We start from the raw sequence: 57,671 nt of genomic DNA on the forward strand, positions 1-57,671 counted from the left end.
ATGCCCAACCCACAACAAAAAATAACTCTTGTGGGATGGGCATCTTGCCCGTCCTAGTTATTTTTGCAAGAGGTCTCATGTAAAAAATATGAAGTAGAAGCAGAAGTAAAAGTAGTAGGTTGGGTTGAGGTTACGAACCCAACCTACATATTGGGGATTTCACTTAATTAAGAACCGCTGTAGCTATTTTCAACTAATAGCATCTTTGAGGACAGAAGTAGGATGCAATAAAAACAAAGCCGCCTTTTTTGCTGTATCTTCAGATAGCTGAATTTGTTTTAACTCAACAATACCTTCACTGATAAAAGTATCTCTCAAAGCAGCTTTTTCTCCGCTGTTAAAACTCGTTTCGTAAAACACTTCTCGAATTCCAGCCGCAATGACTAATTTCAAACAATAGATGCAAGGTTCTAAAGTGACGTAAATACTAGCCCCAGCAGTAGATATACCGTGTTTAGCAGCTTTGGCGATCGCATTTGCTTCCGCGTGAACCGCCCTTGAGGGCAAAGTTTTACTGGCATCGCAACTACTCAAACCAGGATAGCAGAAGCCTTGAGTAGTACAGTGTGCCGAACCAGACGGCGAACCGTTGTAACCCGTTGCTAAAACTTGCCTGTTTTTAGTTATCACCGCGCCTACAGGAAAAGCCAGACAAGTCGATCGAGTAGCAGCCAATTTTGCTAACATTAAGAAGTATTCGTCCCAAGTCGGTCTTTCTTCTTCTAGATTCATTTTCTATCCTGAATGTATTGGTTGCTGGTTTTCAGACACTCGGCCGCCTTTTGCAATTCTATTCCCAAATAACCAATATGATCGGGTTGGATGGCCGGGGAAGCCGCACAAATTTCTCGCACTAACTTGAGAGGGTTTTTTCCAGAATAACAGGTGACAACTTCGCCACTGCCGGGGGTGGTTTGCGTGACAACTATTTGATTGTCGGCTAGTTCAACTAAAAAATTGCCTGCTGCATCGAAAAAGTCTCGATCTTCGCAGATTTTAGCATATTGGGTTTGAATTAGTCGATCGGCATTTTCAAAGGTATCGTCATACAAGTGAGCCGATTGACTCAACGTTACCAACGGGCCCATTGTCAAATTATAATCGGAACGCCTCGCAATTTCATCTCGAATGTGCTGCTGCAAAGCCCGCAAACCCATTGCATTAGCCGGCCAAGCCGCAAACATATCGTTACTGCGGAGAGTTGCAGTTAGCGATATTTCATCATCTACAACTCGCACCCAAATGTGATTTAAACAAGGGCTGCCGCTGTGCTGGTGGTCTGAGGAACCGTCAGGCCTTCTGTTAACATTTCCGCCCGCATCCCACAAACTAATTACAGCACTTGCCGCGTCAATTTCTTTAATTAGTTTGGCAATAACTTCTTCAATTTGATCGCGTCCAAACCACGACCGCATCCGCTGTGCGTAGGTATATTTAATGCCTTCGTTATACGGGGCATCTTCCAGCATTTGCGGTTTGTACTGTTCGAGGAAATCGCGGTCGATTGGTAAGTAATTCGGTTCTGGAAAATAGAACTCCGCAGGTTCATCTGTAATCACGGCCATTAAGTCAATTAATTCTTGCCACTGTCCGTCATAACCAGTCGGCCGCAGCGTGCCAGTGGTCTTAATTCGGTGGATGATTTTTACCCAAGTTTCGGCGATAGTTTTGCCTTCGATTCTGTGTCCGTATTTCTGACCGGGGAGTACAGTCGGGACGATTTCGACTAGCGGAAAAGTTAAGGGTTCTCCCCAAGGTTCCACAGATTCTTTTTGGGCAAAAGACTTGACACAGGTCACTGTATCGGCTATATTTTGGGCTTCTTTCCATTCTATTGAATGACGCAATAGTTCTAAGGCTTCTGCTGCTATTTCAATATCAATGTAGCCAAATATTGAAGATTTAATTAGCCAGCAATCTCTACCTGTATCGCTTTTGCCTGCTTCAAAGCCGTTACGAAAAAAGTCGATTAGGCACGCTGCTGCACCGGAGTTGCGGTCTTCTTTAGTAGCGTTGAGAATTACTAAAAAGCGGACGTGGGGATTGCACAGCAAGTTTCTAATTAAGAAGTTGATGCCGCGAGTAGGAGAGTATAGTTGTCCGATGACAGCAAATTCATTGGGTTGTAATTTTTTGCCGATCGCACTTTTTACTGTCCAGCCACTGACAATGGCTGTTTGCCCCGTTCCGCAAATTAATTGATTTGGTTTGTATAGGGGTTTGTACTCAAATTTATTGACTAGATTTGTGGCTGTCATGGTTTACCGTTTTTTGCACCGCGTACTACTATATCAATACTGCTGAATCTTTGATAATTTTGTTTAAACAAATTCCTCAAGCCAACAATTCACTCACAGCTACGCTAAAACCTGCGGCTCTCCTGACTTTATGGTGTATAATGTAACAAACAATACATTTACTGTCATGGACTTTTATTTGGACTATATATTAGACTTGCCTGGAGTGAAGGTTGAAAGTTGTACTCAAATTGAGGGAAGAATCTTATTAGGACTGAGGATTTTAGGAGAAGGTATGGTTTGTCATCATTGTCAAAAGTATACCGAACAACTGCATCAGAATAGACCAATTTTAGTAAGAGATTTACCAGTATTTGGTCGTCCTGTGTATCTAAAAATTCCACGACGGCAGTTTTATTGTCCTAGTTGCCAACGGTATCCCACAGAAAGAATAGATTTTTTTGATATTAAAAGACGGCATACTCAACGATACGAAAAAAATATTTATGAGCGTGTAAAACAATCGAGCATGGAGCAAATCGGACGAGAAGAAGAACTGAGCTATCACGAAATAAAAGGAATATTTGAGCGAGTAAACCAGGCTCAAAAAAAAATAAATTGGGGAGAGGCTAAACGAATCTCTCTGGACGAGATAAGTATGCGGAAAGGTCAAGGAAATTTTGTGACTGTCGTTAGTGACCTGGGCGCAGGTAATTTAATTGAAATGATTGATTCTCACAAGAACGAAGAAATCATTGAAGTCCTTATGGAGCAAGCAATTGAGGTGCGAGAACAAGTTGAAGAAGTGAGTATTGATATGTGGGGAGGGTTCCCTAAAGTTATCAAAAAAGTATTTCCAAATGCCAAAATTGTTATCGATCGTTTTCACGTAATGAAAATAGTTAATAAAGACTTAAATAAATTACGTAGAGCAGCCGGAATAACAGATAGGCAAAGTAAATATTTATTGTTAAGTAATCGAGTAAATTTGAATCAAGAGCAGATTGATAAATTGGAATTAACACTAGGCAAATCAGAATGCTTGAGAATTGCGTATGAGATGAAAGAAGAATTTAGAGAAATATATGAAACTAATTTGACAGTCAAAAAAGGGCAGAATAAAATCAAAGAATGGCTAAATCATGCACAAGTGTTTTTCAGAGAATCTGCATCAACAATTGAAAATCATTTTGAGGGTATTTGCAACTACTTTCTTAATCGCACAACAAGTGGAGTCATGGAAGGAATCAACAATCGAATTAAGTTGATAATGCGGCAAGGATATGGTTTTTCTAATTTTAATAATTTCAGAAATCGCGTATTAGCTTGCTTTTCTGATTAGATAAAATTATCACCACAAGTTCAGGAGAGCCAAACCTGCAAGCACACTTTGAGTGTTAACAACTTCATCCGCATTAAACAACCGCCAGCGTTGCCCTGCATTGACAAATATTAATCTAGCTTCAGGAAACAACAACCAAACTTCTAAACATCCCGATTCCAAATATTCTTGAGCTTTGGCAAATAACTCTTCGCCGCTATCTTCCGGGGAAGCAACTTCTGCTATCAAAGGAAAACTTTGGGAAAATGCTGTAAAGTTGCCTGATTGTGGCAGCAGTTCAGGAGTAATGTAAGCAACATCGGGACGGCGACCCTGTTTGCTAGTGCGGCAAAGGACTTCTGTAAGAACTTCTCCTCCCTGTCCGCTGGAATGTTTGTAATTTCTCCAGGATGTAGATAATTTAGCTTGAGCGAGACCGTGCTTGAATGTCATTCCTGTTTTCTCAACTAAGTTGCCGTCAACCCATTCCATTCTATCAGGAGGCTTGACTAAAAACTTTTCGAGAGATATGACTTTTTCTGGCTGAGATTCTGGGTAAATTTCGGGTGTATTTTCTGATTTTGAATGGGAGTCTTGCTCTGAGTTATTGTCGGCATTTTTGGGTATAATTATAGTAGCTGTCATGCTAGCAACCTCTCTTTAATGATTATAATTGTACAAGCGATCGCTGTCGATCGCATCTTTATGATCTTATGGAACTTCGTAGAGTTTGTCTTTTCAACTGAGCCAGACAATTTATATATCATAGCAATTCACAAAGGTGACTTTCATGATTCTCTCAAACCGTTTTTCTGAAGCCCTCACCTATGCTGCCGAATTGCACGCTACCCAAGTTCGCAAAGGTTCTGGCGTTCCCTACATTGCCCATTTGTTGGGCACTGCTAGTATAGCTTTAGAATATGGGGCAAATGAAGATGAGGCGATCGCAGCTTTGCTTCACGATGCGATCGAAGATCAAGGCGGCGCCACCACCCGCGAAGCCATCCGCCACCGCTTTGGTGATACCGTCACAGCGATTGTAGACGGCTGTACCGACAGTGAGGAGACGCCGAAACCCCCTTGGAGACGGCGAAAACAAGCTTATATCGATCGCATTTCTACAGCTTCTGGCTCAGTCAGATTAGTCTCGGCTGCTGATAAACTTTATAATGTTCGATCGATCCTGAAAGATTACCGTCAATTAGGAGATACTGTTTGGGAACGCTTCAAAGGTGGCAAAGACGGTTCTCTCTGGTATTATCGTTCTGTGGTAGAGGCATTCCGCAAAGCTGAGTTAACGCCTATAGTTGAAGAATTACATCGCACAGTTTTAGAATTGGAACAGTTTTCTGAAGGCTGAAGACTGAAGGTAAAAATCACTAATTATCAATTACCAATTACAGTCACAAAATGGCAAATGTTCGCTTAGAAAATATTACCAGACGCTACCAAAACGTCACCGCGATCGAAAACATCAGCTTCAAAATCCCGGACGGGGAATTTTGGGTATTAGTCGGGCCATCCGGCTGCGGGAAATCCACAATTATGCGGACAATTGCAGGTTTAGAAACCGCAACTTCCGGCAATCTTTACATCGGAGATAATTTAGTTAACAACATTCCTGCTAGACAGCGGGATGTAGCAATGGTGTTTCAAAATTACGCACTTTATCCGCACATGACTGTCGCAGAAAACTTGGCTTTTGGATTGCGGATGCGGAATGTTGACGCGACTAAAATTCAAGAACAAGTCGAAACAGTAGCCCGATCGCTCTCGATCGACCATCTCCTCAAGCGTAAGCCCAAACAGCTATCAGGCGGACAGCAGCAGCGCGTAGCACTCGGAAGGGCGATCGCCCGCGAACCGAAAGTATTTCTTTTAGATGAACCGCTTTCTAACCTCGATGCTCAACTACGAGATGACACTAGAGCAGAACTCAAACAACTGCATCAACGGCTGGGAATTACCACAATTTACGTCACCCATGACCAAGTGGAAGCGATGACTTTAGCTGATAAGATTGTAGTCTTAAATGGGGGAAAAATTCAACAAATTGGAGACCCGCAAAGCATTTATGCCAAACCAGCTAACCGCATGGTTGCCACATTTTTAGGCAATCCGGCCATGAACATTTTGCCTGTAATATATACTAACGAATCCTTTCAAGTGGGAAATCAACATTTAGCCTGTCCGCCCTCGATTCAGAAAAAATTGCAGGCGAGAGAAGGACAAGGATTTGATTTGGGCATCCGTCCAGAAAATATAGAAATCTTTACGCCACAAACAGCAGAGGATGATGATTTGAAAACCGATGTGTGGGCATTAGGAAAAGTCCCCCTCGATGTAGAGGTAAAAGTAGTGGAACCTCTGGGGCGAGAAACTTTAATTCGGGCGAGTTTGCCGTTGTTGAGTGCTGAAACTACTGTACAGTTACAAATACCTGCGAATGTTCGCTTGCGATCGGGCGATCGGCTGAAGGTACAGCTTGACTTCGATCGACTATTTATATTTGACCCTTCCACCGGTGAAGCGCTGTATCCTTAACGGGCTTGAACATGACTTACGCACGGGTAATCAGCCACCGGGGTTTTTTTAGTCGCCGTGCCTAAGTCCTCTTCAATCTAAAATCTAAAATCTAAAATCTAAAATAGACTGAGCCTTCCAGTGGGAAAGTCTCGATTCGTAGTTACAAAAATTTACACTTGACATTTATTAATTTACGCAGTAATGATACGATTAGTATTGGCACAACGGTAAAACCTCCCCCCAAAAGTTGATATTTCCTGAATCGGGGCGATCGCGACCCACAACGCCAGCATCTTCGCGCTAAAAAGCGGCTTTGCGCTCCGACTTGGGAGCAACTAGCGAACCAAAAACTCAGAAAAACGTTCTAGCGGCATTTTTAGATGAATCCCGACAACCTGCCTCAAATGCTGCAAACAGGATTTCACCTAACTTTAGGTGCAACTTCCTTTTTAATTGAGACATTGCAAGATCCCTTGAAGCGAGAAGAAAATCTGGACAAACTGAAGTCAGATTTTGGTCAGCTAGCCGATGATCTGCTGGAAAAAGGAGAAATGACTGAGCGAGAAGCCCGGAATTTTGTAGATACTATTTTCTCTCAACCGGGCGATCGGGAGAATGCAGACAGTGAATCTGTCTCGCCCAAGCAATCAGATGCAGCGACTGATGCTCCTCCCGAGTCGGTTGTACAGCCTAACGTAAAGCTAGAGATTCAAGAATTAACTGCACAGATGGCAGCGCTAAGGGCCGAGTTGGAAAATTTGCGCGCCGAAAATTCCCAGTATTAAAGAATCAAGAGTCTTTAACACAGCCGGAGTTTACTTGCCAACTTAATTTAACAGAACCAAACTTTAGTCATTGTCCCATTTTTCAGAACCGATCAGGTCGGCGATGCGATCGCGCAGCAAGAAGTCGCATTTTTCTAATTCGCACTCTACACAAGCCCATTCCCGAGGCGGAATGAATTGGCAAAGCGTGTAGATAGGCTGTTGGCGGCTCAGCACACCCTCGTGGACAAGGTGACGCGCTTCATCTTGGATCACATCTAAAGAGTATTGGATTTGGGGAATAGTGGAGTGAATCATAATGCGCCCTCAATGTTTTACTAAAAAAATTTATGGCCCTGGTAATAATATAGTCCAAACTTACGAATATGGAAGTTAAATTTTGTCCGTATACAGCTATACAATTCACTGCCGTCCATTTAAAAAAATTATAGGAATGATCGGTAAGTGATGGGATCAGTCTTGGGATTTTCAGACGCAGCACATTTTCCTCAGTAGCAAGCGGATCTGCTGGAAAGCTCTATTGAGAACTTAGGAACCCGCCTCCAATTCCCGGTTTCTGGATACTTCGCCACCAAAGGCAGAATTTCTCGCGAGAAACCGGGTTGATAAATTTAACTCCTAACGCAGCAAGCAGCAAAGGAAAGATTCAGAAGTCGCGCAACTCAATCATTACCAGTGGCGTCAATGCCGAATAGCACTTCTAGAACGAGAGATTGCGCTGTCGGCATCTGGCCAAAACAAAATACATAAGGAAGACTCGGAGGCAAGTGTGGCAAAAATTGCTCTAAAACGTAGGGACTGCCGTAAATTAACACAGCTTGCAGTTCTCCCGTTTTTAATAATTTCTTAAACCAATCTTGAGCTGCTTGGGTCAAACCAGCACTGCCTCGGAAGCAATTGCCGCGAATGAAAATTTGCAGCAGTGTCGGAGAAAAATGCTCTGCACCTGTATTTTCAGCGATCGCCCCTGTGCGATCGTCAATCAGTTGCAATTCGTAACCAAACTGTTCGGGAATGGCGATCGCCGGAGTGTGGTTGCCCAAAAACTCGCACCCCAAAACATCATCTACAACAATCAAATTCCGCAAAAGCTGGTTTTCTGCTGGTTTTGCAACCTGCAAAGGTAGATTGCCGCCAAATTTCAAAGAATCTCGCAAAATATCGGCAGCAGTTGCCCTGGCATCAGGAGTTGCCAGCAAACTTAAGTCGATCGACTCGATCGATTCTAAATTCTTGCTCCCCCCCTTAGCAAGGGGGGGTTGGGGGGGGTCAGAAATCGATTCTAGATTCTTGCTCCCCCCCTTAGCAAGGGGGGGTTGGGGGGGGTCAGAAATCAACATACCCACCTTTATTTTCGCTTTCCAAATCCGCTTGACAGATTCTTTTATTTGTGCTATAGAAATCCGCCCTTGAGTGACAGCTTCGCAGACAGCCAGAATCGCCCCTTCCGGGTCAAGCGGCATCAGCAAAACATCAGCACCAGCCTCAGCAGCCAAAACAGCAGCTTCATTAGCGCCGTACTTATTGGCGATCGCACCCATCACCAAAGCATCCGTCACAATCAAACCTTCAAATCCCAACTCTTCTCGCAGCTTCCCGATCAAAATTTTGCGAGAAAGAGTAGCAGGAAACTCCGCATCCCAAGCCGGAATCAGCAAGTGAGCACTCATCACAGCATCTACCCCAGCAGCGATCGCCTCAACAAAAGAAGGCAACTCAACCTGGGCTAATCTCGCTGGCGAATGTGGCAAAACCGGCAATTCCAAGTGAGAATCAACCGCCGTGTCCCCGTGGCCGGGAAAATGCTTAGCTGTAGTCAAAACCGGGTGCTCACCTGCGCCGCGGATAAAAGCAGTGGCTAATTTCCCGACAATTTCCGGTGTCTCGCCAAAAGCGCGGACGTTAATCACAGGATTGTCGGGATTGTTGTTAACATCAACCACTGGTGCGAGAATCCAATTTAGACCGATCGCCCTAGCTTCGATCGCAGTGACAGCGCCCATTTGTTCAGCATATCGATCGGCTTTACCTGCATCCTGTCGCGCCACCTCGGCAATCGCCATCGGCGGCCCGAACCAAGTCGCCCCCGCGAACCGCTGGCCGACACCTTCTTCAATATCAGCCGCCAGCAGCAGCGGAAACTTGGCCCAAGACTGCAATTGGTGCGATCGAACTGCCAACTCCGCAGCACTTCCCCCGACCAAAATCACCCCACCGACGCCCAAATTTTCCAGATAATAGCGGAGTTTGCTGGCAGTTGGTTCCCATTCCCGATAGCGAATTTGGTGGTCGAACAAGCAGCCAGAAGCGCGCACCACGAACATCTGGGCCACCAGTTCTGGTAAGGAAAGATTGTCAATCATTCGATTTTAGATTTTAGATTTTAGATTTTAGATTTTAGATTTTAGATTTTAGATTTGGGAATCGGGAATCGGGAATCGGGAATCGGGAATCGGGCATTGGGAATTTTCCCTATCTCCTTCTCTTCCCCTCTTCCTTCTTCCCTCTTCCTTCTTCCTTCTCGCTTCAATCGGGACTTTCATCCTCAGCGAATTCTTCATCGGGATCTAAAGTATCCGGTTTGCGATCGGCAGAAAGCTGATTCAGCAGTATCAACATTTTATCGCCCCGTTCCAAAGAACGGTCTTCTAGAAATATCACTTCCGGTGTCCGGCGCAGTTGCACCCGTTGACCCAACTGGTTGCGGACGTAGCTAGTAGCAGATTTCAAACCCTCCATAGTCTCTGCCTTTGCCTCATCAGTACCGTAGATGCTGACAAAAATTTTTGTATGCTGAAGGTCTCCCGAAACAATTACGTCGGTAACGCTAACCATACCAGCACCTACACGGTCGTCCTTGATTCCATTCAGCAACATCAGGCTGACTTCCCGTTTAATCAGTGAAGCTACACGCTCAATGCGACGATTTGTAGCCATAGAAACTATCCCCTACTTTCCTAATCAGCCGTTTTTATCCCGATCCATAATTGTAGCGCGATCGGTCAGGGGTTTTACGGGCGATCAGGGGAAAAAATGAGAATCAGCACGACACGGATGCACACGAATACAAGGAGGATAGTCAAGTTAGCCAATTGTGCAAACAGTCAGATGACTCAAGTCATCCGTGTATCCGTGTTCATCCGTGTTATGCTCTACTTTTTGCCGGCGAGGGGACTGAAACAAAGTAAACCAAGTTTAACTAAACTATACATTTTAAAACATCTAATATGAATATTCCTAAGTCAATTGTTCGCATTTTTCTAATTCTCCCCAACGGTCAGATTGTGGCACAACTGCGAGATAATATTGTAGGTATTGCAAGTCAAGGGATGCTTTCTACTTTTGGTGGTGGCGTGGACGTTGGAGAAAGTCCAAAGCAGGCAGCGGTGCGAGAACTGGAGGAAGAAACTTGCCTCGAAACCAATTACACAATAGAATTTATCACAACTTTTCTACACCAAAAAACCCAAAATAATCAAAAAGTTATACAGGAAAATCACTTATTTTTGGCTAGGATTAGGAATTTTGAGCAAATAGAAATCAAAGAAGGTGTGGGTTTTGTAGTTTTGAGAAAAGATGTAGATTTTGGGAAAGTCAACGCAGGCGAGGGTACTCAAATGGCTTGGAAATTCTTGCAGGAATATTTAAAATAAAAAGTCATACACAATATTTTTCTTGTGCTGGGACTGAAACATGGAGCAACCCTGCGTTATTATTAGAGCTAGAAGCCATTATTCTGAGAGCAACTGAGCCGCCCTAAAACGTTCCAATCCCACCGGAAAACTAGACTCATGCGATCGACAACTCTGGAACAACTATCTGCTGCCGATGCCGAAGCCATCCTAAAATACCTTCCAGAACGAATTCGTGCCGCCCTCATCGCCCATGCTGCGGAAATTGAATATCCGATCGAAATTGTTGTGGAAATGGCAATTGCTAATTTCCTCGATAGCGAAGCACTTGGTTTTGCCGATTGCAAACCGGGGCGAGGCAAGTAAAGAATCTGAACTTGAAATCAGAGAATCATGAATCAAACAATCGCCACGCAACACCTTTCTCCAGAAGCTATTCATCAGTTGGTCGATTATTTGCCTGACTATATAAAAGCTGCCCTCTTGTCCAAGTCCGCTGAACTTGAATGTTCTCTCGAAGCCGCGATTGAAATGGCAATCTCCAGCTTTTTAGACGAAGAATCCTTTAGCTTTGAGGATTGTTTGTTGGCTAAACGCATGAAAGATACTGTCTGAAATTTCATCGCTCTCGATCGCACTCCCAGTTACGATTAGATTAGGCCGCCAAAAGGAATAAAACTCATGGAAAAAGAATTTACAATCGGTCAAAAAGTCCGAGTTGTGGCGATGCCGCCTTACGTCAAAACTGCCGAACCGATGCCGATGCTGCGGCCTGCGAATTTAATTGCGATCGGCGCTGAAGGCGTTGTGATCGATCGGCGTCCCGGCAATTATTGGGGCATTCGCTTTGAAAAAGGTGCTTTTCTGTTAGACAGTCAGTACATTGAAGCAGCGGAAACTCTTGTAGAAGGTAATGGGTAATGGAGAATGGGGAGTGGGGAATGGGGAAGTGATATCAAATCCGGGTTACTCATCCCCTTTATCCTATGGTATGGTGCGTCGCTCGATCGCTTTTTGGGCAGCAAGAATTGTTCGTGGCGACGCACCCTACTTTTACTAAACATCAAGGGGGTACGATACCCGGATTTGGTATGATATCACAACTTAAAATCTCCCTTGTCCTTCTCCCTTTTCCTTCTTCCCTCAACATCCATCTGTTAAATCCGTTAGACAATCGATTGCCCAACATCCTTCTTCAACAAGCCAGCTTAGCCTCAAAAGCCAAAGAATTAACAGGAAACTCCCCCAAAACTTCCTCTAAAATCGGAGATGTGAAGTTACAAGGTTGAGGCTTGCCCAAATGATAACCTTGAGCGTAATCTACCCCAAGTTCATTGAGTTTATCCATAATTGTTTGATTTTCAACATACTCGGCAATAGTTTTAATTCCCATAACGTGAGCGATTTTGGTAATAGCTTCCACCATGGCGACATCAATAGGATTGTCTACAATATGCTTAATAAAATTGCCGTCTATTTTGAGATAATCAACCGGCAAGCTTTTCAGGTAAGCAAAGGAAGACATCCCGCTGCCGAAGTCGTCCAAGGCAAACTGGCAGCCTAGTTCCTTAAGTTGCCAAATCAAGCTGGCTGCCTTGCTGAGATTACCGATCGCCACGGTTTCGGTAATCTCAAAACAAATTATTTGCGGCGGTATTTGATGGATAGAAAACTGTTCCTGAATAAACTCGATAAACTTTTCTTCGTTGAGGCTGTCCCCAGAAAGGTTAATTGAATAAAGGTTAGGATATTTGCCAAATGACGATTGCAGATCAGACAAAAGAGAGCAAGCAGGGAAGGTAACTATTTTATCGCTGCCTACCCCGGGGTTTTGAACTAATAAATTTGCCGTGAAAATTTTAGATAAATTGCTAAATAACGTGCTAATTACCCAGCGGTCGATCGCGTGCATCAAGTTGTAGCGTTCTGCAGCCGGAATAAACGCCATCGGCGACACCAACTCACCAGTTTCCAACTGGAGGCGCAGGAGGATTTCGCAGTGGGTTCCGGTGGTTGGAGAATTGAGCAAAGGTACGATCGGCTGAGAGTACAAGCAAAAGCGATTCTCTTCTAAAGCTTGATGAATTTGCACCACCCACTCGGTTTCGCCGTGCTGTTTGATTAATTCTTGATCGCCGGCTTGATAAACCTGTACCCGGTTGCGACCTTTATTTTTAGCAGCGTAGCAGGCCATATCGGCGGCGCTCAAAATCGCAGATGTCGAGGCTGTTTTGGGATTGATTGCTACCAAACCGATACTGACGCCGATCGAAAAAGTTTTGTCCTGCCACGCAAAGCGGAAGCCCTGAATGCTTCGCAGCAGCGTTTCCGCAACATTCAATCCTCGTTCGACGGGACGATTGTACAGGAGTACGGCAAATTCATCGCCGCCGAGACGCGCCAAAATATCGGTTTTGTGGATATTGCTTTTAAATAGCTGGCTGACTTGGCGCAGCAGTTCGTCCCCAGCAGCATGACCGCAGGTGTCGTTAACTATTTTGAAGCGATCGAGATCCAGGTAAAGCATCACGTGTTCTTGGCCGTAACCTTGAGCGCCGTGTAGGGCGTGCTCTAGCTGGTACTCAAATTCCCGGCGGTTGACTAATTGCGTCAGGGGGTCATGAGTTGCCTGCCAGGTGAGTTGCCGCGCTTGAGTTCGCACTTGGGTGACATCTCGGAACACAACAACGGCCCCGACAATTTCGCCGCTGCTAGCGTGGATGGGGGCGACGCAGTGGTCGATCGCAAATTCGGTGTTGTTGTGGGCAATCAGCAAATTGTTGCGCCCTTGGTCAACAATCCGACCTTCGCACAAAGCGATTTCGGCGATATTTTCGATCGGCAGCCTGGTAGTTTCGTCAACTATTCTCAGCACGCTGGCGAGGGGCAAACCCTTAGCTTCCGAGGTACACCAACCCGTGAGTGTTTCGGCAACTGGATTCAGGGTGGAAATACAGCCGTCGGCGTCAGTAGTGATGACGGCATCGCCGATCGATTGTAGAGTAACAAACGCGAGTTCTTTTTCTTCAAAAAATGCTTGTTCCATGCGCTTGCGATCGGTAATATCTCGCTGCACCGACACCCAGTTGGTAACGTTCCCGGAGGTATCGGCAATGGGTACACTGTTGAGTTCCACCCAATAAGTTGAACCGTCTTTGCGGTAGTTAATCAATTCTAGGCGTAGGGGTTCTCGGCGAGAGAAAGCACGGCGAATTTTAGCGACTTGGGTGGGGTCGCTTTCTGGGCCGCGCAAGCAACTGGGGGTTTGTCCGATGATTTCTTGGGGTAGGTAGCCCGTCATTTGGGTAAAAGCTTCGTTGGCATAGATGATGGTGGGGTCGGAGATATCGCTGTCTCCGGCATCCATAATCACGATTGCGTCGTTAGCGTTCACTACAGCAGATTCTAAAAGGTGGAGTCTGGCCTCGGCCCTAACGCGGATAGCAATTTCGCTTTCTAGTCTGGCGTTAGTCAAGCTGAGGGATGCGATCGCTTTTTCCAATTCCCTAGTTCTTTCTGCCACTGAATCGTGCAGAACATCGATCGCCCCGGACATTTCCATCGGGTCAAGTACGCGCAGTATGTTGGTTTGAGTAACTATTCCCTGGAGTTCTCCGCGTTCTCCCGTTACTACCAACCTGCGGACTAAACGCTGGTGCATTTCCTGATGAGCTACCCACAGCGAATCTTCTTGCTTGAGGCTAAATAAGGGGGTACTCATCACAGTTTGGGCGATCGTTTGCGACAAATCTATATCTAAAGCTTGAAATTCGACAATATCCCGTTCTGTGACTATACCTACTGGAATGGGGAACGGTAAATCCATCGATAATTCTGTTGATTCGGTAATTACTACGCAGCTAACGCGGTGCTGCGCCATCAACTCAGCTAAACTCCTAACTGACGCGGAGCGAGGTGCTTGAATGACTTGTGCGGTCATTACTTCTTTCACGCGCCGCATTTTTAAGATATTTGCCGGTTTGAGCATGGCTTGGCGGATGCTTTCCGGCGTAATTACTCCTAAGAGTTGACCTTCACTATCCAATATTGGCAGATGCTTAATTCTTCGTTGCCCCAGCAGAATTAGGGCGCTGAAAATGTCTTGAGTCTCGGATTTTGTCAGAGTTGCTGTCGGCTGCCTCATCACTTGTGCGATGGTGACACCTTTTAAGTTTTTGCCTGAGGCAATCAAATCGACAAGATCCCTTTCTGTGAAGATTCCTTGCAATTGAGAATGTGGAGCACAAGGCGAGGATAATTTTAAGAGTGATTTTTCCACGACAAAGACGCAGACACCTGTCGCGTCTCTGAATGCACTCTTAGTGGGCGGATTTACGATTTCTGTTAGTGGCTGATAGATATCGGTTGGAATGACTGCGTTTAGAGAGCAACTTGGGCGCCGTTGGCCCATCAGGGTAATTACTTCTGCTAGTGGGGTATCGGGCGCCACTGTCAAGGGGTAGCGGTCTATTACTTGAGCTAAGGTTGGCAGATACTTGGATGAATCGTTTTTGAGCATATTTAATTGAGTTTTGCGATCGCGTGGACTCTGCGACATTCCAAAAAAGTGCTGATTTCCAAGCACTAGGTGGATTTTTACGGCGCTGGTGAGACCTAATTAAAATTTATTGTTAAAAATGCAGCAGAGCTTGGGCTGGGGATCGGGCCAGTGACTGCTTTTCTTCTACCTATAAAGTTAGAAGCTTATCTTTATTTTAAGTTAAATTTTCTATCCCGTGACACATTTATTAAAAATAATGTATTTGTTGTGAACTTTTTGCGATAAGATTACCGGCTAAAATCATCCATAGCATTGCGAATCATCTCCCTCTTCAGAAAGACGCATCTGTTTGCTGTATTAGCTAACCTAGAAAAGGTTACTACAAAAAGGCACTGTATTAAGTTCGGCAGTGTTAAGTTTTGCAAAATTAAGTTTGGCAAGCTGGTCGAGACCATGTATGCGTTGTTGAGGGCAATCGATATCACAGCCAATGTGTGAATTAGATCGCAAGTTGCGAAAACAACCATGGTACGATTGTAGATATCAAGACAAGAACTTGAATACAGAGTCTGTGAGGAAAAGAGATTATGAAACGCAATCTATTAGCCGCTACTTTTTTAATTGCTCCCCTAGTGTTGGCAGGCCCGGGTCGCGCTGAAAATCCCGTTCACGTCGAACAGTTATTGTCAACCGGGCAATGTTTTAAGTGCGACTTGTCTGGAGCAGATTTAACGGGAGCTCATTTAATTGGTGCTGATTTGAGAGAAGCAAATTTACGAGGAGCAAACCTATCTCAGGCAAACCTCGAAGGTGCTGACTTGACGGGTGCTGACTTGACGGGTGCTAACTTAACTAAAGTTTTCCTGACTAATGCTAGTTTAAATGACGCAAACCTCGATCGGGCAGATCTGACCGCGGCCATAATTAACACCGCTGACGTATCCGGCGCATCAATGGAAGATATGACCATCACAGATGCGAAAATCTACAATACCCAAATCGGCGTCGGCGGCAGCTACGACCAGTAAACTCATTAAAAGAATGGAAAACACCAATTTTGAGGTTAAAAACCCGGTTTCTCTGCTGAAACCGGGTTTTTAGTCTTTGTGTAGGGTACCCCGGAGCCTCACATTTTCTCTCGTATTTCCAGCGAACAATCTGACGTACCCTACCACTACCACTAAAAACCCAAATCAACCGCAATTCGGTGCGCGCAAGCAAACCCAGAAAACGCCACCGCATTTAAACCCTGTCCGGGAAACGTACTGTCACCCACACAATACAAACCAGGCATAGAAGTTCGATTAAACGGCATTCCCAGCAAACCCATTAGCTTCTGTCGCGGAATCGGCCCGTAAGTTCCGTCTTCACGCCCCAAAAAGCGGCGGTGAGAACGCGCTGTCCCAACTTCCATATAATCCAAACCGGCATCTAAACCGGGAAAAATCTTTTCTAATCTTTCAATAATTCTCCCTGCAGCCTCTTCCTTTTTATCCTCATATTCCTGCTGCGAAAGTCCTTCCCACTCTTCCATCCAGCTCGAAGTAAAAGCGTGGACTATGTGATATCCTGCGGGAGCTAAATCCGGGTCGAGCACGGTCGGAATTGACACCAAAACAGTTCCCTCCGGCGCTTCCATTTGGTTCCAATCTTCTAACAAAATGTGGTGACAGGCACTACCCGCAGGGATTACGCTTGCTTCCACTCCCAAATGCAAACTCAAGAAACTGGGGGCTTTTTGATAGCGCTGCTGCCATTTCTTTTCGCTAGCGGGCATCTCTTCTGCAGGCAGCAATTTCTCAAAAGTATCCCAGCGCGTGGCGTTAGAAACTATCCGCTTTGCGCGGTAAACTTCGCCGGTTGCTAGCTCGACTCCGACAGCGCGGCCGTTTTCTGTGATAATTTTTTTCGCTTTAGCTTTGTATTGAATTTGCCCGCCGCATTTTTCTAATCCTTCTACTAATTTTTGGGCAATTTGACCGACTCCGCCTTTGGGATAATTGATGCCGCCGTAATGTCTGTCGGAAAATACCATTCCGGCGTTAATCATCGGGGTCAAGTCTGCCGGTACTACAGACCAGTAGTAGCATTCCATGTCGATAAATTTCAGCAAAGTAGGGTCTTTTATGTAGCGCCGCGCAATGTCGCCAGTATTTTGAGGCAGATATTTTACTAATCCCAAACAGGCTAAAGGATTCTGAAAAAAGACTCGGACGAGATATCCGGGTTCTTCTAGGGATAGCAATTCCATGCCGTTGAGGCAGTTGAAGACGTTCCAGCATTCGCCGTAAAATTTGTGGATTCCTTCGCGTTCGTGAGGGAACCTGTCTGTTAATTCTTGCAAGTATTTGTCATAAGCTTGGGGAACTTCAAGTTCCAAGCCGCTGGGTAAGTGATAGTGAAGCTGTACGGGGTCGGGAATCGTTTCTAAGGTGACGTTGACTGCTTTCAGGGCGCGGGTGAGGAGGTTGGTGGTGCCGCGCTGTCCGAAACCAAAAATCATGGAGGCGCCGACATCGAATCTGTAGCCTTCTCGATCGAAATATCCAGCGCTACCCCCCGGAATTGTATAGCTTTCGAGCACTAAAACTTTGGCTTTCTTAGCGGCTAGCTGGGTGGCTGTCACCAGTCCACCAATGCCGGAACCGATGACAATTACATCAAACTCTTGCTCTGTTGGGCGGGAGTTGGGAGAAAATAACTGGGATTGGGTAGGAGCTGACATTCGGTTAAAAATCTTAATATTTCTATGATTTTACAGTCGATCGCTCCAGAAGCAAGAAGTTCGGCAACGGATTATGTAGCGGATGTAGCGGATGTCAAGAAGACCGAAGTTCGGCAAGGCCCGATGCCCTGTTTGGCCGATGCCCTGTTTGGCCGATGCCCTGTTTGGCCGATGCCCTGTTTGGCCGATGCCCCTGCTTCCCAAAAAAATGCGGGAACAGTCTACCATTGCCGACTGCCCCCGTCTGCCGATCCTTTGAGAGGAGAACACTAAAAATCAATATAGCCTTGTTGCTAATTAATGTCAATACTATTAGAAAAATATTTCAATAAGCTGATGGAGGTTGATCGGCGAATGGGTTCTAACTCATATGTTGCACAATTCTCAAGAACAGGCTTTCCGGCCTGTTCCACAAAGAGTGAGTTTTCTTGTGGGGTGGGCATAGAGCCCGCCCGTGAAAGGCTTATTAATAATGGTGCAAGATGTCAGTTCTAACCGACGGCTGGTGGTTGTCGCAATAGTCCGGCAGTCCGGCGGGGGTTTGAGCCTGTGATGGCAATCTTAAAAATAGTGCTCTTCGGTCGATTCTCAATCTCTGGCTTGTATGCACCCTCAAGGATGTGATAAGTTGCACAGAGCGATCGATCGCCCGTTGGGGAAGCCCTCGAAGCAGATCGATCGCACCGCATAAAATTCCTCAAACCTAGCAATCTCCCCAATTTCCTAATGTCCCTGCAACTGCGCGTTTACGTTCCTCCACATCCGTTAATTAAACACTGGCTGGCTGTTGCCCGCGACGCCGCCACCCCATCGGTACTTTTTCGTTCTGCGATGACAGAATTGGGAAGGTGGCTGGCTTACGAGGCGATTCGAGAATGGCTGCCGACAGTGGAAACCACAGTGCAGACGCCTTTGGCAGAATGTCCGGCGACTTTTATCAACCCAGAAGCTCCGTTAGTTGTGGTACCGATTTTGCGGGCGGGTTTGTCACTGCTAGAAGGAATTCAGACGGTTGTGCCGCTGGCGTCGGTTTACCACCTCGGCATGGCAAGAAATGAGGAGACGCTGCAACCGATTTGTTATTTGAACAAATTGCCGGCGCAGTTTATCCCGGAAACGCGGGTGATAATTAGCGAGCCGATGCTGGCGACTGGCGGGACGATTATAGCGACTATGCAGGAATTGACTGCACGGGGAATTGATCCGAGCTTAATTCGGATTATCTCTGTGGTGGCTGCTCCTCCGGCTTTGAAGAGGCTGAGTGCAGAGTACCCAAGTTTGATGATTTACACGGCAACGATCGACGAAATAGTCAACGAACAGGGCTTTATTGTACCTGGTTTGGGAGATGCGGGCGATCGAACTTACGGCACATGAAGCGAGTAAGTCAGTCAATTTTAGATTTTAGATTTTAGATTTTAGATTGACTCGACAGATAAATCTGAGGGCTTGTATGCCTTTGTGGGTGCGGTGAGTTGTTCCTGGAATCAGTTGCTGAAATATCGGCGGAAAAAGATGACCCTGGTTTGGTAAAAGCAGGCACCGAGAGAGTTAGAATCAAAAGTACAAGTCAAAAATAAATAGCGTTTAGCACTCATTGCCCGTGAAACTTGATTCTGTTCCGCCAAGCTTGTCTGCTTCTGACTCAGTAAACCCCAGTTACGATTTGCCACAACAGCTACAAATACAAATAAAAGAGGTTACTGAGATTTGTGCTGCTTTAACCCCGGAGCCCGCTGAACTCTCAGTGACTATCAATCCCGATATTTGTCAGGAACAAAAGAAACTGAAGCCCAAGCACTGGGCAATTTTTGCTTCGACTTTTGCAACTATTTTTTTAGCTGAAATTGGAGACAAAACTCAGCTTGCGATTTTGCTAATGACGGCTGAATCTCGAAATCCTTGGATCGTTTTTGCAGGTGCGGGTTCGGCTTTGATAGCAACCAGTTTGCTGGGGGTGTTGCTGGGAAGGTGGCTGGCTAGTCGGATTGCTCCGAGAACTTTGGAGAGAGCAGCCGGAGTGATTTTACTGGCGATTTCGGCGGTTCTGCTGTGGGAAGTGTTGGGTTAATTGTCTGCCTGTCGGTAAGTCCTAGATTTCTACAATAGCTAACTAAGAACTAAAAAAACATGGACTGGCAACTTTTGGGAATCAGTTTTATTACAGTGTTTTTGTCAGAATTGGGAGACAAAAGTCAATTAGCTGCGATCGCCCTGGGCAGTAGTTGTAACTCGCCGCGGGCTGTATTTTTCGGTACGGCGTCGGCGCTGCTGCTGGCGAGTTTAATCGGCGTGGGCATTGGCTTCAGCACGGCAGAGGTGTTGCCGGAACGACTGGTAAAGGGACTCGCGGCGATCGGATTTGCGGTAATGGGCTTGCGCTTGCTGTGGCCAAAAGCAGATTTACCGGAAGCATCCGAGTAGGGCAGTCGATTTTAGATTTTAGATTTTAGATTTTAGATTTTAGATTTTAGATTTACTCTACAGATGAATCTGGGAGGGTGAACAAGAGTCTAAAATTTTGCTTTCTCCACGGGAGGAGTTCGCAAGTATCCGTTTTTGCGCTGGTTCAGGAAACTTGACAGTATAGTTATCTCAAATCTGTTAGCCTCGGAGTTTATTCATATCTCTCTTCTCGACAAGCGCGTGAATCAGCGTCAATCCATTGTCATCTGCGGCCCAAGAAATTCTCTTTTTTGAACCGCAGATAAGGGCAGATAAACACAGATTAACGCCGATGAATATCAAATCCGGTGTTTACGATCGCGTTAAAATTTAAAAAAAATTAGCAGCGGGCGTGAATTCATGCCCGCTGCTAAAGGTTGAGTTTTTCTTAACTCAACCTCTGAGGATTGTGTCGATTAAACTTGGTTTTGGTAGCACCAGCCCAGCAGCGTACCGGCGACAGCCAACTTCAGCGCTTCCAATCCAAAATAGCCTTGGTGCAGTAGATTCATCCCGGCGGGGACTTCTGCTGCGGAATCGAACAGATTTAGCTGCATTCCCAAGGCGCTCATTTGGGGTGTCAGGGCGTAGGTGTCAATCAGGGCGATCGTCAGAAGTACCAATGATAATAAAATTGCTGTGCGGCTGCGCTTGCCGAAGTCACCGACTAAATTGCTCAAAACCATCAAACCCGTTGCCACCACGCCCGCACAGATTAACTCAACGCGGTTGAATCCCCAGAACATTAAATTGCCGGCTGTTGCAAACTCCGGTGATGTCGTCATGCCAGATACGTAGAGACTGGGCATAATTACTAGATCCAAAATCAGGCTAACGCTGAGCCAGAAAATTAGGGCAACCATGACAATTGCTTGCCAGCGCGGTTTGATTGATTCCACTCTTGATGTTGTAATAGCTGTCATATAATTAGACCCTCTAAAATTTTCTTCTGCCTTTTCTAGAGTTTAACTAACTTTTTTCTCAAATTCTGTTAAGTATTTTTAAATTAATGGTAACTTTTGTGTAACAGACGCTGAAGAATTGTTAAGCTCACTTATGTTTGTCCTCACCTCGGTTAATTAATACTAATTCGGAAAAAGTACGGAATAAATTAATAATTACTCATAGGACTTATGCACTGCGACCAAAGACATCTGTTTTTGACCCTGATTAAAAACCGTAACGTATTTTTTATAAAAAACCAGGTTTCTGCGTCCAGAAATAACTCCTAATTTAAGTGTATATGCCTAAATTTCAATTATCCTCTTGGTTGCCCCGTCTCCCCCCTCAAGTCTGGATTCTTGCCGCCGGCAGATTCCTCTCCCAAAGCGGCACCGGTTTTACTTTATTTTACGCGCCGATATTTTTTGTCGATCGCGTCGGTTTATCTGCTACTGCTGTTGGGATTGGTTTGGGTAGCGGTTCAGTTTCAGGAATATTCGGCAGAATTTTGGGCGGTTCTTTTTGCGATTCCAAATTTTGGGGAAGGCGGCGAACTTTATTGCTGGCGACAATTATTTCGGCGGCCGCTTCTTTTATACTGGCGGGGACTAATGATTTCGCTGGCTTAATTGCGGGCAATTTACTGATGGGTTTTGGTGTGGGTTTGTATTGGCCTCCAACCGAGACGATGGTGGCGGATTTAACTGAGGGCGAACAGCGACAGGAGGCTTTTGCTTTGACGCGGCTTGCTGATAATTTGGGTTTGCAAGTTGGGATTATTTTGGGCGGTTTGTTGATTGCTGTAACGGGGAATTATCGATCGCTCTTTATTATTGATGGTATCTCGTTTTTAGTGCTGTTTGGGGTAGTTGCGATCGCAATAGCCGAAACCTACAAACCAGCTAATTCAGCCGATATAGTCAAAAAAAATCGGGAAAATGGTTGGATGGTGGCGCTGAGCGATCGAAGTCTTTTAGTTTATGCTTTAGTAAATACCCTGTTCACATTATATATTTCCCAAATCCAAACCACAATGCCGCTGTACTTTAGCAAGTTTGTCGCGGTGGGGACATCGGGAAAAGGCTTTTCTACAGGTACAATTACGGTTTTGTTTGCTTTTAGCACGTTTTTAACTGTGGCTTTGCAAATGCCAGTTGTTAAAGCTTTGAAGCGGTTTTCCCATCCAAAAGCTTTGATGATTTCTGCGCTGCTATGGGGAATGGGATTTATCGCGATCGGCTTGACGGGAATGGCTGCAACTGGCAATCTATTGTTAGCTGTTTTAGGCTTGAGCTTTTTGTCGATGGCGACTGTTGCTTATACGCCTTTTGCTTCTGCTTTGGTGGTGGATTTAGCGCCGGAGTCTTTGCGGGGCGTGTATTTGGCGGTTAGTTCTCAGTGTTGGGCGATCGGCTATTTAATCGGGCCGCCGCTGGGCGGTTTGGCTTTGGATGGAGGTAAAGGGGCGGCGGATAATTTTTGGTTGGGTTTGGCTTTGAGTGTGGGCGCGGCTATTTTTATTTTGCAAAAGCTCGATCGAATGTTGAAAAATAGCAGTCATTAGTTATTAGTCATTAGTTATTAGTCATTAGTCATTTGTTGCTGCTACCAATGCCCAATGCCCAATGCCCAATGCCCAATAACCAATAACTAATTTATTTTCGTCGATCGCCCAATTTGCGGTAAACTTCTCTTAAGTCAACTTGATGGTGAGCCAAAGCAACCAAAGCGTGATAAAATAAATCCGCAACTTCCCCAGCAATCCCCTCTTTGTCGTCATCTTTGCAAGCCATCACAACTTCCGCCGACTCTTCGCCAATTTTCTTGAGAATTTTGTTGTCGCCGCCCTCGAACAACTTGCAAGTATAAGAACTTTCGTTAGGATTGTCGCGCCGATCGCAAATTACGGCAAATAATTGAGATAACATATCCCCTGGCGGCGGTGAAATTTCCCCATCAACTTGGTGAAAACAACTTCTTTCTCCTGTGTGACAAGCAATATCTCCGACTTGTTCGACAGTCACCAGCAAAGCATCGCTATCGCAGTCGTAACGCAGCCCTTTGACATTTTGAATGTGTCCCGAAGTCGCACCTTTGGGCCACAATTCGGAACGCGATCGACTCCAGAACCAAGTTTGCCCGGTAGAGAGCGTTTTTTGCAGCGACTCCCGATTCATCCAGGCCATCATCAACACTGTACCGTCCAAATAATCTTGGACGATCGCAGGCACTAAACCGCGATCGTCGTAACGAATCTTTTCAATTGGGATCGATCGGCTCAAACTCGATAAATCAGTAGTAGACATAATTTTATTTCAACTTGGTAATATAGATTAACGCTTTCCTGTCGGAGATTGTTTTTTTATTAACCGCAGAGAACGCAGAGGACGCAGAGGAAGAGAGAAGATTGAGCAAGGGATGGCTAAATTGTCAAGAACTATTTTACAAAAAATTACATTTTAGGGCGCTCGGTGCTAGTGCGACAAAGCCTAAAAAACCCAAGCTAGTATTGCTACTGATTGGTTTGTACCCTAAAATCTACTAGAATAGTTTCCTTGAATCGACCTAACCTTTATGTTGAACTGGCTATAAAATTATTCTACCAACAACAGACGTTCACTAAGGAGAAAACATTGGTTTCCACAACCTTGAAAACGACCAAATCAGAAGAAATTTTCGCTGCAGCCCAGAAGTTGATGCCAGGTGGCGTCAGTTCCCCCGTGCGCGCCTTCAAATCCGTGGGCGGACAGCCCATCGTCTTTGACAGGGTAAAAGGAGCCTACATTTGGGATGTTGACGAAAACCAATACATTGACTATGTAGGCACTTGGGGCCCCGCCATCTGTGGCCACGCCCACCCGGAAGTCATCAAAGCCTTGCACGAATCTTTAGAAAAAGGTACGAGTTTCGGCGCACCATCGCTGTTGGAAAACGTACTCGCTGAAATGGTCATCGATGCCGTTCCCAGCATTGAAATGGTGCGATTTGTCAACTCCGGCACCGAAGCCTGTATGGCCGTTTTGCGCCTGATGCGAGCTTTCACCGGACGCGATAAACTGATTAAATTTGAAGGCTGCTATCACGGGCACGCCGATATGTTCTTGGTAAAAGCCGGTTCCGGCGTCGCAACTCTGGGTCTTCCCGACTCTCCGGGCGTCCCGAAATCCACTACTGCCAATACCCTCAACGCTCCCTACAATGATTTAGAAGCAGTCAAAGCTTTATTTGCCGAAAATCCCGGCCAGATAGCAGGCGTAATTCTCGAACCAGTGGTGGGGAATGCCGGTTTTATTACCCCGGATGCAGGTTTTCTCGAAGGTTTGCGGGAAATTACTAAAGATAACGGTGCTTTGTTAGTTTTTGATGAAGTAATGACCGGTTTCCGCATCGCCTACGGCGGAGCTCAGGAAAGATTCGGTGTCACCCCGGATTTGACTACTTTGGGTAAAGTTATCGGTGGCGGTTTGCCGGTGGGAGCTTACGGGGGAAGGCGGGATATTATGGGGATGGTGGCTCCTGCTGGGCCGATGTATCAAGCGGGTACGCTTTCGGGAAATCCTTTGGCGATGACTGCTGGGATTAAGACTTTGGAATTGCTGCAAAAACCCGGCACTTACGAACAGTTGGATAAGATTACTAAAAAACTGTCTGACGGATTGCTAAAAATTGCTAAGGAAACCGGGCACGCGGCTTGGGGCGGGCAAATTAGCGGGATGTTTGGCTTGTTTTTTGCGGCTGGCCCGGTTCACAATTACGAGGATGCGAAGAAGTCGGATTTGACAAAGTTCAGTCGCTTTCACCGGGGAATGTTGGAGCACGGAATTTATCTTGCTCCTTCGCAGTTTGAGGCGGGATTTACTTCTTTGGCTCATACTGACGAAGATATCGATCGAACTTTGGCTGCAGCGCGTGAAGTGATGGCAAGTATTTAACGTGAGTTTTAAGGATGTTCATCCTTAAAACTCAGGAATAAATAATTAAAGTCCTTGCTGTTTTTTGGCAGTAAGGACTTTAATTTTTAACTGCTTTATCAAATAAATTCCTGAATCATACAGACTATTCAGGAGTCGCTTTTAATAAGATTTACAGGCTTTTTTAGTAAATCTGCACTGGGTAATTTCAGCTTAATGATGTGAGCGAATTACTAATTAGTAATTATAGGAACTCTCTACTTTGCGGTAGCAATTCCTAACTTAGCTCCCTTAATTCGGCGTAATCGATCCATCACTTCCACAACATTTCCGTGATTGACGCTTTTATCCGCATTCAGCACAATTAATGAGTTCTGATTTGACCCCATCGTCTGTCGCACCGTACTCTCAATCTGGTCTAAGTTGACTGACTTTTTATCAACCATTAATTTTCCATTAGGATCAATGGTGACGGTAATTTTAGAAGGCGAGTCCTGAACTTGAGAGGTTGATGCTTTCGGTAAATTGACGGGTAGACCCTCGGATTTGGATAAAGACAGAGAGGAAACAATTAAAAACGTTAATATGGCGAAGACCACATCAATCATTGGCACGATGTTAATCTGGGCAATAGTCTCAGGTTCATCGGGTAGGCGCATAATTAGATTCTCTTGGTAGTTTTTCGTAGCGGTGACGGTACATTAACTCTAGCTGACCTCCAGCTTCCTGAATAAAAGCAATCTGCTGTAAGTAAAACCCGCGAAACATATTGGCAAATAAGAGTGTAAAGATTGCCACAACTAACCCTATTGCCGTAGAAACGAGGGCTTCGCTAATCCCAGAAGTAACGCCTGCGGCATTGGTGCCCGTGGCATTCCCCAGTTTGAGAGAACTAAAGGTGGTAATTAACCCCAAAACTGTTCCGAGCAACCCAAATAGTGGGGAAAGGCTGATAATGGTGTCAAATATTGTATTGAATCGCTTCAGGATGGGGATTTCTGCCTGAGCACCACTCTCTAAGGCCAAACGAAATTCTTCGATGTTGGGGCAGTCTAATTCTAAAGCTTCTAAAAAAATCCGGGCCAGGGGCAAATCGCTGTTTACTTGTAACTTTTTGATGGCGGAATCGGGGTTTTGACTGTAAAGCTGTAGCACTTCTCGCACGACTCGCCGCTGCCGCCGATTTACCCTAAACCAAAAGGCAAGACGCTCTATGATCAGCGCTACTGCTGCGATTGAGGAGACCAATAGCGGCCAAGCAACAATGCCTGCGGCGCGAAAAATGTAAATGAAAGCATCCATTGATTTGTACTCTCGCTAGCTCGGTTGAGTGATCGCAAGCTGCCTAATGCTGTAATTAGCCCGATCGAAGGTTGGTAGAGTTTCTGCGTCAAGTCGGCACAAGTGATTCAGGCTGCGAATTATTTCACTCAAGCGCGATCGCAAGCGCGATCACAAGCGCGATCGCACTACCTGTATGTGACTATCTTCGTCTGTACCCAAAATGCTCCTACTGCGATCCCGATCGAGATCGCGACAGATTGTTCTGCCAGTGCTTCTTTGCTAAATATTTGCGTTAGGACTTGACAATAATCTTCAATAATTTAAAAGATTCTCAACTAGGTTTCCACAAAGTTCAGGGTTTGTCAAGTCATGCGCCACACTTTTAGATAATAATTATCGAACTTATGGCCAAAAAAGATAAGTTTTACTAATTAATGGATTTTTATGAAAAGCTTGAGAATGTGGAATTTTGTTGGTAGATTAGGGGCTAGAGTATTGCATTTAAGGCGTTGTGGAACCTTGCCCTGCCAGAATCAGAACATTGACACCGCCCATAAGAGCCAAGTAGACGCCCCCAAAGAAAATGCTGATTGGTAGCCTCTAGCCCCTATATCAAAATTAAATAATGAAAATTAATTGCAAGAGTCTTGAACAGGGTGACAGTCTTCTTATAGGATGGGTAGGTTCATCAGTGATAGCAAGCTCAACCCGCAGTTGGTAGCTTGTTTCGGGTGATGTCGGGGAGCCAGCGAGGATGTTGCCATCCATAAAGGAGAGTGAGAAGGCATGAGTTTTTCAAATATTTCGGCGACGCAAAGACAACAACAAGAAGAAGCTCTCAAAAAAGTTCTGGCGATCAGTCTGTTAGCCTCAACCTTACTGCACGGTGTCGCGCTGCCGTTGAGCCTCAAGTTGGTCAAACCTGCTGAATTTGAAGAGGATGCAATTGAAATTGTTGTGCTTGATGAGCCAAAAGTAGAGGAAACCCAGCCAGAGCAGACTATTCCAGAAAAAGTATCTCCCCCGCCTGAGACGTTGAAACCAGAACCGCCACCAGAGCCAACTCCCGCAGAGGAGCCACCGGTAGCGGTAACGCCACCGCCGATTCCAGAGGAGCCACCAGTAGCGGCAACGCCCCCGCCGATTCCAGAGGAGCCACCGGTAGCGGTAACGCCACCGCCGATTCCAGAGGAGCCGCCAGTAGCGGCAACGCCACCGCCGATTCCAGAGGAGCCGCCAGTAGCGGTAACGCCACCACCGATTCCAGAGGAGCCACCGGTAGCGGTAACGCCACCGCCGATTCCAGAGGAGCCGCCAGTAGCGGCAACGCCACCACCAACTCCTATCGAGCCTTCCCCCGCACCTCAACAGGATTTCAATTCCCCAAAAACTCCTCAAACCCCGATCGCCCAGGAACCCGAAACCCCCTCGCCCGATCCTCCAAAAAGCGAACCACCCGTTAGCGACTCCCGCCCCAAGGGTGCTGCGAGTCTCCCAGACTTGACAAAAGATGCTGGAAATCCCAACTCCTCCGACAGCCCTGAAAAAAATAACCCCCTCTCGTCATCTGCTTCGGCGGGTAGCGGGGAGCCTTCCTCACAGCCATTAAATCCTTCTTCCGGGCCATTGGCGCGATCGCCCGGGGCTGGCCCGCCAGTCACAGCTACTAGGCCAGGAGGCGGTAGTAACTCTGGAAATGCGATCGGGGATCTCACAAACCCCTCCTCCCCTGATCGCCCCGGAGGAAGTGCGTCGAACTCACCATCCGGTGCCAGCGAAAATGGCAACATACCTTCTGATGAGCCATTTGCGGCTGGTTCGGGGCGATCGCCCCGATCGCCTGCGGCTGGCTCCCCAGTCACCGCCACCAGGCCAGGAGGTGGCGGAAATTCGGGAAGTGCGATCGGAGATGTAGGAAACCTCCCCTCCTCTGGTAGCCCAGGAGGAAGTGCATCGAACTCATCACCCGGTGGAGGTGGAAATGGCGGCGGGGGTTCGTCACAGCCATTTGGCAGCGGTTCCGGGCCAGTGCCAAAACCGACAAATCCAGTCCGAGGGGGGAGTCCTGCGCGCCCGAACGGCGCGCCTCTGGCCACTTGCATTAGTGGCTGCGGTAAACCTGAATATCCGATCGCAGCCAGAGAACAAGGGCGGCAAGGCCGAGTGGAACTCATTTGTGACATTGACCCCAACGGTAAGACATTCAACATCAAGATATTGACTCCTAGCAAATACAACGACTTGAATAAGGCAGCGATTAAAGCAGTAGAAAAAAGGAAATATGCCTCATCAGAGAGTGGCCTTCAAGGAGAAAAAATATCTATTATCTTCGAGCTCACTGACTAGGGATTTTTTGAGACTCTAGCCATTTGGCTGGGAATTCTATAGCACCGTCCAAGGAATAGCAAAGTTAAAAATTGAATTTTTTGTGAATTATGAATTTGGGAATGTCGTCAGCAATATTAAGTAAACTTCAGCGAGTTGGACTCGCTCTATTACTTGGTTCCAACTTGGGAATGGCTTTGTTGTTTGCCAACCCTCACAGCGCAATGGCAGGAGTAATTACTTTGCCCGATGGCGGACGTTGCGAGGGAGAATTGACTGAGGGAAAACTCAGCGGGCCCGGCAGTTGTCAATATGCCAACGGCGATCGCTACGAAGGCCAATTTCTCAACGGCAAACCTCACGGTCAAGGCATCTATACCTTTAAAGAAGAAGGTCGATACCAAGGAGAATTTGCCGATGGTGAATTCAACGGTAAAGGTGTCCGCGAATTTGCTAACGGCAACCGCTACGAAGGCACTTTTAAAAACGGTGAGTTCGACGGTACAGGAACTTTTACCTCAACTAACGGCATTCGTTACGAAGGCTCCTTTACCAATGGTTCTCCCAGCGGTCGCGGGGCTTTTACGTTCAGTAATGGCACTCGTTGCGAAGGAGATATTAAAGAAGGAAAAGTTAACGGCAAAGGTGTCTGTCAATATGCTAATAAGAACCGCTACGAAGGAGAGTTGCTGAATAATGTGCCTCACGGGCAGGGAATTTATACCTTTGCTGAAGGAGGTCGTTATGAGGGGCAATTTAGTGAAGGACAATTTAACGGTAAAGGGGTTCGCGAATATCCGAACGGCAACCGCTATGAAGGAGAGTTTGTGAAGGGCAACATTCAAGGCCAGGGGTTGTTTACTTTTAAAGAAGGGGGACGTTATCAAGGGCCGTTTGACAATGGAGAATTTAGTGGTGAAGGTGTCCGCGAGTTCGCCAATGGAAATAGCTATAAAGGCACTTTTGTCAAGGGTAAGATGAGCGGGAAAGGAGTTTTCATTTTTGCGAATGGCGATCGCTGCGAAGGCGAATTTAGCGAGGGTCAGTTCAATGGCAAAGGTACCTGCATTTACGCCAATGGCGATCGCTATCAAGGTGAATTCCTCAACGGCCAGAAACACGGGCAAGGTTCCTACATTTATGCAGATGGAACGAAAGTAGAAGGAAATTGGCAACAAGGTCAAATTAAAAAATAACTCTTTGATATACTCACCGTCTTTTCAGATGGGGTCATTCTTGACGCTACGTACAAGATGAATTGCCCGCTGTGCCGTTGCCCCCTCACCAACTGTCACAAGCCCAATCCGACTCTTCGCCTGAAGAAATTCCCGATTGGTGGCGGGGTTGTGTAAAATAGCAACATTGGATGAGATTGAGGCGCAAAGATGGAGTCTCAATCCTGGGCGTTATGTGGGAGTGCCAACGTCAGGAGGCGGAGGATTTTGATTTTGCCGCACAGTTGGAAGAGTTGAATGAGGAGTTGGAAATTCTTAATGTTGAGGCACAGGAGTTGGAGGAACGGATTGCTGAGAATGTAGTGATGCTGTGGGAGGGAGACTGATAATTTTTCTGATAAATCAACAAGGATAAATACAGCTAATAAAAAGATGTACATAGCACAATTAAACCTATCTATTAGTGATATTACTGGCATTGTTCAGACTATTGCAGTAGTTGTATCACTGATTTATTTGGCAATTCAAGTTAAAGAAAGTACAAAAGCAACCAAGGGTGCAACCTATCAATCAATTATTAGCGCTTGTGCAGAGCTTGAGTCACGTATAAGCCAGGATGATGAAGTGGCGCGGATATACAAGTTAGGCATAACAAATCTGGAAAAATTAAATGAGAATGAATTCACCCGGTTTAACGAGCTTATTTGTAGTTTTTTTAATCTGTATGAAAATTTGTATTATCAATATAAAAATAAGTTGTTAGAAGAAGAATTATGGGCTGGTTGGTGCCTAAATATGCGGAATGACTTACAACAAAAAGGGGCAGCAGCTTGGTGGAACTCAAAAAGTCATCTTTACAGTAAGAGCTTCCGTGAATATGTTAATTCAGGAAAATGTCCTAGAAATTAATTTTGCTTGTATAGCATAACCTATCAACTGATATCAATATAATATAGCGGTTCTCACCAACATGAGGTACACTCTATTCTGTGAATGCCAGGATTTTCGAGGCTTTTTCTTTACCCCACCTACCTGAGAAAGGCTATAGTATGTTTCTAAAACTCAAAAAACAAGGCCGGCGGATTGTCTCCTTATTAATGAGTTTTATCTTAGTTTTGCTCCTCAATAATGGGGTTCAATCCGCGCCTCAAACCAGCAATCAAATTCTTTGGGATACCTATGGAATTCCACATATTTATGGAGAGAATAGTAAAAGCCTTTTCTACGCTTTTGGGTGGGCGCAGATGCAAAGTCACGGTAATCTGATTTTACGTCTTTACGGGCAAGCTCGCGGGCAAGCTGCCGAATTTTGGGGCGAAGATTATCTGGAATCCGATCGCTGGGTGCAAACTATGGGAATTCCTAATCGCGCAAATGCGTGGTATGAATCACAAAATCCCATTTTTCGCAACTATCTCGATGCTTTTGTGGGCGGAATGAATGCCTATGCAAAAGAACACCCAGAGGCGCTCACGGAAGAATTAAAGGTAGCATTGCCCCTCAAACCAGTAGATGTATTGGCACACGCGCAACGCGTCATCAATTTTACTTTTGTAGTCGATCCAGAGCGCCTTGAAGATATCGCTGAAAATGATACCCCCAAAGGCTCTAATGGTTGGGCGATCGCTCCTTCCCGTTCTGAAAGCGGCAATGCCATGCTATTGGCAAATCCTCACCTTCCTTGGTCGGATTTATATTTATGGTACGAAGCGCAACTGATTGGCCCAGAAATTAACGCTTACGGAGCGACTCTCGTGGGATTTCCTGTATTAACGATCGCCTTTAATGACAACTTGGGATGGACTCATACTGTCAACACTCACGATGGCTGGGATGCCTACGAATTGCCCCTCGCTAACGATGGCTATCGCTTCGATGGCGAAGTCCGAAATTTTGACAGGGAAGAGAAGGTTTTAAAAGTCAAAGAAAAGAATGGAAATTTGCGATCGGAATCTCTAGTCGTGCGGCGTTCTGTTCACGGGCCGATTATCACAGAAAAACAGGGCAAAGCGATCGCCCTGCGCGTTGTCGGGCTCGATAAACCAGGAGCCCTTCAGCAGTGGTGGGATATGGCACGATCCAATAATTTTTCTGAATTTGAAGCCACTTTAAAGCGCTTGGAAATTCCCATGTTTACCGTCATGTATGCCGATCGTCAGGGGCATATCATGCACTTGTTTAACGGTCAAGTCCCCATACGCAAAAAAGGAGATTTTAAATACTGGTCAGGCACGATCCCAGGCAATACGTCAGAGACTTTGTGGACCAAAAATCATCCATACCCGGATTTGCCGCGCGTTGTCGATCCGCCCAGCGGTTGGTTGCAAAATACCAACGATCCTCCTTGGACAACGACGTTTCCGAGCCCGATCGCACCGGATAAATATCCCGCCTACATGGCACCGCGCGGCCCGATGGACTTGCGATCGCAGCGATCGGTAAAAATGCTCTTAGAAGATGAGAAAATCTCTTTCGATGAATTGATGCAATACAAACATTCTACTCAGGTAGAACTCGCCGATCGCCTCCTCGATGATTTAATTCCCGTCGCACGCCAAGGCAGTGCTCAAGCGCGTCGCGCTGCAGAAGTTCTCGCCAATTGGGATCGCAAAGTCGATGCTAACAGTCGCGGTGCGGTGCTGTTTGCCTTTTGGAAAAAAGCGATGGATGACGATAAGTTATTCGCTAAACCTTGGAGCGAAGATGCGCCGCTAACGACGCCAGACGGGTTGGCAAATCCTGCGGAGGCGGTGCGGGTGCTGTCCGCGACAGCAACCAAAGTTGAGGCGACTTATGGTGCGTTAGATGTGGCATGGGGGGAAGTCTTCCGATTGCCTGGGGAAGCGAATCTGCCGGCAAATGGAGCTGACGGTGCTTTGGGTGTATTTCGCTCAGTATGGTTCGCTCCTGGGAAAGACGATCGCTTATCTGCGGTTGCGGGCGATTCTTTTGTCGCTGCGATCGAGTTCTCGAATCCCGTGAAAGCGATGGCGCTAAACAGTTACGGCAACGCCACTCAACCTGGTTCGCCCCACGCCCGCGATCAGTTGCAGCTCTTTGCTCGCAAGGAATTGCGCCCTGTATGGCGATCGCGATCGGAAATTGAAGCTCACCTGAGTTCGCGCCAGAAACTATAGCAGAAGACAGAAGGCAGAAGTTAAAAGACTTCTGTGCGCCGTTTCCCCTTGATATCAAATCCGGTAGCATCCGAATTATTCCTCTCTGTATTCTCTCCCTCTGCGTTCTCTGCGCCCTCTGCGGTTAAATCATTCCGATCCAACCGGAAACGATATTATCCATCGCGCAACAGCCGGCAAGCATACCCACCGACGGCAACGAGCAATAAGCCCAGCGAGGAGATAGCGTATAACAAAGCCATGCCAGCACCCGCACCTGTCCCCAGAATTGGGCCAAAAATAGCTGCTAAAAAACCGGACGGTTGCATGGCGGGTTCAAAGACGCGATCGGCAAGTGGCCCTGCGATCAATAAACCGATCGCGGACGCCAATTGCACGATAACTGCTCTGGTAGCAAAAACACGCCCCTGTACTTCAGGTGCGACTTTCGCCAGCCAAATCGCCTCGTTGGAACTGCCGAGGATGGGGAAATTGAAAGACGAACAAAATTGAGCGGGAATCCAGATAGAAAGGGCCTGGCCGAAAGCAAAGACTATTTTACTCAAGCCCGCGCCTGCCATGCCCAGCAGATAGCCCTGGATTCGGCGTTTGGGGCCGCCCCAAATACTGACGATCGATGCTCCTAAAACGCCGCCTGCGCCGGCGGCGGAAAGGATAGTACCGAGGATTTTGGCATTGTTGCCGGTGCGTGCCAGAATCATCGGTGAGTAGAGGGCCGCGCCGATGTCGTGAGCAAACCAGAATAGCGAAACGGACACCAGCAAGGCAAGCAGGCTGGGACGCTCGACGATGTAGCGGAATCCGAAGCTGAGTTCTTGCCATAGGTGAAAGCGAGTCGGCTGGGGATTGGAGGCGATATTGCTCCGCAACGCTGGCGCGATCGCGGGCTGGGGTATTTTGACAGATACTAGGGTGGCGATCGCGATTGTAAAAGTTGCCAGGTCGATCGTAAAAATCCCGCTCAACCCAATTACAGAATAGAGAATCCCTGCCAGCGTCGGAGCAATAATACTCGCACCGTAATTTGCCAAAAAACTTAAACTGCTAGCGCGACTGTAATGCTTTTCTGGCATCATTGTGGCGATCGCTGCTGAGTAAGCTAACTGTTGAATTTGGTCAAAAATTCCGTTAACCGCAGCCGCTACATATATATGCCATATTTGTAAGTTGTGGCTGATATAAAGTAATAGGATAGCGAGCGTTAACAAAGCTGAAACCGCATCACCACTCGCCATCAAAAATTTTCGATTTCCGCGATCGACCAGAATGCCAGCAACCGGAGCGAGCAAGATGCGCGGCAATTGAGTAAAAAACATCAACAAAGCCAAAGCTGTCGCTTGACTGGTAGAGTCCCAAATCCAAATAGTCAGCGCAAACGCGGACATAGCGCTGCCAATCATCGAAGCAGTTTGTCCGAGCCAGAGTTGAATAAATTTTTGCATTAAAGAAGCGATTGATAGGATTTAAAATTGAGAGAATCGGGGTTTTTAGGCAGGAGAATGACCGAAAGCATCCAGGATACAAGCCCCCGGATTCATTCCTTCGCAGACTCAGGACGGAGAAATAAAAAACCTGTATCCGAGAAACTTGCCCCCCGAATTTATCCGTGGGGTCAATGCTTCAATCGAAAATCTAAAATCGAAAATCTAAAATCGATTGACACCCGCATAAAATCCCACGCCACTCGCATTAAAACCAAGGCCATTGCTGGCTAAGGGGAGATAATTCTTCATATTGCTGTCTCGCCTCCTTGCGGTAAAATTTCACCAAATGCCGCTGTCGCCACATCAGTACGCCCGTAACAAACAGTACGATCGCTGCTAATCCTGCGATCGTGTGTACCAGCCGCAAGTAAATTCCGCCATAGCTGCCAATATGTAGCGGATAAAGCGAGTTGAGAATTCGATTTGCGACAGAAGCTGAATTTACGCTGTCAGCCTGCAATATTTCGCCACTGTATTGGTCGAGATAAATGGTGCTAACCCCGTTTGGATGCGGCTCGTTGGGAAATTTTTTCCGTACTTTAAAAATTGCTTCCGGCGTCAAAGGCAGAGAAATAAAAGTGGTTTTAGCTTCTGGCCAAACGGTATTAACTTGGTGTAAGATTTCGTCAAGGTTTTGCCTTGAACGGCTAGAGTGGGGATGAGAAGTCAAGGCTGGCTGTGGCTTTTCATTGGTTAGCCAATACAATGTCGATTCAACCGGCGCGTAAAAAATTATCGCTGTGCCTGTAGCGGAGATGAGTATGAGAAAAGCGACCGATACAATGCCAGAAACGTTATGTAAATCAAATACAGTCCGCTGCCAGTGAGCTTTCCAATTAATCGAAAATCCGCGAGCCAAATTGCGCCAACCAGTCCACAGCACCAAACCAGTAAAAGTTAGTCCTAGCATTACTAGACCGCAAATCCCTACAACAAGATGACCAAATTCTCCTCCAGCTAATTCCGCGTGTAACGTAAAAATAAAACCTGTAAAAGTTTCTTTCTTAAGGCGCGCACCCTTAATTTTTCCGCTGTAAGGATTGACATAAACGTTAACTACTTCCTCACTCTTTGACAGCATCGAAACTTGGCAAACTTCCTTCGCTTTTCGGGGCAGCAAGATACTAAGAGCTTGATTTTGCGGATAAGCTTTTTCGACAATTTGCAGGACATTTTCCAGCGGTATCCGTTCGGCTTGAGGAATTACTTGCAGGAGTTGGGGATTGAACAACCGCTCGATTTCAGGCCCGAAAACCAGCAAGCTGCCCGTTAAAGCAATTACTGCTAGAAATATTCCTACTACCAACCCCAAATACAAGTGCAGTTTGAATGCGAGTTTGCGGAACTTCATCTCTAGATTTTTCTCAAAGCCGTTAACTGTTATCATTAAGGTAAAACCGGTAGTCCGACAGGGAATGAATTCCCTGTCTCAAAGCTAAAGTCCTCTTAAGAGGACTGAGAAAAACACTTTTCAACTCATTAGTCCTCTTTTAGAGGACTTTAGCTATTAGACAGGGGTTTCAACCCCTGGCGGACTGGCGGACTAGCGGGTGGCCGCGAGGACTGGCAGACTAACAGCTTAAATTGACACCAATGGGTTCTTGGAGTGTCCCTACGGGGGATATTGAATCTACTTCATAAACCTGCAATCTGTAATTACCAGTTAAGGCGGTAATTAACACTGAGAGTCAAACCTCTCCCTGGAAAATTAGAGCTGTCCGATCCAAATCCAGCTAAGTATTGGGAGATCACGGGAAAATATTGATTATTCAATAAATTCTCGACTTTGATTTGTAGCAGCCCAGAGCCAATTTTAACCGCGCTGACGTAATCCAGTGTGAGATAGCTGCTAATCGGGCCGCCATCCGAGCCGTCTTTGAAGGCTCGATCGCTATTTCCAGAATATAATAACTGTAACCGATTGTTCCATCCCGGTAAAGTTTCGTTTTGGAGATAAGCTGTTAGCTTGAGCGGTGGAATTCGGCTGCTATCGAGGGCAAGGGAACGGCCATTGTCGTCGTCATATTCGCCTTGAATATAGGTAGCAGTCCCGCCGATCGACCATGCTCGTGCAGGTTGCCAATCCACAGTCCCTTCTAAGCCGTAAATGCGTTCTGGGGCGCGGATTAGTTCCAGGCGACCTGTGTTGCCAACTGGTTGAAAACTGATTCCTAGATCGGAGGTATTGTAAAAAGCGGCAAGCGACATTTGCACGGATCGCCACCCTCCTCGAATGCCAATTTCGTAGCTGTTGACTTTTTGCGGTTGAGTTACTTCTAACGAAGATTCAATTCCCACAAAATCGTCGGGGGGTTGGCGGAGAATGCGGCCGAAATCTGGAACTGAGAAACCTTGAGAAAAGTTGCCAAATACGTTGAAGGTGTCATTAATTTTATAGACAGCCCCTGTATTAAATAGGGTGGCGTTAAATTTGCGATCGCCTCCTTCGATCTGGCGATCGTTAAAAGTGGTATAATCATTGACGTTTAACCCGACGCGTTCGTGACGTATCCCCCCACTTAGAATCACGATATCGTCAATATTCCATTCCAATTGACCGAAAAAGCCAAGGCTGTTGTAAGTGTAAGGAGGGACGAAAGGACGCTCGGAAATTTTCCGGTAAACCCTGCCACCACTTGCGTCAACTCTCTCTGGGTCGTACAGGTCGAAACGCTGTTTGCTATCTTCAGTAACATAGTCAGAACCCCAAGTTAATCGAAGATTTTCGGCACTGGATAAAGGAGTTGTGACCGCAAGCCTTCCTCCTATTTGTTCGTTCTCGGCTCGCGAACGAGCAACACCGACAAACGGGCCAAAGAAATCTGACGTGCGAAAATCAGAGGGAACACTTACATTGGAATTCGTTCGATAGTAAATTTGACTTTGAAGGCTGCTGCCAAAAAGGTTTTGGTTGGTGTAACTGAGGTTGAGCTGTGTACTTTTATTTCCCGGTGTTTCCCCGTCAATATCCAAATCTCCGGTTCGGATGGCGCGGGCTTTTTGCCGTCCTTCCTGGTCGTCAACACTAAAGTCGGGAATCACATTGGGATCTTGGGTTTCCCGATAGTGATTGACAGTTAGTTGCAGCCGCTGGTTGGTGTCCAAATCTACCCCGACTTTGCCCATCACGTTGAAGAGGGTGCTGCTATCTCCGCCGAGTTCAAAATAGGGAATGCGCGAGCCTTTGGCATCGTAAAAAGCTCCACTTCTAGAGAGCGAGACAGTGCCCGTCAGATCGACATTGCCCGATCGGCCAGAAACCGTCTGCTGAGCGTTAAAGCTTAGAGCATCATCCGTGTTTGTTAAACCGCTACTGACGCCCACTTCAGTAACAGCACTTAGCCTTTCCTCAGTTGGCCGACGAGTAATAATATTAACCACGCCACCTGTAGCCTGAGCGCCGTAGATTGCGGTAGACCCCCGCACTACTTCAATGCGCTCGATCGCGCTAGGATCGATGTTTCTAAATTCTCTGCCAAACGATTGAAGATTGGTCGTTTGTGGCACGCCGTCAATCAGAACGGAAACGTCCCTACCCCGCAAAGTTTGTCCATAAGTGGCAGTCAATTGAGTCGGGGGCGCGAAACCGGGAACTTGATTTGCCAGAGCTTCCCCGATATTTCTTGATTGCCCTACCTGCTGCTGAAGTTCTTCGGAGTCTACCACCGTTATAGAGCGTGGCACGTTGGTCACTCTTTCTGCGGTTCGTGTTGCAGTGACGACGATTTCAATCGGGTCTCTCCCCGCCTGTGGCGTCCCAGGTGGCTGCGCTGTCGGCGGCAAGGGTTCTCCGGGTGTTCCAGGTGGCTGTGCTGTCGGTGGCAACGGTTCTCCGGGTGTCCCAGGTGGCTGCGCTGTGGGCGGCAAGGGTTCTCCGGGTGTTCCAGGTGGCTGCGCTGTCGGCGGTAAAGGTTCTGCAGGTATCTCTACCGGCTGCCCTGTCTGTGGGAAGGGTGCTGCAGGTGCCCCCGGCCGCTGTGTTGTAGGAACCGATGCAGGCGGGCGAGCAGTCATCTGCGAGGTGGGTTTTAAGCTGAGAATCAGACCCGCAGCATTAGGAATCACCCGTGCCACTGGTTGACCCCTCTCGCCAACGACTTTGATTCGGATGCTGTTGTTATCTAAAGGAGTAACGGTGACAGAAGCAATTCCGGCAGCAGGCTTGTCTTGACGAAACTCATTTCCCCCCGGTAGTCGCAGTTGAGCGGTGATGGCATCAATTTGTAAAGTTTCGCCAAAGGTGGTGGTGAAGACTTGCAGGGGTCTTCCATCTTCAGTGTCTAGGATGATTTCGATGCCTTCTGACGTGGGGTTGAGGCGAACGCCCGTCACCTGCGCGATGTTGGAAGCGCACGCTGGCCCAGCGACTACCGCCGACACGACTCCTGCCAGCCCAAGGCTATTTAATAATTTCTGCGATTTATTCATTACTCTTGAATCAAAAATTAATGGAACTTCGGATATGTGGTTTGCGTTGCTTGCACAACAAAATGTGTGAGTGAGAGCGTTGCTGCTCTTCTCTGGCTCCTAAAACTGACCTGCGGAATATCCGGCCCTGTTGTCGGGCGCAGTTCGATCCGATTCTCCCGTCGCTAGTGGCATTTGTCTGGGAACACAGCAGGCGCGTGAGGGCGAACTCCTCAGTCCGGTGGCGCTCTGGACGATCGCCCACGGTGGGCATTTTCCTCGGTTAAAGGAAGTAGTCGCTGGACGCTTAATGAGAAAGTGACTTAATTAGATAACAGAGCACTCACATCTGTCAAGAGTTAACTAATGAAAACTTATTGCATCTTAAGATAGGGGGTCAGACCCCTCTAGCTAGTTAGACACCACTTGCCTATTATGGTTTTGGCAAGGGCTAGACAAACGATCGCCTAAAATGCTATGGCAAGAGTTAGAAAAGATTGTCATATAGGAAACGATTGTAGTCAATAAATATTTCAACTACTCTTGACAATAAATATCATCTAGCATAGGATACTTAAAGTCGATAGCGGTAAAGCCCCTGAAGCTGATCTCGAAGCTGGCTCGGACTGAAATCGCCCCGGAGCCATTGTCGAACAGCGCGATCGACAACAAAACGTGAAAAAAAGCGCTAATACCCGAATTGAAGACTCAAACGCGCTGATGGGAGACTCGTAACGCCCGAAAGCTATTCACAGAAAGTCTATGTGGAAAGAATTTGGCGGAACTGGTTGGCGTACTGCAAACAAGATTTATTAGGTAAAAAGAATCATCGATGAGTGACGCAAGCATTAAGGGAAACCAACTCACCGAAAGTTGTACAAATTTAGTAGAACTCCTACAAAACAGAGCGTTACACCAACCAGAGCAGAAATATACATTTCTGTTAGACGGAAAAACTGAAACCGCCAGTTTGACTTATCGAGAGTTAGATGCGATCGCCCGATCGCAGGCCGTGCGACTTCAGACATTGGGAGTCACTGGCGAACGAGCCTTACTGCTTTTCCCGCCAGGATTGGACTATCTCGCCGCCTTTTTTGGATGCTTGTACGCCAAAGTGATCGCGGTTCCCCTCTATCCGCCGAAGCTGAAACGGAATTTAGCGAAAATAAGTGCGATCGCCAAAGACGCAGGAGCAACAGTTGCGATCGCTCCCGCGCGACACTTGGAAAATTTAGAGCAGCTATGCGAGCAAGCGCCGGAACTCAAAGCGATGCGTTGGCTGAGTGCAGAGGTGCTTTCCGATGACGGCGAAAAGTGGCAGCAGCCACCCATCCATCCCGACGAAGTAGCTTATCTTCAGTACACTTCCGGCTCAACCTCCACCCCCAAAGGCGTAATGGTGAGCCACGCAAACGTTTTGTACAACATCGAATACATTCACCGAGGCTTTGACCACGATGCCGAAAGCGTTGCGGTAACGTGGCTTCCCCCGTTTCACGACATGGGGTTAATTGACGGATTGCTCAAACCTTTGTATCTGGGAATTCCCTCTTACTTCATGCCGCCAGCGGCTTTTATTCAGAACCCGATGTGCTGGTTGGAAGCGATTTCGCGCTACAAAGCTACCCACAGCGGCGGGCCAAATTTTGCTTACGACTTGTGTGCTAGCAAAATCAGCAAAATGTTGCTAGCACAATTTGAGGATGATGATTGTGGGGTAGGCGTCGGGCCTGCTGTGAAAATACACGGGACGGGCGGGACGCCCATCCCACAAAACAATCAAAATCATCCCGCTATTATGCAGCGCAAAATCTTGGGCGATGGCCAAAAAATGCTCGACTTGAGTAGTTGGCGCGTGGCCTATAACGGTGCAGAACCCATCCACAAAGAAACCCTAGAGCGATTTACCAAAGCTTTTGAGCCCTGCGGTTTTCAGGCGGATGCCTTTTGTCCTGCTTACGGAATGGCAGAAACCACGCTAAAAATTGCCACGGTTCGCAGCGGGACAACACCGACTTTCTTAGCTGTTGACGCTGGGGCGCTGGAAAATAATCACATTGTAGAAGTTGTCGAAGGCGAGGGGGGCGCGAGAACTTTAGTCGGCTGCGGTTTCCCTGAATTTGGCACTAAAGTTGCGATCGTCAATCCCGAAACTCTGACACAATGCCAGCCGCAGGAAGTCGGAGAAATTTGGGTAGCTGGCGAAACAGTGGCGCGAGGCTATTGGAATCGCCCAGAAGAAACAGAAAAAACCTTCCAAGCATATCTTTCAGATACGGGCGAAGGGCCATTTTTGCGAACAGGAGATTTAGGCTTTTTACGCGACGGAGAACTGTTTATTACAGGGCGACTCAAAGATTTAATTATCATCCGAGGTCGCAATCTTTACCCCCAAGATATAGAAAGAACAGCAGAACGCAGCCATCCCAGTTTGCGGCCAGGGGCGATCGCGGCATTCTCGGTGGAAGTCGCAGGCGAAGAACAGCTCGTTATCGTGCAAGAATTACAATCTCGCAAAGCACCGGATAATGTCGAGGAAATTATCAGCGCCATCCGTTCCAGCATTGCTCAAGAATCAGAAGTGCAAGTTTATGGAGTAGTGCTGATTAAGCCCGGAAGCATTCCGAAAACGACCAGCGGTAAAATTCAACGTCGCGCCGCCTATGCTGACTTTCTAGCTGACAATTTGGAAGTGGTCGCCAGTAGCATTTTAGAGTTAGCTGATTTTGGTGAAATAGAGAATCGCCTCACGCGAGAAATTCTGCTTAAATCAGAGTTAGAAGAACGGCAGTCGCTGCTTGAAGCTTACCTTTGGCAGCAGGTAAACCGCCGGGGAATGAATTCCCCGGCTAATAGCCAAAGTCGGCTAAAGCCGACTGAAATCGATCGACCTCTCAGTAGCTTTGGACTAGATTCTTTAAGAATTTTTGAGTTAAAAAATCAGATAGAGAGCGACTTTGGCGTTACTGTATCGGTTGCCGATTTGTTTGAAGATAGGAGCATTGCTCGACTAGCAGTGCAAATTCTAGAGCAACTGACAGGAAATACCAAAGCAGTCGTCCCAAGGCCAGTTTCTCGCCTACAAAATATTCCCCTGTCTTTTGCCCAAGAGCGCTTGTGGTTCTTCGACCAATTGGAACCCGGAAACCCATTCTATAACCTCTGCGGTGAAGTTCAGATCACAGGACAGCTCTATGCAGAAACACTTAGGCAAAGTATTGAGAAAATTATCGAGCGACACGAGATTTTAAGAACTGCGTTTGGTGGTGGCAAAAAAGAACAGATACAAGTTATTTTTGATGCGAAAACTTTCCCATTACCCCTGATAGATTTGAGCCATTTTCCCCCTGCGGAACGCGAGAAAAAAGCGCAAGAAATGTCGGCGGAAGAAGCACAGTTGCCCTTTGATTTAACTCAACCCAATCTGCTCCGTGCCAAACTTCTGCGCCTATCGGAAACAGAACATACCCTGCTTTTATCTGCCCACCATATCATTTTTGATGGGCTGTCTTTGGGCGTATTTTTACGGGAATTAGCGGCATTTTATGAAGAATTTACTAATAATAATTTAGCCACCATTCCACCTCTGCCAATTCAGTATGCAGACTTTGCCACTTGGCAGCGCCAACAAATGCAGGGAGAAATATTAGAAACTCAACTTACTTACTGGAAGCAGCAGTTAAGTCGCAGCGCAGCGGTTCTAAATTTACCAACAGACTTTTCTCGTCCCGCTGTTCAAAGTTACAAGGGAGGTCGGCAATTATTTGAATTGCCAGAGCACTTAACCGAGGCAATTAGGCAATTGAGTCGCAGTGAAAAAACTACTTTCTTTATGACATTGCTGGCAGCATTCAAAACACTGCTTTACCGCTACACAGGGCAAGAAGATATCCTCGTCGGTTCACCAATTGCCAGCCGCAACAGCAGCGAAACCGAATCATTAATTGGATTTTTTGTCAATACTTTAGTCCTGCGGACTGACATAAATGGAAATCCCACTTTTCGAGATTTGCTGAGTCGAGTGCGAGAGGTTGCATTAGGTGCTTACGCGCATCAAGATGTACCGTTTGAGAAGTTGGTTGAAGAATTGCAGCCGAATCGAGATTTAAGTCACTCGCCTTTATTTCAGGTGATGTTTGCCTTTCAAAATGCCTCTGAATTTGCCTTAGAATTGCCGGATTTAAGCTTGAACTGCCAACAGATTCACAGCGGTACAGCAAATTTCGATTTAACCCTGGAATTAGAAGCCACAGCAACAGGTATTAGAGGCTGGTTTGAGTACAGCCTAGACTTATTTGAAGCGGCTACGATCGCGCGAATGGCAGGACACTTTCAGAACTTATTAGAAGGCATCGTTGCGAATCCCTCCGCGCGTCTATCCGATTTGCCCCTGCTTGCAGAAACAGAACGCCAGCAACTTCTATTTGAGTGGAATAACACTGAGATAAAATACTCCCAAAATGAGTGCGTTCACCGTTTGTTTGAAGCGCAGGCTGCGAAAACCCCTGATGCGGTTGCGGTGCGATTTGAATGCCAAAGTTTGACTTACCAAGAATTAAATAATCGCGCGAATCAACTTGCCCATTACTTGCACTCCTTCGGCGTAAAACCCGATGCGATAGTCGGCGTTTATATGGAGCGATCGCTCGATGCGATCGTCGGAATCTTAGGCGTATTAAAAGCAGGCGGCGCTTATTTGCCCCTCGATCCGCATTATTCCAAAGAACGTCTTAATTTTATGTTAGAAGACGCTGGAGTTCGCGTATTGCTAACGCAAGCAAAATTAGCCACCGACTTGCTAGTCCCCAATATTTCCGCGATTTGCTTGGATGCAGAATGGGAGATAATTTATCAACAAAATCAGTCAAATCCTGATAGCGCCGTTTCGCCAGAAAACCTCGCTTATATCATCTATACATCCGGGTCTACCGGCCAGCCAAAAGGAGTGATGGTGCAGCATCAATCTTTGGCAAATTATACGCAGGCTGCAAGTGTAGAATATGGCATCGAACCAGGCGATCGCGTTCTCCAATTTGCTTCCCTCAGCTTCGACGCCAGCGCCGAAGAAATCTATCCCTGTTTAACGCGAGGCGCAACTTTGGTACTGCGCGGAAATTCCATGTTAGACAGCATTTCTTCCTTCCTGAAAAAGTGCCGGGAATGGGAAATCACTGTATTGGATTTGCCGACAGCTTACTGGCGCGAATTAACTGCCAGACTCAGCGCCGAAAAATCCGAATTTCCCCCGTCAGTGCGCTTGACAATTATTGGCGGAGAAACCGCACTTTCAGCATCCCTGAATCAGTGGCAAAAATGCGTATCAGAAAAAGTCCGGCTAGTCAATACTTACGGCCCCACAGAAACAACCATTGTCGCCACGTGGTGCGACACTCTCCCCTCTTCCTCCTCCTCTTCTCTCCCCTCTGCGCCCTCTGCGCCCTCTGCGGTTAAAAACTCCCCAAAATCGCTACCAATTGGACGCCCAATTCCAAATGCCCGCACCTATGTACTTGATGCTAATTTGCAACCAGTTCCCATCGGAGTCCCCGGCGAACTTTATATCGGAGGTGCGGGCGTTGCCAGAGGCTATCTCAACCGTTCAGATCTGAATCGAGAAAAATTTATTCCCGATCCTTTTAGCAGCAAACAAGGCGATCGCCTTTACAAAACAGGCGATTTAGTCCGCTATCTCCCCGACGGGAATTTAGAATTTCTCGATCGCACAGATCGTCAAGTGAAAATTCGCGGTTTCCGCATAGAGTTAGGAGAAATCGAATCCACACTCAGCCAACATCCAGACGTGCAAGAAGCAGTCATTCTCGCGCGAGAGGAAGATTCAGGCGAAAAGCGCTTAGTTGCTTACCTCGTTTTAAACTCAGCACTCAGCATTGGCAACTCTGCACTGATTAAAAATCTGCGTTCTTTTCTCCGGGAACAACTGCCCGATTATATGGTTCCTGCTAGTTTCATGTTTTTGGAATCGATGCCACTGACACCAAACGGCAAGGTAGATTTTAAGGCACTTCCCGCACCGGAAACCAACAGTTTAGAGGCAGATTTTATCGCTCCTGATACTTTAGAAGAACAAGTATTAGCGGAGATTTGGGTGGAGGTTCTGGGTTTAAAACAGGTGGGAATTAATGACAATTTCTTTGAGTTGGGAGGTCACTCTTTGCTGGCAACTCAACTGATTGCCAAGGTGCGCGATCGCTTTCAAGTTGAGCTATCGCTGCGCTGTCTGTTTCAATCCCCCACTGTCGCCAGTTTGGCAGTTGCGATCGCACAAGCTAAGAGCCAGCAGTCGCCCGAACCCCTGATTTCACTGCCCGCGATCGCCCCCGATCCTCAAAATCGCTATCAACCATTTCCGCTCAACGAAATGCAGCAGGCGTACTGGATCGGCAGAAATAGCTTTTTTGAAATGGGCAATGTTGCCATTCACGGCTATGTAGAAATTGAGAGCGACGAGTTAGATTTAGAGCGGTTTAGCCTCGCGTGGCAGCGAGTTGTAGAGCGTCACGATATGCTGCGGGCGATCGTACTTCCGAACGGACAGCAGCAAATTCTGGAAAACGTGCCCGCTTATAAAATTGAGGTTTTGGATTTGCGATCGCTCGATTCAAAAGTTGCCGGCGAACAACTCGAAGCAATTCGCGATCGCCTTTCTCACCAAGTGCTGCCGCTCGATCGCTGGCCGCTATTCGAGATTTGCGCTTCGCAAATAAGCGATCGCCGCATCCGGCTCCACATCAGCATTGACGCCTTGTGCATAGACGGCTGGAGTTTTCAAATTTTGTTTGGCGATTTGGTAAAGTTTTACCGCAATCCCCATACTGCGATCGCACCCTTGCAACTGTCTTTCCGCGATTGCGTGTTAGCTGCGATCGCCTTAGAAAACTCCCCATTTTACCAGCAATCCTTAGATTACTGGCGCACTCGCCTCAAAACCCTGCCACCAGCGCCGGAATTGCCCCTCGCCAAACAGCCGAATTCCTTAACGCAGCCGCGATTTAAACGCTGGAGCGATCGCTTAGATTTCTCAACTTGGCAGCGCCTCAAAACGCGCACAGCTCGCGCCAGCCTCACTCCTACGGGTTTATTGCTAGCTGCCTATGCCGAGGTTCTCTCCCTGTGGAGCAAAACGCCTCGGTTTACCCTCAACGTGCCGCGCTTTAATCGCCTTCCCCTGCACCCTCAAGTTGAGGAAATTATCGGAGAATTTGCCTCATTTACTCTGTTAGAAATAGACAACTCAAAGCCAGAAAGTTTTGAAGTACGAGCCAAGCGACTACAACAACAACTTTGGCAAGATTTAGAACACCAATATGTCAGCGGCGTGCGCGTTTTGCGAGAACTCGCCCAAGCGCAAGGGACAACCGCAGCGCTGATGCCAGTTGTATTTACGATCGATCCGCAAAACGCGCCTGGGGAAGATTCCTCTATCTTTTCTCTCATTCAAGAATTGGGAGAACTGGTGCACATCATCGGTCAAACGCCACAAGTTTGGATCGACGCGCAATTTACCGAAACTGCTGACGGGCTTTCTTTTAGCTGGGATGCGGTGGAAGAACTCTTCCCGCCAGGGATGATTGACGATATGTTTGAGGCCTACTGTCGCCTATTGCAACACCTCGCCAATGAAGAGGAAACTTGGCAGAAAACGGTGCAGTTTCAGCAAGCCTTTACTAACAGCATTGAGGCACCTATTCCCGATGTATTGCTGCACGAATTGTTTGCTGAGAAAGTCGCGTCGCGATCGCACGAACCCGCCATCATTACTTCAACGCGCACTCTGAGTTATCAAGAATTGTATCTGCGATCGAATCAAGTCGGTCATCGATTGCGAAATCTCGGAGTTCGCCCTAATCAATTGATTGCCGTCGTCATGGAGAAAGGATGGGAGCAAATCGTCGCTGTTTTGGGAATTCTAGCCTCTGGAGCCGCTTATTTACCCATTGATGCGGCGCTGCCAAAAGAGCGGCTGTGGTATTTGCTGGAAAATGGCGAAGTTCAATTTGTACTAACGCAATCTTGCTTAGATCGAAGCTTAGAATGGCCCGAAACTGTGCGGCGAATTTGCCTCGATACCGACGAATTGGCAACAGAAAGTGACAAACCTTTAGAAACAGTACAGGAACCGGAAGATTTAGCTTATGTGATTTATACTTCCGGTTCAACTGGCTTGCCGAAAGGCGTGGCGATCGCGCACCGAGGTGTAGTCAATGCGATCGCTCAGACCAATCAAGTGTTTAATGTGACCGAGGGCGATCGCGCGATCGCAGTCACCGCACTGCACCACGATATGTCGGTTTACGATATCTTCGGCATCCTAGCGGCCGGGGGCGCGATCGTCATTCCCGATGCCGCACAACGGCTAGACCCCGCTCACTGGAATGAATTGATGGTAAAAGAGCGCGTCACCATTTGGAACTCGGTTCCCCCGATGATGGAAATGCTGCTCGATTACGCTGCCGGACGTTCTGAGGTGTTGCCGGAGTGCTTGCGCTGGGCGTTTCTCGGCGGAGATTGGATTCCAGTAACGCTGCCTGAGAGGTTAAGGGCGATCGTCCAAGAATGTCGCGTTGTCAGCGTCGGCGGGCCAACCGAAACTACCCTTTGGAATATTTGGTATCCGGTAGAAACTGTTGATTCTTCTTGGAAAAGCATTCCCTACGGCAAGCCGATCGCTAACACCCGCTATTACATTTTGAATGAAAGGCTGGAAGACTGTCCCGTCTGGGTTGCCGGCGAGATGTGCTGTGCGGGAGTTGGGCTGACAAAAGGATACTGGCGGAATGAAGAAAAAACTCGCGCCACTTGCCTCACGCACCCCGTCACGGGCGATCGCTTGTACCGAACGGGAGATTTAGGGCGCTTCCTCCCTGACGGCAATATCGAATTTTTAGGGCGAGAAGATTTCCGCCTTAAAATTCGAGGATTCCGCATCGAAGCAGGAGAAATTGAAGCTGCTTTGAACGAACACCCAGCAGTCAAAGCATCCATTGTCACCGCATTCGGAGAAAATCACAGTCAAAAACGCTTAGTAGCATATATCGTTCCCCAACAAAATGCTGTCCTTGCGGTTGAAGAATTGCGACAATTTCTGAGTGAAAATCTGCCCGATTATATGGTGCCGTCTGCATTTATAGTTCTGGACGCGCTGCCGCTTTCGGCGAACGGCAAAGTTAACCGCAAGGCACTGCCTGAACCGGATGCCGCAATTCCCGAAGCAAAGATTTTTGTCGCACCGCGCACCCCGATTGAGGCAATGTTAGCGAGAATTTGCTGTGAGGTTCTCGGTATCGAACAGTTAAGCATTACCGATAACTTTTTTGAACTAGGAGGAAATTCGCTGCTGGCAATTCAATTAGCAGCAAAGGTACGAGAATCTTGTCACCTAGAATTGCCTTTGTGCGATATTTTTGCAGGGCGATCGCTCGCCGTACTTGCAGAAAAGATTGCTGAAGCCAAAAACAAAAACGCGACAGTTGAAGAACCCGCGATCGCGCCCGTTTCGCGATCGGCATACCGCATGAAACTCTCCTCTTTGCGCTAACCACAAATCAGTGATGAGTCATGAGTGAGCAGCCAATAATATCATGTCCGTTCGATTGACCGTTATTCCTGTAGGGGCGGGTTCACCAATATCTTTACTAAAAACGATAAATCTCGTAAACCCGCCCCGCCCAAGATATTACCTCATAACCAATCCCTAAATATCGGCTGCAATCCCAATTACCAATTACCAGTTACTAATCCAATGACGGTGCATTTTTCCGAAAAACCTCCAACAGATACTTGCGACTCTGCAAATACTGCGGAAGAAGAAGTATTTGCATTTCCCACCTCTTTTGCCCAGCAAAGACTGTGGTTTATTGACCAATTTGAACCGGGAAACCCTTTTTACAACCTTCCGGCGGCTGTGTTACTAAAAGGCAGGCTAAATGCAGTAGTGCTAGAACGAAGTTTCAAGGAAATTGTGCACCGTCACGAAGCTTTGCGGACGACATTTGCCACTGTAGACGGTCAACCCGTGCAGGTGGTTGGTCAGAAATTTAATTTCGGGCTGCAAGTTTTAGACCTGCAACAATTGCCAGAAATTCAACGAGAAGCGGAAGTAAAAAAACTAGCAGCAGCAGAAGCTAGTAAACCTTTTGACCTAACCAAAGGGCCGCTGTTGCGAGCTAGTTTGCTACAGTTAGATGCTGAGGAATATGTCTTGCTGCTGACGCTACACCACATTATTTTTGATGGCTGGTCAATCGGAGTCTTTCTGCAAGAATTAGCAGCACTTTACGAAGCGTTTGTGATGGCAAAACCATCCCCACTTCCCGAACTTTCCATCCAGTACGCCGATTTTGCTATTTGGCAGCGGGAATGGCTTGCGGGCGATTCCCTGCGGGATAGCTTCGCTTCACGCTTGCAAACTCAACTTAACTACTGGAAAAAGCAGCTCAGTGGCGCTCCCCCCTTGCTGGAATTGCCAGCCGATCGCCCCCGCCCCCCCGTGCAAACCTATCGGGGCGCGAAAGAATCATTCCTCATCCCGAAAACGCTAACGTCAGCCCTCAAAAAGCTCAGCCGCCAGGAAAATGCCACCCTGTTTATGACGCTGCTAGCAGCCTTTAAAACGTTGCTCTATCGCTATACAGGACAGGCAGATATCCCCGTTGGCTCTCCCATCGCCAACCGCAACAGATCGGAAATTCAAGGGCTAATCGGCTTTTTTGTCAATACTTTGGTATTGCGGACTGATTTGTCAGGCGATCGCACTTTTCGGCAATTGCTCGATCGCATTCGGGAGATGAGTTTAGAAGCTTACGCTCACCAGGATTTGCCGTTTGAGAAACTGGTTGAAGAGTTGCAACCCGATCGCAATTTGAGCTACAATCCACTGTTCCAAGTTGCTTTTGTTTTGCAAACTGCACCTGTTGCTGCGGAATCAATCGCCGGACTCAATCTCACTCTTTTAGATGTTGACAATCAGACAGCAAAAGTTGATTTAACGCTGCATTTAGAAGAAAAGCAGGAAGAAATTAGCGGTCAGTTTGAATACAGTACCGATTTATTTGATGCGGTAACTATTAGGCGGATGGCGGGGCATTTTCTCACGTTGCTGGAGGGCATAGCTGCCAACCCAGAGCGGCGGATTGAAGAGCTACCGTTGCTAGGGGAAAAAGAGCGGCATCAGTTGTTGGTAGAGTGGAATGACACCCGCGCCGATTATTCGAGCGATCGCTGCATTCATCAATTATTTGAAGCGCAGGTCGATCGAACTCCCGATGCCATTGCAGTCGTATTTGAAGACCAAAAACTCACCTACCGCGAGCTGAATGAACGAGCCAACCAACTCGCACATTACCTGCAAAAACTCGGCGTCAAGCCAGAAGTTTTGGTCGGAATTTGTGTCGAGCGATCGCTCAATACAATTGTTGGCATTCTCGGTATTCTCAAAGCTGGCGGCGCTTATGTTCCGCTCGATCCAGCCTACCCGCGCGATCGCCTTGCTTTTATACTCGAAGACGCGCAGGTAAATGTGCTGCTGACTGAGGAAAAGTTGTTGCCAACCCTTCCCAAATGCAGCGCCAAAATCCTTTGCCTCGATGCGGATCAAAGTGCTTTCTCCCAACACAGCAAAGAAAATCCCGCCAGCGCCACTACTGCCGAAAATCTCGCCTATATCATCTACACTTCTGGCTCAACTGGCATCCCCAAAGGCGTTTTAGTTCCTCACTCAAACGTCCTCCGCCTGTTTGCTGCTACCGAGTCGTGGTACAACTTCAACGAGCAAGATGTGTGGACGCTGTTTCACTCTTATGCTTTTGACTTCTCAGTCTGGGAAATATGGGGCGCTTTGCTATACGGCGGGCGACTCGCGATCGTGCCTTATTCAGTCAGCCGATCGCCCCAAGATTTTTACAGCTTGCTATGCAAAGAACGAGTCACAGTTCTCAACCAAACTCCTTCTGCATTTTACCAGTTGATAAAGACAGAAGAATCTGTCGGAATTGGCGAAGATTTAAGCCTGCGCTTAGTAATTTTTGGCGGGGAAGCTTTAGACTTGCAAAGCTTAAAACCTTGGTTCGATCGGCACGGCGATCGGCGCCCCCAACTTGTCAATATGTATGGGATTACAGAAACAACAGTCCACGTCACCTATCGGCCGCTGACTGCCGCTGATTTAAGTAAAAATGCCAGCCTTATTGGCCGTCCAATTCCTGACTTGCAAGTTTACCTGCTCGATCGCAACTGCCAACCTGTTCCCATCGGCATTCCTGGGGAAATTTACGTTGGTGGTGCTGGCGTCGCGCGGGGCTATCTCAATCAGCCAGAATTAACGGCCGATCGGTTTATTCCGAACCCCTTTAATGACCGTTTGAAAGCGCGGTTGTACAAATCGGGAGACTTAGCGCGCTACCTGCCGAATGGCGATATTGAATACTTGGGACGAATTGACCACCAAGTAAAAGTGCGCGGTTTCCGCATCGAATTGGGAGAAATTGAAGCAGCGCTAGGACAGCATCCAGATGTCGCCCAGGCTGTGGTTGTAGTGCGAGAAGATGTACCGGGCGATAAGCGCTTGGTAGCTTATATCATTGCTAACTCAGCAGCACAAAATAAGCATTCAATACTGATTCACGAACTGCGCTGCTTTCTGAAAGAAAAATTGCCGGAATACATGGTGCCTGCTGCTTTTGTGACGCTGGAATCGCTGCCTTTAACAAACAACGGCAAAGTCGATCGCAAGGCGCTTCCCGCACCCGATCGCGATCGCCCTGAACTCGAAGAGGCATTCGCCGCGCCAAGCACGGCTATTGAGAAAATCCTAGCGGAAATTTGGGCGCAAGTATTGGGGTTAGAACAAGTGGGAATTGACGACAATTTCTTTGAATTGGGCGGCGATTCTATCCTCAGCATTCAAGTAATTTCTCAAGCGAATCGAGCGGGGTTGCGACTTACACCAAAACAACTGTTTCAGCACCAAACTATTGCACAGTTAGCCACCGTCGCCGATACACCTGATGCCCAACAATCGGAACAGGGATTAATCATTGGCGAAGTTCCGCTCACACCGATTCAGCACTGGTTTTTTGAACAAAATCTGTCCGATCCACACCACTGGAATCAGGCGGTGCTTTTAGAGTTGCGGCAACCTCTCGAACCTGCATTAATTGAGTCAGTTTTGCAAGAATTGCTGAAACACCACGACGCGCTGCGCCTGCGTTTTGTACCCGGAGAATCTGGCTGGCAGCAGGCAATTTCCCATCCTGCAAAGGTGGCTCCGTTTACCTGCATTGATTTGTCGTCGCTACCTCCAGAGGAACGAGAAGCCGCTTTCCAAACCGCCGCCACTCAGTTGCAAGCCAGTTTGAATTTGTCAGAGGGGCCATTACTTCGCGCTGCCCTATTTGACTTGGGCAAACATCAGCCAAATCGCTTGTTATTGGTTATTCATCACTTAGCGGTTGATGGGGTTTCGTGGCGAATTTTAATTGAGGATTTCCAGACAGCTTATGAGCAGATTAGCCGCGACGAAACAGTCGCGCTCCCGCCCAAAACAACCTCATTTAAGCAGTGGGCAGAACGCTTGCATGAGTGGGCGCGATCGCCCGAATTGCAGGAAGAGTTCGATTACTGGTTCGCCCTTTCTCACCAACAAACTTCTCGCTTGCCAATAGATTTCCCAAACGCAGCCAATTTAGTTGCATCTGAAAAGACAGTATCCGTTGCTTTGAGTGTTGAAGAAACAAAACTGCTCCTGCAAGAAGTACCTGCCGCTTACCGCACTCAAATTAATGATGTATTGCTAACTGCTTTAGGTCAAGCATTTGAACGCTGGACTGGCAAAAACACACTTTTAATTGACTTAGAAGGTCACGGGCGCGAAGATATATTTGAAGGAGTAGATTTGTCGCGCACAATCGGCTGGTTTACAGCAATTTTCCCCGTCCTGTTAAATTCAGAAAAACCTTCCGCTCTAGGGGCTACCATCAAATCCGTGAAAGAGCAGTTACGCGCAGTGCCAAATCGCGGTATTGGCTGCGGTGTACTAGAATATTTAAACCCAGAAATTGCAAAAAAATTGCACAAATTGCCGCAAGCTGAGGTAAGCTTTAATTATCTCGGACAGTTTGACCAAGTGCTGCCGAAATCTTCTTTATTAATGCTGTCTTCCAATCCTAGTGGCCCCCTTCGCAGCCCGCGCGGAAATCGGCGTTACCTTCTGGAAATTAACGGATTTATTGCCAGAAACAAGCTGCAATTAGATTGGACGTACAGCGAAAACATTCACCGACGAGAAAGCATTGAAAATTTAGCAACCGGCTTTATAGAATCGCTGCGATCGCTAATTCAATACTGTCAGTCCCCCGACGCCGGCGGCTGCACTCCTTCTGACTTTGCAGAGTTTAAGTGGAGTCAGTGGGGCCAGGACGATTTAGACAACATTACTGCAATTTTGGGAGAGCTGTAAGATGAGCAAAGGCAATATCGAAGATTTTTATCCCCTCTCCCCAGCGCAGCAGGGCATTCTCTTTCATTCCCTTTACCAGCCAGAATCGGGCGTATATTTCGGGCAACTGCTGTGCGTATTGCGCGGCGATCTCAATGTTTCTGCGTTGAGAAATAGTTGGCAAAAAGTTGTAGAGCGACATCCCATTTTGCGGACTTGTTTCGTGTGGGAAAAATTGAAAGAACCCGTGCAAGCGGTGCGTAAACAGGCTGCATTATCTTGGCAGCAGATGGACTGGCGATCGCTCTCTGCATCGAAACAACAACAGCAGCTAGAAACGTTCCTAAAAGCCGATCGCGAGCAGGGCTTTGACTTGAGATCAGCTCCCTTAATTCGCATTGCACTGGCGCAGTTAGAAACAGATACTTTTCAGTTTATTTTGAGCCACCACCACTTAGTTTTAGATGGGTGGTCGCTGGCGATCGTTCTTGATGAAGTTTTTGGCTTTTATCAAGCCTTCTCCCAGGGCGAGGAATTGCACCTCAAACGCCCTCGCCCTTATCGGGATTACATCGCGTGGCTGCACCAGCAAGATTTATCTGCGGCTGAGTCATTTTGGCGGCAAACTCTCAAAGGTTTTGCAGCTCCAACTGCGATCGCCCGGGGCAATATTGTCGCGGGAAACCGTTTAGAAAGTAGTGGCGAACAGCAGGTGATATTTTCTGCAACAGCCACCGCCGCACTGCAATCTGCCGCGCGGCAGCATCAGCTAACATTAAATACCCTCGTACAGGCAGCTTGGGCGCTACTTTTGAGCCGATACAGCGGCGAGGAAGATGTGGTTTTTGGTACGGTTGTATCCGGGCGACCGCCAGAGTTAATGGGTGCTGAATCGGTAGTGGGGCTGTTCGTAAATCCTCTGCCAGTGCGCGTAAAAATTGATCCACAGGATTCTATTTTATCCTGCTTGAAACAACTCCAAGCGCAACAAGTTGAGGCGCGGCAGTATGAGTACAGCCCCCTCGTTGAGGTGCAGGGCTGGAGCGAAGTTTCTCGGAGTTTGCCTCTATTTGAGAGTTTGGTCGTTTTTGAAAATTATCCTTCGGATGCTTCTTTGCAGGAGAAGATTCACAACTTAAAAGTAGAGAATATTCGCTCCTTGGAAACAACCAATTATCCTCTAACAGTAATGGCGATGCCCGGTGCAGAATTGACGCTGAAAATTATTTTCGATCGTAGCTGCTTTGAGGACAGTGCGATCGCCCGGATGCTCGGACACCTGCAAACTTTACTGCAGGAAATGACTGCCAATCCTCAGCGGAAACTCTCAGAATTGCCTTTATTGAGTGCCACCGAACGCCAGCAATTACTTGTCCAGTGGAACGACACCCAAGCGGATTACCCCAAAAATTCCTCAATTCACGAATTATTTGCAGCGCAAACAGAGCGAACCCCAGATGCAGTGGCTGCAATTTGCGAAAATGAACAATTGACTTACCGCGAATTGAATGCCAAAGCCAACCAAATCGCGCATTACCTGCAATCTCTAGGTGTAAAACCCGAAGTTTTGGTGGGAATTTGCTTAGAGCGATCGCTCTCCATGCTGGTGGCGATTTTGGGCATCTTAAAAGTCGGTGCCGCTTACGTTCCTCTCGATCCTGCTTATCCCCAAGAACGCCGATCCTTCATGCTGGCGGACGCAAAAGTTCCGGTGCTTTTGACTCAAAAAAACCTCCTAGAAACCCTCCCCGAACACAGCGCTAAAGTCGTCTGTATCGACGCCGAATGGCAGGAAATTTCTCGCGAGAGCGATCGCAACCCCGCTGTTAAAGTGGAAGCTGAAAACCTCGCTTACGTCCTCTACACTTCCGGCTCGACAGGCACTCCCAAAGGCGTACTCGGCACCCACCGAGGCACAGTCAATCGCTGTTTTTGGAACCCCTATCCTTTTATCGAACAAGATATTTGCTGTCAAAAAACGTCCTTAAATTTTGTCGATTCGGTTTGGGAAATCTTTGCTCCTTTGCTGCATGGGTTGCCAACTGTGATTATTCGCGATCGCTCCGTCAAAGATATTAACCAATTCCTTCAAACCTTATCAAAGCAAAAAGTAACCCGACTGGTGCTGGTTCCTTCTTTGTTGCGCGCTATCTTAGATTCCTTCCCTGATTTAGACAGCCGTTTGCCTCAATTAAAGTATTGGATTTGCAGCGGAGAAACTCTGCCGATCGAACTTTGCCAGCAATTTCGAGAGCAGATGCCCCAGCGGGTATTAATCAATCTTTATGGCTCTTCTGAAGTAGCTGCGGACGTGACGTGGTACGATGCAACTAACTGTGTCGAGAAAGTTCCCATCGGTCGCCCGATCGCCAATACGCAAATTTATCTGCTCGATCGCAATTTGCAACCCGTTCCCATCGGAATTCCCGGCGAGATTTGGGTCGGCGGCGATGGATTGGCCCAGGGCTACTTAAATCGCCCCGACTTAACCTCGGAGAAATTCATTTCTAACCCGTTTGGGCAAGAAAAATTAGATTTTCTCGATAATTCTCATCAAAAAGTTTTGTTCAAAACAGGCGATATCGGTTGTTACCTGCCAGATGGTAATATAGAATTTCTGGGCCGTGGCGATTGCCAAGTAAAAATTCGCGGTTTCCGCATCGAACTAGGAGAAATAGAGGCAGCACTTTCTCAACATTCTTCTGTGTCCACCGCTGCTGTTTTGCTTCAGGAAAATGCACCGGGCAGTCAACGCCTAGTCGCTTACCTAGTTCCTAACTCAGGGTTCAGAAATCAGCACCCAGAACTTATTTCCGAACTGCGTTCATTCTTGAAGCAAAAACTGCCCGATTACATGGTGCCTTCAGCCTTTGTGCTATTAGATGCCCTGCCACTAACGCCCAACGGAAAAATTGACCGCCTCGCCTTATCTCAAAGGTGCGATTATGTTTCTGATGAAACAGCCTTCACTGAGCCACAAACGCCCACAGAGAAAGAAACTGCTGAGATTTGGACTGCTCTTTTAGGGCTAGAAAAAGTAGGAACCAACCAAAACTTTTTTGACCTCGGCGGTCACTCTCTGATGGCAACACAGTTAATATCGCGAGTGCGATCGTGCTTTGGGGTAGAGTTAGCGCTGTGCGATTTTTTTGCCGCTCCCACCATTCAGAATTTAGCTGAACTAATCGAGGAAGAAATTCTGGCAAACGCCGATGCTAATCAGATAGATGAATTGCTCGATCTCTTAGAAAAGAGTGATGGAGAGTCAGCACAAACTGTGATGCTAATTGAGTAAATATCGGGTTGCTAAAAAAGCACAAAAAGTCCTTTTATATCATGTCCGGTCAATTAACCAGGGTTCCTGTAGGGGCGGGTTCGCCCTAATTTCCAACACAAATCGGAGATTCTGGAAACCCGCCCCTCTCTCCTTGGGTATTGCGGTCAATCGCTCGGACATGATATTACCCTTAAGGCTTCGGTGGAAAATAGGATAGACAAAAAGCCCATTTGACAGGATTAATCTAATGAACAAACTAACAGTTAAAACCAAAGATTGTCAAGATGTAATGCAGCCCTTAAAAGCCTGTGTTACCACACTTGAAGAAAAGTTAATGGAGCTATTCAGTGCCTCAGAAAAGTCATTTGTGGCAGAAGAAGCAATGGAGGAGCGAATTTCTGCCCTAGTTCAAGACTTTTTGTACGCAAAAACCGCTAGTACAGATATTGACTTAGAGTTAATTATTCAGCAGTTTAGGGAAAACAAAATTCCCGCCCTTCCTACAGATGTTGGGAATTATATCGATGATTTGACCCAAACCCTCGTTGCTCATTCCATCCACACATCTTCCCCGCGATATATCGGTCACATGACGAGCGCACTTCCCTATTTTGTGCGCCCGATCGCGAAGCTGTTAACCGCGATGAATCAAAATTTAGTCAAGATGGAAACAGCCAAAGTTTTAAGCCCCTGCGAGCGCCAGACTTTGGCAATGATGCACCGATTAATTTACGATTTTTCTGAGGATTTTTATAACCAGCACATTCAAAAAAGTGACAGCACGCTCGGTATCATGACAACGGGTGGCACCCTAGCTAATATCACAGCTTTGTGGTGCGCTCGCAACACTTCTTTAGGGCCAAAAAATAACTTTAGTGGCATTGAAAAAGAAGGGTTGTACGCAGCTTTAGAGTTTTACGGCTACAAGGGAATGGTGATAATCGGCTCCAATTTGATGCACTATTCTTTTGAAAAGGCTGCCGGTTTATTAGGCATTGGCGATCGCAATCTCCTAAAAATCCCCACCGATTCCAATCACCGCATGGATTTGGCAGCGCTGCGGCAAACTGTGGCGGAATGTCGCGATCGCAATCTGCACATTCTG

The 57,671-nt window shown here is 47.1% G+C and carries 43 protein-coding genes (1 of these 43 running past the window's edge); 27 read left to right on the plus strand and 16 right to left on the minus strand.

What is annotated here, in order from left to right:
• Positions 1–189 precede the first annotated feature (189 nt).
• Both QUB26_RS11035 and QUB26_RS11040 read right to left on the minus strand, forming a co-directional pair.
• Positions 190–732, minus strand: coding sequence for a dCMP deaminase family protein (locus QUB26_RS11035; RefSeq protein WP_333239158.1), 543 nt, complete (start codon positions 730–732; stop codon positions 190–192).
• On the minus strand, positions 729–2,258 hold the full coding sequence (locus QUB26_RS11040; RefSeq protein WP_333317948.1) for a thymidylate synthase: 1,530 nt from the start codon (positions 2,256–2,258) through the stop codon (positions 729–731). The genes QUB26_RS11035 and QUB26_RS11040 overlap by 4 nt, the downstream gene beginning before the upstream one ends.
• Positions 2,259–2,424: 166 nt before the next feature.
• Between QUB26_RS11040 and QUB26_RS11045 the strand changes: the two genes are divergently transcribed.
• Positions 2,425–3,579, plus strand: a complete 1,155-nt coding sequence (locus tag QUB26_RS11045) for an ISL3 family transposase (RefSeq protein WP_333317950.1) — start codon at positions 2,425–2,427, stop codon at positions 3,577–3,579.
• A gap of 9 nt (positions 3,580–3,588) precedes the next feature.
• On the opposite strand, the gene QUB26_RS11050 is transcribed toward QUB26_RS11045, so the two are convergent.
• Positions 3,589–4,203 carry a Uma2 family endonuclease gene (locus QUB26_RS11050; protein ID WP_333317952.1) on the minus strand — a complete coding sequence of 205 codons (615 nt, stop codon included), beginning with the start codon at positions 4,201–4,203 and terminating at the stop codon, positions 3,589–3,591.
• An 18-nt stretch (positions 4,204–4,221) separates the two neighbouring features.
• Here QUB26_RS11050 and QUB26_RS11055 point away from each other — a divergent pair, with 18 nt between their 5' ends.
• The 4 genes from QUB26_RS11055 to QUB26_RS11070 all read left to right on the plus strand — a co-directional run bounded on the left by QUB26_RS11055 (position 4,222) and on the right by QUB26_RS11070 (position 6,869).
• Entirely contained in the window at positions 4,222–4,374 is a 153-nt protein-coding gene (locus QUB26_RS11055) for a hypothetical protein (protein WP_333317954.1), read from the plus strand.
• Complete coding sequence (locus tag QUB26_RS11060; protein ID WP_333317956.1) at positions 4,349–4,918, plus strand: HD domain-containing protein; 570 nt, start codon at positions 4,349–4,351, stop codon at positions 4,916–4,918. The genes QUB26_RS11055 and QUB26_RS11060 overlap by 26 nt, the downstream gene beginning before the upstream one ends.
• A gap of 50 nt (positions 4,919–4,968) precedes the next feature.
• Positions 4,969–6,102 carry an ABC transporter ATP-binding protein gene (locus tag QUB26_RS11065; protein ID WP_333317958.1) on the plus strand — a complete coding sequence of 378 codons (1,134 nt, stop codon included), beginning with the start codon at positions 4,969–4,971 and terminating at the stop codon, positions 6,100–6,102.
• Between the two features lie 362 nt (positions 6,103–6,464).
• On the plus strand, positions 6,465–6,869 hold the full coding sequence (locus QUB26_RS11070; RefSeq protein WP_333101815.1) for a hypothetical protein: 405 nt from the start codon (positions 6,465–6,467) through the stop codon (positions 6,867–6,869).
• 63 nt (positions 6,870–6,932) lie between these two features.
• On the opposite strand, the gene QUB26_RS11075 is transcribed toward QUB26_RS11070, so the two are convergent.
• From QUB26_RS11075 to rbfA, 3 genes are all read right to left on the minus strand, one after another.
• Positions 6,933–7,166: a DUF4327 family protein gene (locus tag QUB26_RS11075; protein ID WP_333057778.1), complete on the minus strand. Its 234-nt coding sequence runs from the start codon at positions 7,164–7,166 to the stop codon at positions 6,933–6,935.
• 365 nt (positions 7,167–7,531) lie between these two features.
• A complete protein-coding gene (locus QUB26_RS11080; RefSeq protein ID WP_333239150.1) occupies positions 7,532–9,232 on the minus strand; it encodes a glycoside hydrolase family 3 N-terminal domain-containing protein in 1,701 nt (566 codons plus the stop codon).
• A 163-nt stretch (positions 9,233–9,395) separates the two neighbouring features.
• Complete coding sequence (rbfA, locus tag QUB26_RS11085; RefSeq protein WP_333239148.1) at positions 9,396–9,806, minus strand: 30S ribosome-binding factor RbfA; 411 nt, start codon at positions 9,804–9,806, stop codon at positions 9,396–9,398.
• Between the two features lie 290 nt (positions 9,807–10,096).
• On the opposite strand from rbfA, the gene QUB26_RS11090 reads away from it, so the two are divergent.
• The 5 genes from QUB26_RS11090 to QUB26_RS11110 all read left to right on the plus strand — a co-directional run bounded on the left by QUB26_RS11090 (position 10,097) and on the right by QUB26_RS11110 (position 11,561).
• The gene (locus tag QUB26_RS11090; RefSeq protein WP_333239146.1) at positions 10,097–10,522 is read left to right on the plus strand and encodes an NUDIX domain-containing protein; all 426 of its coding nucleotides are present in this window, start codon (positions 10,097–10,099) and stop codon (positions 10,520–10,522) included.
• Positions 10,523–10,660: 138 nt separating this feature from the next.
• A complete protein-coding gene (locus QUB26_RS11095; RefSeq protein ID WP_333239144.1) occupies positions 10,661–10,867 on the plus strand; it encodes a hypothetical protein in 207 nt (68 codons plus the stop codon).
• Between the two features lie 27 nt (positions 10,868–10,894).
• Positions 10,895–11,116 (plus strand): hypothetical protein, encoded by a 222-nt coding sequence (locus QUB26_RS11100; RefSeq protein ID WP_242719660.1) that lies wholly within the window; start codon positions 10,895–10,897, stop codon positions 11,114–11,116.
• Between the two features lie 66 nt (positions 11,117–11,182).
• Positions 11,183–11,422 (plus strand): regulatory protein SipA, encoded by a 240-nt coding sequence (gene sipA / locus QUB26_RS11105; protein ID WP_333239142.1) that lies wholly within the window; start codon positions 11,183–11,185, stop codon positions 11,420–11,422.
• Positions 11,415–11,561: a hypothetical protein gene (locus tag QUB26_RS11110; protein WP_333239140.1), complete on the plus strand. Its 147-nt coding sequence runs from the start codon at positions 11,415–11,417 to the stop codon at positions 11,559–11,561. The genes sipA and QUB26_RS11110 overlap by 8 nt, the downstream gene beginning before the upstream one ends.
• A gap of 135 nt (positions 11,562–11,696) precedes the next feature.
• Here the strand turns inward: QUB26_RS11110 and QUB26_RS11115 are convergent, their stop codons facing one another.
• Positions 11,697–15,059, minus strand: a complete 3,363-nt coding sequence (locus QUB26_RS11115; protein WP_333317960.1) for an EAL domain-containing protein — start codon at positions 15,057–15,059, stop codon at positions 11,697–11,699.
• Positions 15,060–15,589: 530 nt separating this feature from the next.
• Here QUB26_RS11115 and QUB26_RS11120 point away from each other — a divergent pair.
• Entirely contained in the window at positions 15,590–16,030 is a 441-nt protein-coding gene (locus QUB26_RS11120) for a pentapeptide repeat-containing protein (RefSeq protein WP_333239135.1), read from the plus strand.
• 152 nt (positions 16,031–16,182) lie between these two features.
• Here QUB26_RS11120 and crtH read toward each other — a convergent pair whose 3' ends face one another.
• Positions 16,183–17,727, minus strand: a complete 1,545-nt coding sequence (crtH, locus tag QUB26_RS11125; protein WP_333239133.1) for a carotenoid isomerase — start codon at positions 17,725–17,727, stop codon at positions 16,183–16,185.
• Between the two features lie 24 nt (positions 17,728–17,751).
• On the opposite strand from crtH, the gene QUB26_RS11130 reads away from it, so the two are divergent.
• Positions 17,752–18,000, plus strand: coding sequence for a hypothetical protein (locus QUB26_RS11130; RefSeq protein WP_333239131.1), 249 nt, complete (start codon positions 17,752–17,754; stop codon positions 17,998–18,000).
• Between the two features lie 218 nt (positions 18,001–18,218).
• Here the strand turns inward: QUB26_RS11130 and QUB26_RS11135 are convergent, their stop codons facing one another.
• Positions 18,219–18,416 (minus strand): hypothetical protein, encoded by a 198-nt coding sequence (locus QUB26_RS11135; protein WP_333317962.1) that lies wholly within the window; start codon positions 18,414–18,416, stop codon positions 18,219–18,221.
• Positions 18,417–18,453: 37 nt separating this feature from the next.
• Here QUB26_RS11135 and upp point away from each other — a divergent pair, with 37 nt between their 5' ends.
• The 3 genes from upp to QUB26_RS11150 all read left to right on the plus strand — a co-directional run bounded on the left by upp (position 18,454) and on the right by QUB26_RS11150 (position 20,151).
• Entirely contained in the window at positions 18,454–19,104 is a 651-nt protein-coding gene (upp, locus tag QUB26_RS11140) for a uracil phosphoribosyltransferase (protein WP_333202708.1), read from the plus strand.
• A 226-nt stretch (positions 19,105–19,330) separates the two neighbouring features.
• Entirely contained in the window at positions 19,331–19,798 is a 468-nt protein-coding gene (locus tag QUB26_RS11145) for a TMEM165/GDT1 family protein (protein WP_333317964.1), read from the plus strand.
• Positions 19,799–19,857: 59 nt separating this feature from the next.
• Complete coding sequence (locus QUB26_RS11150; RefSeq protein WP_333082112.1) at positions 19,858–20,151, plus strand: TMEM165/GDT1 family protein; 294 nt, start codon at positions 19,858–19,860, stop codon at positions 20,149–20,151.
• A 437-nt stretch (positions 20,152–20,588) separates the two neighbouring features.
• Here QUB26_RS11150 and QUB26_RS11155 read toward each other — a convergent pair whose 3' ends face one another.
• Complete coding sequence (locus tag QUB26_RS11155; protein ID WP_333317966.1) at positions 20,589–21,095, minus strand: hypothetical protein; 507 nt, start codon at positions 21,093–21,095, stop codon at positions 20,589–20,591.
• Between the two features lie 320 nt (positions 21,096–21,415).
• On the opposite strand from QUB26_RS11155, the gene QUB26_RS11160 reads away from it, so the two are divergent.
• The gene (locus QUB26_RS11160) at positions 21,416–22,678 is read left to right on the plus strand and encodes an MFS transporter (protein ID WP_333317968.1); all 1,263 of its coding nucleotides are present in this window, start codon (positions 21,416–21,418) and stop codon (positions 22,676–22,678) included.
• A 91-nt stretch (positions 22,679–22,769) separates the two neighbouring features.
• On the opposite strand, the gene hisIE is transcribed toward QUB26_RS11160, so the two are convergent.
• On the minus strand, positions 22,770–23,420 hold the full coding sequence (hisIE, locus tag QUB26_RS11165; RefSeq protein WP_333239122.1) for a bifunctional phosphoribosyl-AMP cyclohydrolase/phosphoribosyl-ATP diphosphatase HisIE: 651 nt from the start codon (positions 23,418–23,420) through the stop codon (positions 22,770–22,772).
• Positions 23,421–23,747: 327 nt separating this feature from the next.
• Between hisIE and hemL the strand changes: the two genes are divergently transcribed.
• Complete coding sequence (gene hemL / locus QUB26_RS11170) at positions 23,748–25,046, plus strand: glutamate-1-semialdehyde 2,1-aminomutase (protein WP_333317970.1); 1,299 nt, start codon at positions 23,748–23,750, stop codon at positions 25,044–25,046.
• A 236-nt stretch (positions 25,047–25,282) separates the two neighbouring features.
• Here the strand turns inward: hemL and QUB26_RS11175 are convergent, their stop codons facing one another.
• Together QUB26_RS11175 and QUB26_RS11180 are read right to left on the minus strand one after the other, a co-directional pair.
• The gene (locus QUB26_RS11175) at positions 25,283–25,684 is read right to left on the minus strand and encodes a biopolymer transporter ExbD (protein WP_333317973.1); all 402 of its coding nucleotides are present in this window, start codon (positions 25,682–25,684) and stop codon (positions 25,283–25,285) included.
• On the minus strand, positions 25,668–26,327 hold the full coding sequence (locus QUB26_RS11180) for a MotA/TolQ/ExbB proton channel family protein (protein ID WP_333317975.1): 660 nt from the start codon (positions 26,325–26,327) through the stop codon (positions 25,668–25,670). Before QUB26_RS11180 ends, QUB26_RS11175 begins: the two co-directional genes overlap by 17 nt.
• A gap of 768 nt (positions 26,328–27,095) precedes the next feature.
• Between QUB26_RS11180 and QUB26_RS11185 the strand changes: the two genes are divergently transcribed.
• The 5 genes from QUB26_RS11185 (at position 27,096) to QUB26_RS11205 (ending at position 32,946) form a co-directional block, all read left to right on the plus strand.
• Positions 27,096–28,655, plus strand: coding sequence for a TonB family protein (locus QUB26_RS11185; protein ID WP_333317977.1), 1,560 nt, complete (start codon positions 27,096–27,098; stop codon positions 28,653–28,655).
• A gap of 89 nt (positions 28,656–28,744) precedes the next feature.
• Complete coding sequence (locus tag QUB26_RS11190) at positions 28,745–29,830, plus strand: hypothetical protein (RefSeq protein WP_333317979.1); 1,086 nt, start codon at positions 28,745–28,747, stop codon at positions 29,828–29,830.
• Positions 29,831–30,000: 170 nt separating this feature from the next.
• Complete coding sequence (locus QUB26_RS11195; protein WP_333239112.1) at positions 30,001–30,195, plus strand: hypothetical protein; 195 nt, start codon at positions 30,001–30,003, stop codon at positions 30,193–30,195.
• Positions 30,196–30,241: 46 nt separating this feature from the next.
• A complete protein-coding gene (locus tag QUB26_RS11200) occupies positions 30,242–30,718 on the plus strand; it encodes a hypothetical protein (protein ID WP_333174112.1) in 477 nt (158 codons plus the stop codon).
• Positions 30,719–30,858: 140 nt separating this feature from the next.
• Complete coding sequence (locus QUB26_RS11205) at positions 30,859–32,946, plus strand: acylase (protein ID WP_333317981.1); 2,088 nt, start codon at positions 30,859–30,861, stop codon at positions 32,944–32,946.
• A gap of 155 nt (positions 32,947–33,101) precedes the next feature.
• On the opposite strand, the gene QUB26_RS11210 is transcribed toward QUB26_RS11205, so the two are convergent.
• From QUB26_RS11210 to QUB26_RS11220, 3 genes are all read right to left on the minus strand, one after another.
• Positions 33,102–34,388 (minus strand): MFS transporter, encoded by a 1,287-nt coding sequence (locus tag QUB26_RS11210; RefSeq protein WP_333317983.1) that lies wholly within the window; start codon positions 34,386–34,388, stop codon positions 33,102–33,104.
• Between the two features lie 247 nt (positions 34,389–34,635).
• Positions 34,636–35,817 (minus strand): PepSY-associated TM helix domain-containing protein, encoded by a 1,182-nt coding sequence (locus QUB26_RS11215; RefSeq protein ID WP_333239106.1) that lies wholly within the window; start codon positions 35,815–35,817, stop codon positions 34,636–34,638.
• 269 nt (positions 35,818–36,086) lie between these two features.
• Complete coding sequence (locus QUB26_RS11220; RefSeq protein WP_333317985.1) at positions 36,087–38,858, minus strand: TonB-dependent receptor domain-containing protein; 2,772 nt, start codon at positions 38,856–38,858, stop codon at positions 36,087–36,089.
• Between the two features lie 130 nt (positions 38,859–38,988).
• On the opposite strand from QUB26_RS11220, the gene QUB26_RS11225 reads away from it, so the two are divergent.
• The 5 genes from QUB26_RS11225 to panP all read left to right on the plus strand — a co-directional run.
• Positions 38,989–39,159, plus strand: coding sequence for a hypothetical protein (locus tag QUB26_RS11225; protein ID WP_333317987.1), 171 nt, complete (start codon positions 38,989–38,991; stop codon positions 39,157–39,159).
• Between the two features lie 510 nt (positions 39,160–39,669).
• Positions 39,670–48,393 carry an amino acid adenylation domain-containing protein gene (locus QUB26_RS11230; protein WP_333317989.1) on the plus strand — a complete coding sequence of 2,908 codons (8,724 nt, stop codon included), beginning with the start codon at positions 39,670–39,672 and terminating at the stop codon, positions 48,391–48,393.
• A 204-nt stretch (positions 48,394–48,597) separates the two neighbouring features.
• The gene (locus tag QUB26_RS11235; protein ID WP_333317991.1) at positions 48,598–53,310 is read left to right on the plus strand and encodes an amino acid adenylation domain-containing protein; all 4,713 of its coding nucleotides are present in this window, start codon (positions 48,598–48,600) and stop codon (positions 53,308–53,310) included.
• A gap of 1 nt (position 53,311) precedes the next feature.
• Positions 53,312–56,584, plus strand: a complete 3,273-nt coding sequence (locus tag QUB26_RS11240; protein ID WP_333317994.1) for an amino acid adenylation domain-containing protein — start codon at positions 53,312–53,314, stop codon at positions 56,582–56,584.
• A gap of 229 nt (positions 56,585–56,813) precedes the next feature.
• Positions 56,814–57,671, plus strand: the 5' portion of a protein-coding gene (gene panP, locus QUB26_RS11245; protein WP_333317997.1) for a pyridoxal-dependent aspartate 1-decarboxylase PanP. 837 nt of this gene lie beyond the right edge of the window; 858 of the gene's 1,695 nt are visible here — the first part of the coding sequence; it begins with the start codon at positions 56,814–56,816; the stop codon falls past the right edge of the window.

Source organism: Microcoleus sp. B4-C1, assembly GCF_036705285.1.
Classification (GTDB): domain Bacteria; phylum Cyanobacteriota; class Cyanobacteriia; order Cyanobacteriales; family Microcoleaceae; genus Microcoleus.

What these genes read in the sequence shown, in the direction of transcription:
- QUB26_RS11210 (WP_333317983.1), bottom strand. Translation starts at nt 34,388, where the DNA reads ATGCAAAAATTTATTCAACTCTGGCTCGGACAAACTGCTTCGATGATT.
- QUB26_RS11065 (WP_333317958.1), top strand. Translation starts at nt 4,969, where the DNA reads ATGGCAAATGTTCGCTTAGAAAATATTACCAGACGCTACCAAAACGTC.
- QUB26_RS11180 (WP_333317975.1), bottom strand. Translation starts at nt 26,327, where the DNA reads ATGGATGCTTTCATTTACATTTTTCGCGCCGCAGGCATTGTTGCTTGG.
- QUB26_RS11220 (WP_333317985.1), bottom strand. Translation starts at nt 38,858, where the DNA reads ATGAATAAATCGCAGAAATTATTAAATAGCCTTGGGCTGGCAGGAGTC.
- QUB26_RS11215 (WP_333239106.1), bottom strand. Translation starts at nt 35,817, where the DNA reads ATGATAACAGTTAACGGCTTTGAGAAAAATCTAGAGATGAAGTTCCGC.
- QUB26_RS11045 (WP_333317950.1), top strand. Translation starts at nt 2,425, where the DNA reads ATGGACTTTTATTTGGACTATATATTAGACTTGCCTGGAGTGAAGGTT.
- QUB26_RS11120 (WP_333239135.1), top strand. Translation starts at nt 15,590, where the DNA reads ATGAAACGCAATCTATTAGCCGCTACTTTTTTAATTGCTCCCCTAGTG.
- QUB26_RS11230 (WP_333317989.1), top strand. Translation starts at nt 39,670, where the DNA reads ATGAGTGACGCAAGCATTAAGGGAAACCAACTCACCGAAAGTTGTACA.
- QUB26_RS11155 (WP_333317966.1), bottom strand. Translation starts at nt 21,095, where the DNA reads ATGACAGCTATTACAACATCAAGAGTGGAATCAATCAAACCGCGCTGG.
- QUB26_RS11040 (WP_333317948.1), bottom strand. Translation starts at nt 2,258, where the DNA reads ATGACAGCCACAAATCTAGTCAATAAATTTGAGTACAAACCCCTATAC.
- QUB26_RS11090 (WP_333239146.1), top strand. Translation starts at nt 10,097, where the DNA reads ATGAATATTCCTAAGTCAATTGTTCGCATTTTTCTAATTCTCCCCAAC.
- QUB26_RS11195 (WP_333239112.1), top strand. Translation starts at nt 30,001, where the DNA reads ATGAGATTGAGGCGCAAAGATGGAGTCTCAATCCTGGGCGTTATGTGG.
- QUB26_RS11110 (WP_333239140.1), top strand. Translation starts at nt 11,415, where the DNA reads ATGGGTAATGGAGAATGGGGAGTGGGGAATGGGGAAGTGATATCAAAT.
- QUB26_RS11160 (WP_333317968.1), top strand. Translation starts at nt 21,416, where the DNA reads ATGCCTAAATTTCAATTATCCTCTTGGTTGCCCCGTCTCCCCCCTCAA.
- crtH (WP_333239133.1), bottom strand. Translation starts at nt 17,727, where the DNA reads ATGTCAGCTCCTACCCAATCCCAGTTATTTTCTCCCAACTCCCGCCCA.
- QUB26_RS11240 (WP_333317994.1), top strand. Translation starts at nt 53,312, where the DNA reads ATGAGCAAAGGCAATATCGAAGATTTTTATCCCCTCTCCCCAGCGCAG.
- QUB26_RS11205 (WP_333317981.1), top strand. Translation starts at nt 30,859, where the DNA reads ATGTTTCTAAAACTCAAAAAACAAGGCCGGCGGATTGTCTCCTTATTA.
- QUB26_RS11235 (WP_333317991.1), top strand. Translation starts at nt 48,598, where the DNA reads ATGACGGTGCATTTTTCCGAAAAACCTCCAACAGATACTTGCGACTCT.
- QUB26_RS11055 (WP_333317954.1), top strand. Translation starts at nt 4,222, where the DNA reads ATGATTATAATTGTACAAGCGATCGCTGTCGATCGCATCTTTATGATC.
- QUB26_RS11080 (WP_333239150.1), bottom strand. Translation starts at nt 9,232, where the DNA reads ATGATTGACAATCTTTCCTTACCAGAACTGGTGGCCCAGATGTTCGTG.
- QUB26_RS11135 (WP_333317962.1), bottom strand. Translation starts at nt 18,416, where the DNA reads ATGCGGTGCGATCGATCTGCTTCGAGGGCTTCCCCAACGGGCGATCGA.
- QUB26_RS11070 (WP_333101815.1), top strand. Translation starts at nt 6,465, where the DNA reads ATGAATCCCGACAACCTGCCTCAAATGCTGCAAACAGGATTTCACCTA.
- QUB26_RS11175 (WP_333317973.1), bottom strand. Translation starts at nt 25,684, where the DNA reads ATGCGCCTACCCGATGAACCTGAGACTATTGCCCAGATTAACATCGTG.
- hisIE (WP_333239122.1), bottom strand. Translation starts at nt 23,420, where the DNA reads ATGTCTACTACTGATTTATCGAGTTTGAGCCGATCGATCCCAATTGAA.
- QUB26_RS11060 (WP_333317956.1), top strand. Translation starts at nt 4,349, where the DNA reads ATGATTCTCTCAAACCGTTTTTCTGAAGCCCTCACCTATGCTGCCGAA.
- QUB26_RS11130 (WP_333239131.1), top strand. Translation starts at nt 17,752, where the DNA reads ATGATTTTACAGTCGATCGCTCCAGAAGCAAGAAGTTCGGCAACGGAT.
- QUB26_RS11150 (WP_333082112.1), top strand. Translation starts at nt 19,858, where the DNA reads ATGGACTGGCAACTTTTGGGAATCAGTTTTATTACAGTGTTTTTGTCA.
- QUB26_RS11095 (WP_333239144.1), top strand. Translation starts at nt 10,661, where the DNA reads ATGCGATCGACAACTCTGGAACAACTATCTGCTGCCGATGCCGAAGCC.
- QUB26_RS11190 (WP_333317979.1), top strand. Translation starts at nt 28,745, where the DNA reads ATGAATTTGGGAATGTCGTCAGCAATATTAAGTAAACTTCAGCGAGTT.
- QUB26_RS11035 (WP_333239158.1), bottom strand. Translation starts at nt 732, where the DNA reads ATGAATCTAGAAGAAGAAAGACCGACTTGGGACGAATACTTCTTAATG.
- QUB26_RS11185 (WP_333317977.1), top strand. Translation starts at nt 27,096, where the DNA reads ATGAGTTTTTCAAATATTTCGGCGACGCAAAGACAACAACAAGAAGAA.
- QUB26_RS11050 (WP_333317952.1), bottom strand. Translation starts at nt 4,203, where the DNA reads ATGACAGCTACTATAATTATACCCAAAAATGCCGACAATAACTCAGAG.
- QUB26_RS11100 (WP_242719660.1), top strand. Translation starts at nt 10,895, where the DNA reads ATGAATCAAACAATCGCCACGCAACACCTTTCTCCAGAAGCTATTCAT.
- sipA (WP_333239142.1), top strand. Translation starts at nt 11,183, where the DNA reads ATGGAAAAAGAATTTACAATCGGTCAAAAAGTCCGAGTTGTGGCGATG.
- upp (WP_333202708.1), top strand. Translation starts at nt 18,454, where the DNA reads ATGTCCCTGCAACTGCGCGTTTACGTTCCTCCACATCCGTTAATTAAA.
- QUB26_RS11115 (WP_333317960.1), bottom strand. Translation starts at nt 15,059, where the DNA reads ATGTCGCAGAGTCCACGCGATCGCAAAACTCAATTAAATATGCTCAAA.
- rbfA (WP_333239148.1), bottom strand. Translation starts at nt 9,806, where the DNA reads ATGGCTACAAATCGTCGCATTGAGCGTGTAGCTTCACTGATTAAACGG.
- QUB26_RS11075 (WP_333057778.1), bottom strand. Translation starts at nt 7,166, where the DNA reads ATGATTCACTCCACTATTCCCCAAATCCAATACTCTTTAGATGTGATC.
- QUB26_RS11200 (WP_333174112.1), top strand. Translation starts at nt 30,242, where the DNA reads ATGTACATAGCACAATTAAACCTATCTATTAGTGATATTACTGGCATT.